A 57671-nucleotide genomic window follows, 5' to 3' on the forward strand; every position below is an offset into this window, starting at 1 on the left:
TCCGCAACCCGACGGCGCGGTCGTTTGGAATCCGAACACCGGGCAGGGAGTCTATACCGCCGGTCAGCCGTTTATCGGCTTCCCGCAGCCTTCACGCAAGTACTACGCCCTGGATACCTATCTGGAGCACACCTGGGACGGCAAATGGTTCGGCAAGATCGACTATCTGTTCTCCAAGTCGTACGGCAGCACCGAGGGTCCGACCGATACCGCCATCGGGCAGATCACGAACGCGTCGAACGGCGGCTTTTCCGGTTCGACCACGGCACAGTGGGATTTCCCGGATCTCATGGCGTACGCCAATGGTGATCAGGCCAATGATCATCGCCACACCATCAAGGCCTTCGGCTCCTATGCCATATCGCCGGAATGGATTGCCAGTGCCACCTTCATCATGCAGTCTGGTGCGCCGAACGTCTGCTTGAGTGGTTTCGGACCCACCATTTTCGAGGATGCATATGGTGGCCCGTATCAGCACTTCTGCGGTGGCGTGCCTAGCGGCATTTCGATGGTACAGGACCCGGTCACGGGAGCTTACGTGGGATACGGCGGCATGCCGTCCGCCCCGGGCGACAGCGGCCGTACGCCGTGGACCCATCAGCTCAACTTGAGCATTACGTACACACCGGACTGGGCGAACAAGCACCTCACCTTGCAGGCCGAAATACACAACGTACTCAACGAACAGAAGGCCACGCTCTACTACACCCAGTACGCCATTGGTAACGGCGGCGGTGCCGGAGGCGGCAACTCCGGAACGTTCCTGTATAACCCTGTCTACCACACCGCGGAGTCGACTGAGATGCCGCGCTACGTAGATTTCAACGTCAAGTACGACTTCTAAGTCATACCCTCCCACCTCATGCCGTCGCGAGCGGGGGCATGAGCTAACGAGATGTAAAGCGACAAGGCCGCTGGGTAACCGGCGGCCTTGTTTTATGCGTCCTCATCAGCGATCGAGATCCGGTGTCGCGACCTGCAAGGCACCATCAAAGCACCGTATCCATAACGTTCAGCCTGAGCGCGGCGAATTCGAGGGTCGGGAACGAGAGGTGGAGCCGAGTTCGGTTGGACCAAGAAAGGCTGGCGGCTTTAGAATGCACTCCATCATTCACGTGGGATCGACTCTGCAGACGCCGAATGACGATAAGAAATCTCGATGGCCACATCACTCATTAGTGTCCGGATCGACAAGCCCTGAACGGGCAAGCCATCCGACACCTGTTGCGCCGTTTTTCCGCTTCGAACATCTGCGCGCTTTGAGCGTGGACCCTACGTCCTTCGTGAAAGTGCCTCCTGCAGCGGTTGTAGCCACTGTAGATAGATTGCGCTGTGCGCCGTATCAGCGCGGATTGGTTCGCGCACTTGTGCTGCACTCGCGGTGCTGAGCACTTCCCGTCGTGTCTGGTGGGGCGTCAGGCAGGCGGGATCGAAAGGCAGGTTGCAGAAGGCGAGCAGTTGCCGGATCTGCGCTTCGGGTTGCTGTACTAGCGCTTCGTAGGAGAGATCCAGCACGTGCTGCGGGTAATGCGTCAGCCAGAGCGCGCTGAGGCGCTCATAGTCGCGGTAGTGCTCGGCCATTTCGTCGAGGTTGTAGCTGTAGTGCACGCCGTTGCGGAACAGCTGGCGATAGCAGGAGAAGCAGGTCTCTACTGGATCGCGGTGGCAGTGGATGATTTTTGCGCCGGGCAGCATCAGGCGGGCGGCGCCGAGCAGCGGCCAGTTGACGACGTTCTTGTCGGTGAAGCGCGGGTGGCGCGCGCGCCAGCGCGCAGTGCGCGCTAGGTAGTCCTGCCCCAGCCGGTGCCAGTCTTCGGCGGTGGCGGTGTTCACCCATTGCGGGAACGGCTGGCCTCGTCGGCGCGATTCGTCGTCGATGACCTGAGGCAGGTCGGCAATTTCGTTGGCGCCCTCCACCTCGGGATGGGTGGCGAGGATGTGTTCGACCAGAGTGGAACCCGAGCGTGGCATGCTGGCGATGAAGATGACTTCGTGGCCCAGCGTGGGGTTCAGCGGTGCGGGCAGCGGTCCCTGGAACGCTTCGACGATGCGGTCGATCTGCGCTCGTTCGGCGGCGGCGTCCCAATGTATCTGTCGTCGTTTGTCGGCGTTGGCCTGGCGCAGCGCATCGAAAGCGCCGGCGTAGTCTTGCTGGTCTTCCAGCGCGCGGAACAGGCTGAAACCGAGCATGACCCGCGTGTCGGGCGGCAGGTTGGGCTCGCCCAGGGCGCGGCGGATCAGCGCGATGGCGTCCGGCCCCAGCGGCTCGGTCTTGAGATTGGCCAGGCCGTGCCATGCTTCGGCGCGTCCGGGTTGCTGGCGAAGCACTTGCCGGTACTCGGCCACGGCGCGCGGGATGTCGCCCCGCATGGTGGCGATATCCGCCACGCCGAGGCGGGCCAGCACGTGCTGTGCGTCCAGTGTCAGCGTCTGGCGAAAGGCTTCATTGGCTTCGCTCAGTTGACCGCGTTCCTTCAACGCCTTGCCGAGGTTGTAGCGGAGCTTGGCCTGCTGCGGCGCCAGTTCGCAGGCGCGGCGCAGGTGGATCAGCGCTTCGTCGAACGCGCCGGCATCGTGCAGGGCGCAGCCCAGATAGGTCCGCATATTGGCGTCGGCGGGCCGTTGCTCGACGGCCTTGCGCAGCCAGTCGGCGGCTTCGCCGGCCTGGCCGCGCATCAGGCAGGTGATGCCGTAAAGGTAGCGCGCATCGGCCAGCACCGGGTTTGCCGCCAGCACCTGCTTCAGCAGGCGCTCGGCGGCTTCCAGCTTGCCCTGGCCGAGCGCGCGGCCGGCCTCCGCCATCCACTGGCTGATGTGGTTCGTGGTTGGGTGTGCGGACATGCAGCGGGTTCAGCCGATCAAGCCGAATGCCACGCTTCCATGCCGCCCGCCACGTTGTAAACGTTACTGAAGCCGTGCGCGGCGAAACGTTCGGCCATGCTCTGGCTGGAGATACCGACGTTGCAGATGAAGGCCAGCGCCGTGTCCTTGGGCAGGGCGGCGAGGCGCTCGTACCCTTCGTCTTCCAGCACGCGTGCCTGCGGCAACGGCGGAACGGCGGCGCGGTTGTGGGCCGGGCGCACGTCGATCAGGGTGACGTCGCCAGCGGCCAGTCGGGCCTTGAGCTCCTGCACGGTCAGCGATTTGATTTCCTGCGCGCCGGGAAACTTCAGGCTCAGCCCTTCGCCCTGCACGGTGGATACCCAGTCGATCACGATGCCTTTGGCGCGCTGCGCGCTGGCCGGATCGAAATGCACCTCCAGGCCGTTACTGTGCGACACGATGTCGTGCTCGCCGGCCGGCGCCAGCTGGAAGCCGGCGCTGTGGTCGGGGCCGATTTCCAGATGCAGCGCCACGCCTCGCGCGTCGGCGGTGCCCTGGCGGATCGCCTCGGCGGCGGCATCGGTGATGGTGATTTCCGGCGGCGTGCGGTCGGGCTTGGCGGCGCCAAACAGCTCGTGCAGTTCACCGCTGGTGTAGAGCTGACGGATGATGTCGGCGCCGCCGACCAGTTCGCCTTCGACATACAGCTGCGGAATGGTCGGCCATTCGCCGTAGGCCTTGATGCCTTCGCGGATTTCCGGGTCTTCAAGCACGTTGATCGTGTGGTAATCCGGCAGCAGCTCGTTGAGCATGTTGGTGGCGGCGGCGGAGAAGCCGCACTGCGGCTGGCGGCGGTCGCCCTTCATGAAGAGCACCACGCGGTGATCCTTGAGCACGGTTTCAATACGTTCGCGGGTGGCGCTGTCGAGGGACATGGGAGGACTCCTGTAGAGAGGTCAATGATCCCATATGGCGCCGCTGCGCAGCAGGTTCAAGCAGAACGACGGGTCAAGCCGGCGTTTCTGGTCTCGCTGGTTTCGTTTACGCCGCCGGCCGAAGCTGCTCCAGACTGCGCCGGCGTACCGACAGCGGCGCCAGGGCGAGTGCGGCCGCGGGTGAGGGTAGCAGCAGCTCCCGGCTGGCCCGCCCCAGCGCCGTGGGCTGCTCGCTCCAGTGGATCAGCTCCATCGCGCCTGTGTGGTCTTCGGTCAGCGCGGTGCAGTGCTCGACCCAGTCGCCGTCGTTGAGGTACAGCACGCCACCGATCTCGCGCACCTGGCCGTAATGGATGTGGCCGCAAATGTGCCCATCGAAGCCGCGTTCGGCGGCATCGCCGGCCACGCGATTTTCGTAGGCGCGGATATACGCCAGCGCCTTGCCGACATGCGACTTGATGATGATCGACAGCGGCACGTACGGCAGCTCCAGCCGGCGACGCACGCCGTACAGACGCCGGTTGCTCCAGCAGATGAAGCGGTGCATCGCTTCGCCCAGATGCACCATCCAGCCGCGGCCGACCTGCTCGGGGTCGAACTCGTCGCCGTGACTGACGTGATAGCGACGGCCATCCGCGCCTTCGTGGATCGCATCGAGGCGAATCTTTACGCCGCCGATGGTTTGCCCCGCCATGCCGCGCAGCGGGCAGTCGTGGTTGCCGGGGATATAGGTGACGTCGACGCCGCGCTTGGCCATGGCCATGATTTCAGCCAGCACCGCGGTGTGGTCCGCATGCCACCAGTGCCGGCGGGTCAGCGCTTCCATGTCGATGATGTCGCCGACCAGATAGAGCTTTTCGCAGCGCAGCTTGCGCAGAAAGTCGAGCAGGTAGCGCGCCTTGCAGTCGGGCGTGCCCAGATGCACGTCGGAGATGAAGGCGCTGCGGCAGATGAAGTTCGCCATGGCGAAAACTCCGGTAGTTACCGGGAGCTCAGTGTCGGGCCGTCAGGTCACCGCGGCGTGGCGAAATGGTTGCAGCGATGTTGCGGCGTGCAACGGCGGACTCAGTCGCGGTCGCGAAGCGCCTGCGCCGCCACTGGCGTGATCGCGTCCGCCCATAGCGCGTACTGCGCCGCGGATGGATGCAGACCGTCGTGGGCGACCAGTTCGGCGTGCTGGCGCGACAGCGCGGTGATGCTGACCCAGCGCGCTCCCGCGCGCGAGGTTTCGTCGCGTGCGATGGCGTTATAGACGTCCAGTTCGTCGGCGATGCGCCGAGGGCCGCGGGCATCGTCGCGCGCGAAGGGCGTGGTGCCCCAGTCAGGAATCGATACCACGATGACGTGCTGCGGCCGGTGGTCGGCCAGGGCGACCGCTCGCTGCAGCAGGTCACGAAAGGCCCTGCGATAACTGCCGGCAGAACGGCCGCGGTATTCATCGTTCACGCCGATCAGCAAGCTCACCAGCGCGTAGGTCGCATCGAGCTTTGCCTGATCCATGCCCGCGGAAAGCTCGTCGGTGGTCCAGCCGGTGACAGCGACGATGCGCGGGTCGTCAATCCGCACGCCGCGGCGACGAAGCCGCTGGACGAGCTGGACGGGCCAGCGCGCTTCGGCGGGCACCGATTCACCGATGGTGTAGGAATCACCGAGAGCGAGATAGCGCAGCGTTGGCGTCGATTGCGTTCCGGCAGCGGCGCCGGACATCGCTGCGGTATCGCCGTGCTTTTTCGTTCGGCGAAACTCGCTGATGCTCACGCCACCGCCGCTTCCGCGCGATGCGGCTGCTCGTCCGCCATCCGGCCCAGCACCCGTTCGATGCGCACGAACACTTCGCGCAGCTGCGCCGGTGGCGGCAGCAGGGTCAGGCGGAAATGCCGGCTGGCCGCGACGTTAAAGCTCGAGCCCGGCACGATCAGGATCGACTCTTCCTCAAGCAGGCGCAGGGCGAAGGCGTTGTCGTCGAAGCTCGCGATGCGGCTGGCGCGAATCTGCGGGAATGCGTACAGCGCGCCGCCGGGCGTGACGAGGTCGAGATAGTCGCTGGCCAACACGCCGTCGATCACCGCCTCACGCGCCTCGTGCAGCCGGCCGCCGGCGACGGTCAAGGCGCGGACGGTCGGCGCGTCCTGCAATGCGGGAATCACTGCCCACTGCGCGGGCATGTTGGCGCACAGGCGCAGTGCGGCGAGCAGCTGCAGCGCATCGCGGTAGGCTGACGTTCGCTTCGGATCGCCCGACAGGCTCATCCAGCCGACGCGATAGCCGCAGGCGCGATGCACCTTGCTCAAGCCACCGAAGCTGATGCACGGGAGCTCGCCGGCGACTTCGGCCAGCGGCTGAAACACGGCGTCGTCATACAGAATTTCGTCGTAGATCTCGTCGCAAAGCAGCAGCAGGCGATGCCGTGCTGCTACCGCCACCAGCTGCTCCAGCAGCGCGCGCGGATACACCGCGCCGGTCGGGTTATTGGGATTGATCAAGACCAGCGCGCGGGTTCGTGGCGTGATCAGCGCCTCGATTTCTTCCGGGTCGGGCAAATGGCCGTTGGCCGCCGTGCACCGGTAATAGCGCGGTCGACCACCGTTCAAGATCGTCGCGGCACTCCACAGCGGATAGTCGGGGCTGGGCAGCAGCACTTCGTCGTCGGTCTGCAGCAGCGCGCGCAGGCTGATGTCGATCAGCTCGCTGACGCCGTTACCGATGAAGATGCGCTCCGGGTCGACGTGGCGTGCGCCGCGGGCGCGCTGCTGTGCGGCAATGGCGTCGCGCGCCATCTCCAGGCCCTGCTCATGACCGTAGCCCTCGCTCTCATGCAGATGGCTGGCGATCGCCTCGCGCAGGTGCGGGGGCGCCTCGAAGCCGTAGCGGCTCAGGTTGCCGATATTGAGCTTGATGATCTCCTGGCCGGACGTTTCCATGTCGCGCGCGCGCCGCGTCAGCGCGCCGCGGATCTCGTAACGCACGTCGGTCAGGTGAGAACTGGGCGCGATGGCGCCGGGTGTGATTGAACCGCCTGTCTTCGAAGCCAACGCCGGAATCCTTCATCGCAATTGCCGGCGCGGTGGCCGAAACGGTGATGCTAGCAGTGCGCAGGCGCATGGTGCGAGGCCGATCAGGGCCACGCAAGGGCAAATCGCGGTTCACGGACGGGCCATGGAAAGGCAGGGCATAATCACGGCACCCGTGCAGCCAGATCTCCCCCATGAGTGATGCCGAATCGATCGAACGCCTGCGACGCATAGGCTGGCGCGGTGACACGCTGCCCGGCAACGGCCTGCGGCTGGCCCGCGTGGTGGCGCAGCATCGGGCCGGCTACGAGCTGCACGACGGCGAAACGCTGTTCGGCGCACAGCCCGACGGCCGCTTCCTCAAGCGCGGCATCGATCCGGGCGAGCGGCCGGCCGTGGGCGATTTCGTCGAAGTGGCTGACGGCGCGCCGCCGCATATCGTCAGCGTGTCGCCGCGTCGCACCGTGTTGTCCCGTGCGGCAGCAGGCGAGCGCTACGAGCGGCAGATCATCGCGACCAATATCGACTACGTGCTGGTGCTTACCGGACTGGACGGCGATTTCAATCCGGCCCGTATCGAGCGCTACCTATCGCTGACCGAGGATTCCGGGGCGCAGCCGGTGGTGCTGCTAAGCAAGCTCGATACCCGCGACGACGCGCAGGAGCAGATCGACGCCCTGCGCGCGCGACTGCCGGACAGCACGCCGATTCATCCCCTCAACAGCAAGGATCCGGCCAGCGTGGCGCTGCTGGCCCAGTACCTGAAGCCGGGCGACAGCGCGGTGCTGGTCGGCTCGTCCGGCGCGGGCAAATCCACGCTCACCAATACGCTGCTCGGTACCGACCGCATGGCGACCGCCGAGGTGCGCACGCACGACAGCCGCGGCCGTCACACCACCACGCATCGCGCGCTGCTGCAGTTGCCCAGCGGCGGCTGTCTGATCGATACGCCCGGCATGCGCGAACTGAAGCTCACCGGCGAAGAAAATCTCGACCTCTTCGCCGATATCGAAGTGCTGGCCGAAGCCTGCCGCTTCGCCGACTGCGGCCACGGCAGCGAACCGGGCTGTGCGATCCAGGTCGCGCTGGACACCGGCGAGCTCACGCCCGAACGCTGGCGCAACTACCTCAAGCTGCACGACGAGCGCGAGGAGCAGGCAGCGACGCTGGAGGCCAGGCTGCGCCGTCAGCGCGGCGGCCGGCCGATCGAGCGGCCGCACGGGCATCGTGGGCAGCGCGATCGCGATTGACTTGACCGGAATCGCCGAACATCGGCGAGCGGGCTAAAGTGTCAACGAGTCCAGTGCGGGTGGCGACCGCGCAGTCAAGCCACCTAAGCAGCGCTCGATGCGTGTTGAGCGCGGCGCGATTCATCTGAAAATGTGATGAAGAAATATTGTAAGTGTCACAGATATAGTGTAGTAATCGTCGGCCCAGGCGCCGAATAACGAACCAGCGAAGCGTCGAAGAGCCCCTCTTCCGAGCGGGCGTGGGCCGTGTGTCGGGGGGAATTGTATGCTCCGCTTTCTACGTAGGCAGGCCAGTCGCTGGCTATTGTTACTGATCTCGGTCGAATTGCTGCTGCTCGCGGCTGCGCTGAATCTTGCGATGTACCTACGGTACATCGGTCAGCCGGCTGATCTCGCGCTGTTTTCCCGATATCTGCCGGAGCGGTCGCTGGCGTTCGCGGTTGTATTGCTGACGGGCATGGTGGCGTTAGGTCAGTATCAGTCGCACATGCGCACCAGCTGGTTTGGGCTGCTGGCGAGGCAGGCGGTAGGCTTTGTGCTTGGCTGTCTGGGTCTGTTTGTACTTTATTACCTTGTACCCCAGGCTTATGTGGGCCGCGGGGTCATGAGTATCGCGCTGGTACTCGGCTTCATCTTCGTTACCGTGTTTAGAGCTGCTTTCATGCGGCTGCTGGACAACAAAGTGTTCCAGCGACGCGTACTTGTGCTGGGCGCGGGGAAGCGCGCGGAGCAGATTCACAACCGGATGCGCCGGCAGTCGGATCGGCGCGGTTTCGTTCTCGTGGGATTTCTGCCGCGACCCGGCGAAGCGTTGCGCGTACCTACGCAAAATCTGGTCAGCCCCGAGGTCTCGCTGCACGAGTGGGTGCAGCGAGAGCGTGTGGATGAGATCGTGGTCGGCGTCGATGACCGCCGCGGCGGGTTGCCGATGGAGGAGCTGCTCGAGTGCCGGCAGCTCGGCGTCGACATCACGGATCTGGCGACTTTCTTCGAGCGGGAGTCGGGGCGCGTCCAGTTGTCGCTGACCGATCCTTCCTGGCTGGTGTTTTCTGGCGGATTCGATGCCACGCCGCTGCGGCGCTTCAGCAAGCGCTGCTCAGACCTGCTAATAGCCGCTGTGGTTCTGCTGCTGACCTGGCCGTTCATGCTGATGGTTGCGCTGGCCATCCGGCTGGAGTCCGGCGCCGGTCAACCCATCCTTTATCGCCAGGAGCGCGTCGGCGCGCGCGGCAAGACTTTCAGCCTGATCAAGTTCCGCAGCATGCGAACCGACGCCGAGCTGGATGGTGTTGCGAGGTGGGCCAACAAGGACGACGATCGAGTCACGCATGTTGGTCGCTTCACTCGCAAGGTGCGCCTCGACGAGCTGCCGCAGCTTTGGAACGTACTCAAGGGCGAGATGAGTTTCATCGGGCCCCGCCCCGAAAGGCCTCAATTCGTGGTCGATCTCGGCAAGAAAATTCGTTATTACGAGTTACGCCACTGCCTGAAGCCGGGCCTGGCCGGATGGGCGCAGCTGCGCTATCCCTACGGGGCCTCGGAAGCAGACGCTGTCGAAAAGCTCAAATACGACTTGTATTACGTCAAGAATCACAATCTCATGTTCGATCTTTTGATTTTGATTCAGACGGTGGAGGTTGTTTTATTTGGACGGGGGGCGCGTTAAAACCATTTTTCGGGCGTACTATCGCAAGTAATCGCCGGGAAGACGATGCTTTGACCACGGTTGGGGCGAATGTCCGCGATGCCAAGTTGAAACGGGGCCGCGATGTCGCTTTTCCATCGCACCAGCAAATCAGGCTGGTGCGCGGTAGCCTTAGAAGCGGGGTTTTTATGCGTTGCCTCAGTGCAAGGTTTGCGAATCGCGGCTTGGACATGCTCTCGGTAAGCGCCGTTTGCCACCCGTGGCCTGCCGTGGGAATAGCAAGAGGAACCATCCGTAGAACATCAAGGCGCCGGTTGGTTGAGCGTTTCCGTTGGCCCTTGGTAATGCTATTTGCCTCGCTAATGGTCCTTTCTCCACTATCAATTTCCGCGCAAATGAGGTCGTTATCTTCAGCGGATGCGGCCAAATCGAAATACCCTACAGAAAATCCGTCACTTGCTGGCGCCGCCAATCCTTTAGCCATTTCTCTGGCGTCCCACCCACGCCTGATTCTAGATCCTGCTACTTTGACCACATTGCGTCAGAGAGCTGCGGCCAACTCTGTTCAGTGGCAGGTGCTGAAATCTACCTGCGATTCCTACATCGGCGGCAATGTCCAGTATCCGACTGGCGACGCTTATCCGGATTTACCCAATCTTGGTCAGGGATACCAAGGCGAAAGCTATCTGCCCGCTCTCTTGGCTGAAGGCCTGTGTTATCAGGTGCTTAAAACAAGCAACCCTTCGGCAGCCGCACCCTATGGCGCAAAGGCGGTCGACATCCTGCTCAAGATGTCGACTCCCTTCACGTCGACCGGAAACCAAGGTGAAGATCCCTGCACAGATGATGGCTATGTCATTCGTTTCTACGGTGTTGGTTTCGGGCTGGGTTACGACTGGATTTACGAGCTGCTGACCGCAGCGCAACGCGCTCAGATATTCACCACCGCCAACGCGTGGATCGCAGCGTGGGAGCAGCCCGGTGGCTGTGCGGGTTTTGAATACGAACATCCGCAAAGCAATTATTTTGCGGGCTACTTTCACGCGAAGGCAGCTATCGCGCTAGGTACTTATGACGAAAATCCGCTTGGGCCCACGCTGTGGAACGATTGGATAACCAATCAGTTCGCTTTGCGAGTGCAACCCTATTACGCCACGCATCTTGCTGGCGGCGGGTGGCCCGAGGGTTTTGCGAACTATGCCCCTCTGGGCATACTCAACATGAGCCTGCCAGCCCGCGAGGTGAAGACAGCCACTGGACTGGATCTGATCCACGCAAGCGCAGCCTATAGCTATCCGCTGGACGCCGCCAACTACGCGATGCACTTTACCTGGCCGTCGCTGGGCTACTTCGATGACCGCGACACCAATCATTCCAATTCGGACGCGCAGCCACCGGGAACAACCCAGTCTTCGATGTTTCAGCAGGTATTGGGCGAGCTTTATTACTGGAATTCCCCGCTAGCCAGCGTTTTTAACCAGTACCGATTGTCGGTCAACACTGCCACGGCAAACTATGGTCAGGGCGATCCCTGGCTTGTTTTTCTGGAAGTGGCTCCCGGCGCACCCGTAGCTCCATTGAATACGCTCCCATTGTCCTATTTTGCTACCGGGATGGGCGCAGTGGCAGCACGTTCGAACTGGACTACCGGGGCCAGTTGGATGTCATTCCGTGCCGGCCCTTACGCGAACAATCCCGCCCAGGGTGAGGAATACTTTGACCAGGGCAGTTTGGCGCTCGTCCGAGGCGGCACACCGTTGCTGCTGAACGCAACCGGCTGGGCAGTGCACAACCCTGGGGGGGCGGCGTCAGAAAACGACGTCTATAACGACAACTACGGTGACTTCAATCCGAATAACGGCGGCTCCAGTAATCGTCGGCCATACAATATCTTTTTCGTGCGACACATGAACGGGGCGGCGGTCGCCGAAAGATTTGGTCAGGCGGCCTACACCACAGAAAATGACGGCGTGCGTACAAAAGTCACCGCTTTTGAAGACACCTCAGATCATGTCTACGTGTTGGCAAGATTTCTCAACGATATGTATCGCAAGTTTGCCGCTGGACCTTCGGTTTCAGGTTGGGCACGCCAGATCGTCTATCTTCGACCGAATCGCTTTGTTGTGTACGACCGCACCTCGATAGGCAGCCCGAGCTACGACCAGTTTCTGGCTTGGCACTTCCCGTCCAATCCGGTCAGAGGCAACGCGGTGGCAGGAGCAAATAGATTCGATGTCACTTACAACGGTCAGTACGCCGGGGCAATGACAACCGTACTACCGGCTAATGCGAATGCCGCAACGCTAACACTTTACCCAGATATCACCCCGTCGAATTTCTGGGAAATTCGCGTACGCCCTCCGAACACCAACACCAGCCAGCAATGGATAACCGTGTTCGACCTGTCCCCGTCTTCGTCCCAGGTCGCGGCTTCGAGTCCAGTCACTGTGACGGCAGGCGGTATTGTCGGCGTGCAGCTCGCTGCCAGCGATGGCAACAGCGTCGTGGTCAGCAGTGTGGGCGCGGCCGGTACGCCGATTGCCGGCAGCTTCAGTTATCGCGTCAACTTTGTGCCGGCGCGGCACATCGTCACCGATCTGGCGCCGAGCACTGGATATACGGTGACGCTGTCAACGAGCGGTGGTGCCGAAACGGTCTCCATCAGCCTCGGTGGCACGACGATGACCAGTCCGAAAGGGGTGTTGGATCTCAACATCAATGCATCAGGTACGCTTTAGCTATTGCCGAGCCGCTGCAGCGCACGACTGCCTGTTCGTGGCTGAAGGCAGTTTCATATCCGTCGGCGCGAGCGCGTGACCGCCTCGCCAGGGGCATTTGCGCCAGTGGTGGGCTACTCGTCTTCGTCCGCCGCTGTCAGATGAAGATCGGTGATATGCGCGCCGTCTTCGGTCAGGTGGCGGCCGATAATCGACCTCAGCGCTCGTTCGGTAAAGCCCGCAGCCAACCAGCCGAAAAGTTTGTCTCTTGCTGCGGCATATTCAACGGATACGGCTGAGTGTGTGCCCGAATCCAGCCGCGCAGCGCGCAATAGCACCTCGATCTGTGATCTGGGCAGACCGCGTGCCGCATCACGCGACCAGAAGTCGCGGACGTGCATCGTCGTGCCCTCGACCTGACAGGCAAACCAGGCCACCAGCGGGCCTGTACGTTGCTCCCGCAGAAAGAGATAGCGTGTTGATGTCCCGGGGTATTCGTCAAAACGCCAACGAAGAAAGGTGCAGTCACGTATGGCAAGCAGCCCATGGCCATGCGGCGATTCCCGCCAAAGCTCATCCATGGCTGGGTCGACGCGATTGGTCCACTCGGTGATCAACCGACTGCCGATCTGCACGCGCATCCAGCGCTGCGTATCCAGCAGGCTGTCCATCAACCAGCCGATCGGGCGCGCGACCGCCTGAGGCACTATTCGGCCGAGATACGTTCCGTGTCTGAGGACACGCGAATAACGACGCATCTGCCCGATCACCGGGAAGCCGGCGCGCTTCGCTACTGCAATGGATTTTACATTGGGAAAGCCGTACAGCCAGTCGAACCGGTCAGCCGCCGCATCCAGCAGCTTGGCCTGCAGCTGCAGGACCGGGCCAAGCGTCCTGTGCTGCAACGTGATTGCCATATCGGCCATCACTCCTGCACGGATTTCGCGACCTTGCCAAAGCATGCGCCGATGTCCTGTCGCAGACGTTCCGACGCACACGTTGGTTGGCCTGTGATCGATCAAGGCGAGCAGTGTCGGACCACCAGGGCAGCGCTGATGAAACCATTCGTACTTTGCCGCATGCCCTCGGGATTCCTGCGAAAGCGCACCTTGCCACACCGCCAGCACCAGTTCACGATCGCGCGTGGCTTCGCCGATACGGGCCGCATACACAGATGGCGCATCAGCGCTTGTCGCTGTCACTCCGCCGCATCCGATGAGCCATCGCCGCGCATCAGGATCGGCGCCATATGCAGGTAGCGCGTGCTGCGCCGCTTGTTGCCAATGTCCTCGTAAACCGAACGTGCAGCCTCTTCGCTGATGTGCAGTGCCCCCGCCAGTTCAGTGGCGGGTAGTGCATGCTCAACCGCCCACAGTGCAAGGTCCATCGACTGCCAGGGCAGCGCGAAATAAAACTCATCCTGGCCTTGCGCTAGGCTGTAGGTGTCGGTTGTCGGCGCAGCCGTAGCCACGCCGTCCGGAAGTCCGAGATAGCGCGCCATGCCGTATACCTGTGTTTTGTAGAGGTGCGCGATTGGTTTGATGTCGGCCGAGCCGTCGCCGTTCTTGACGAAGAAGCCCTGATCATATTCCAGCCGGTTCGGTGTGCCCACGACGGCATAGTTGAGCCGATCGGCGTGGTAATACTCAATCGTCTTTCGCAGCCTTTGCTTGAAGCTTGTTGCGGCGACGATTTGCAGATAATCGGCAAGGCCCAGAGAGCTCTCGTGCATGGCGCCGTCGGGAGATTGGGCGATCAGTTGAAAATGATTGATGCGTCCATCTTTTCCTCCAGCGATGGCAATCTTCACGCGCCATCTGTCGTCGTACTCCGGCAACAGATGGCGGACGGCTTCATCGCGCGCTGCATAACAGCCAATAGCCGACAGTGCGGGGGCGATATCGAATGTTTCCGCACGTACGCCGAGATGCTTGGCAAGTTCGCAGGCTCTCGTCGCGCTGGCCTCCGCCGAGTCTCTTTCCGGAAGAATCAGCGTGAATACGCGTTCGGCACCCAGTGCGCGCACTGCCAGCGCAGCGCACACCGCACTGTCGACGCCACCGGAAATAGCGACAACCAATCCGCGTTTGTGCAGCGTGCGCGCCATCGCCTGACGCATCTGCAAGGCGATGTCATCTGCCTCGCGTGCGTAATCGATATCGAGTACCGCCGAGCTCAGGATCAACTGATTACCCCCAAAGTAGACATCCGGTATTGCGCGCGGCTGAAACCGTAAACAGACAAACCAGTTCGCTGCGTGGTGGCGATCAATGTCGGCGGGCGATGACGACCCGAACCGCACCGCTGCGATCCGCCAGGCCGCGGACCTCTCGAAACAAATCGTTCTTCTGCAGCCGCTTGACCAGAAGCGCTCCTTGTCCGAGCCCCACTTCAAGAGCCAGCCAGCCACCGGCGCGCAGAAAGCGCGGCGCATCCTCGATCAGTCGCATAAGAATAGTCACGCCGAATGGCCCGCCATCGAACGCGAGCCTCGGCTCGTGCCCGGAGATCTCGTTGGCCATCTGTCCGACCTTGGCCGTGCAGATATACGGCGGTGCGCAGACGATCAGATCGGTGCGCTCAAGATGATCAGACGTTACCAGTGGCGCCATCAAATCACCGGTGTAGAACGCCACCCGCTCCTGCAAGTTGAGATAAGCGCCGTTGCGCCGCGCGAATGTGATCGCCTCGGCGCTGAGATCGGTCGCGGCAACGATCGAGGTTGCCACATGATGCGCGATGGCAAAAGCGATATTGCCCGAGCCGGTGCACACATCAATGACGCGCGGCGTAATCGATCGCTCGCCGTGCCGCAGCAGATCGAGGCAGGCGAACACCAGCTGTTCGGTTTCCGCCCGGGGAATCAGTGCCTGCGCACTGCTGAGCATATCCAGGCCCATGAAGCGCTGGCGGCCGGTGATATGCGCCAGCGGCTCACCGGCCAGGCGCCGGCTTACAAGATTTTCCAGCCGCATTGTTGCCTCGCCCGGCCCGAGCCGGGGTAGATCCCCTTGCATCGCAAGTGCCACGGACCGTGGTTCGCCCGATGCGGCGAACCAGAGCGCACGCAGGGTGTTATCAACATTTTCTTCCGGCTTGTCCGGCAGCAATGCAAGGCCGGCGGCTAGACGTTCGTGCATGCACTGGTAGAGGGCGCTCATGCGATGCGCTCAGCCGTCCATAAGCCCCAGCAGGGCTGACTTGCTGACCTTGCCGGTGGTGGTTCTTGGAAGATCCATACACAGCACGATCTGCTGCGGCACCATGAAATTCTCCAGACAAGTAATGCATTGGGCACGAATCTGCCCGGGGCTTAGTGATGAATCGTTCTCCAGCACGACATAGGCACGGATTGCCTGGCCGAGAAGATCATCCGCAACGCCCATTACAGCGACTTCGCGGATTCCGACGATGCCAAGCATCGCATTTTCCACCTCGACCGGGCTGACTTTCTCGCCGCGCGTCTTGATGATTTCGTCGCTGCGTCCGACAAAGTACAAAAAGCCATCGCTGTCCATGCGGAACTGGTCCTGTGTGCAAAGTATGCGCTCACCTGGCAGCTTGCCGGGACGCAGCATTTTTTCGGTCAGATCAGGGCGATTCCAGTAGCCCAACATCACATGCGGTCCTCGCACATGCAGAATTCCTATTTCGCCCACCGGCGTGGCGCCCCCGTCCGCATTCAAGAGATAGACCTCGGTCCCGGGTATCGCCTTGCCAACGGAGCCCGGCCGCGCTTCCACCAGCTCCGGCTCCAGATAGCTCACGCGCTTGCATTCAGTCAACCCGTACATCTTGTAGATCAACGCGTTCGGAAAGATTGCCCGCAGTCGCGTCGCCGAACTGTCGGCAAGCGCCGCCGCGGTATTGGTCACCCTGGTGATGCCCGCAAAGAAAAGCGCTTCGCGCTGATAAGCGGAAATCAGCATCGCGAAGATGGTCGGAACGCCGGGAAACACGGTGACCGCGAACTCTTGCATGCGTGCGAACACTTGCGCGGGGTAGGTGAAGGATCGCTCCAGCACCAGCGTCGCCCCGAGCTGCACGGACATCAGTAGTTGATACAAACCATAGTCGAACGAAAGCGGCAACACGCACAGGATGACGTCGTCGTTATCCAGCCGCAGGTACTCGATGATGCTTGCTGACGCAAACAGCATGGACTGGTGCGTCTGCATCACGCCCTTGGGCTGGCCAGTGCTGCCGGAGGTATAGATCAATGCAGCAAGATCCAGCGCGATCGTGCCCGGCCGGCGGGCCAGTGGCGGCGTGTCACGAATTACGTCCTCAAGCTGATCGATGCCGTACCCGGATGGAAATTCACCGGAGCTGATTACGTGGATCGGTGGCGAAAATTTATCGAGCAACGGTATGAATTCTTTCGAGATGTGACCGTCGGTCAACAGGATGCGGGCACCGCTGTCGTCGAGTATGAAGCCCAGCTTGTCGCGCTTGGTCTGCGGATTGATCAGCAGCATCACGGCGCCGGCAAGCCACGCGGCATAAATCGATACGACGCAATACCAGCTGTTGTCCATGTAGATGGCGGCGCGCTCGCCGCGTCGCACGCCGCGCTCGTCAAGCGCAGCGGCAAGCCGCAAGGCACTGTTGAGCAGTTCGCCATAGCTACGAGCCCGGCCTTCCACGATGACGGCCGATTTCATTCGAAACGCAGGATCGCGGCCCCGTGCCAGCAAGCTTTCATGGATCAGGCGAAGCGGCGGCTTCAAAGTGCGCCTTGCAGACGCCCGACGAAGCGCACCATGTTGTTCACAGTATCGAAATTTTCCGGCAGCATTTCGCTGGCCTTGACCTGGATACCGAATTCCTCTTCGAGGAAAAGAATGATTTCCAGCACGCCGGTGGAGTCGATCACCCCGCGTTCCAGCAGCGAATCGTCATTCGGCAAATCGGCAGGATCACTGCTGAAGAGCAGATTTTCGAGAATATAGCCGCGGACCTTCCCCTCGACGGCAGCAGCTTGGCTGGACATGACTTTTACGGCCCCTTAAACGCAAAATTCGATTGATGAGCATAACGGATTTCAACCAGGCAACGGGCTAAGCCGTTGACGCGCGCAGAAAGTGGTGGTCGAGCAACATGGTGGAGAGAATACCGACAAAGGCCTGATTGTCGGCAAAGCCGATGGCCGCGCCGCGTCGGCATTTGTCGAAGAGCCGTTGCACCATTCCCGCGTCGAAATATCCGGCCGTCCGAATGCGTTCGGCGCTCATCAAATCGTCGACATAGTCCAGCGGCGCGCCGTCGAAAAAGAAACTCTGGCTGTCAGGCGCGCGGTACGGCTGTTTGGTACGTCCGAGTATGTCCTCAGGTAGCAAGCCGGCAAGCGCCCTGCGCAGAAGGTATTTCTCAGTGAGTCCACGGATTTTCCAGCTGGGGGGGATTCTTGCGGCAAATTCGATCAGCCGATGGTCCAGATAGGGGAAACGCCCTTCGACGGAATTCGCCATCGCGACCCGATCGCCCTGTGCTGGCAGCAGGTAGGCAGCGAGCAGGGATTTTGCCTCCACATACTGGTCGCGTGACAAAGGGCTCCACGACATGATGTTGGGCGGCAAGCGCTGCTCATACCAGCGCAAGGCGTCCCAGTCGCCCAGGCTGCCACGCAGCTCGGGCGACAGAAAAGCCAATGCGCGTTGCGATGTCATCCAGCGCGGTGCATGAGCAAAGATCGGGCGTCCGATATGTTCCATGCCGCGTCCGAAAAATGACTGGGCGAGCGCAGGACTGGCGACCGGCGAGTGACTCAGATAACCATATAGCCGGCCGAGAATTTCCGGTCGCCATTTGGAGTTTGGCTGACTCGCCCAGAAGCGGCGAATCTTCGCCTCCTTGAAGAGGTCGTAGCCGGCAAAGACCTCGTCCGCACCTTCACCCGTGAGTACGACCTTGTAGCCGGCCTCGCGCACGCGTCGAGACAACAGCATCAGTGGCGTGGCCGCCGTCCGCAATACGGGCGCTTCGGTATGGCGTATCAGCCGTGGAAACGCCTCGCCGATATCGCGGCGCGAGCATTTCAGAGTAGTGTGATCGGTGCCGAGGTGCCGCACCATAGCCGTCTGGTGTCCGCTTTCATCGTATTCAGCGTCGTCGAAGGCGACCGAAAACGTACGCACTGGCGTCTCGCTAAAGCCGCGGATGAGCGCCACGATGGCGGAGGAGTCCAGTCCGCCACTGAGGTAGGCCCCGACGGGAACATCGGCACGCAGCTGCAGGCGGACCGCATCGATCAGCAGGTCGCGAAGCTCGCGGGCCGCTTCTTCGATCGACGCGTGTTTTTTCGACAGGCTGGTTTCGATCGCGGAGGGAAAGCTCCAGTCCCAATAGCGGGTGAGTGTCTCCCTCTGATCGGCTTCGACGCTCAGCACATGTCCGGGCTCCAGGCTGCTGATGCCGCTGAACAACGTATCGGGATCGGCGGGCCCCCAATAGCTGAACGTCTGCACCAGACCTGATGGATTGAGCGTCGCGCATTGGGGCAGTACGGTGAGCAGCGACTTGATCTCCGAACCGAACCACAGAGTGCCTTTAGCGCGTGCGTAAAACAGCGGACGAATACCCGCGCGATCACGCGCGAGCAGCAAACGTCTTTTTTCTTCGTCCCACAGCGCGATGGCAAATTGGCCGTTCATATGTTCGACGAAACCATCGCCATATTCGTCGTATAAATGCACGATGACTTCGGTGTCGGACTGCGTATAGAAACGGTGTCCCCGCTTTTCCAGCGTGGCGCGCAACTCGCGATAATTGAAAATCTCACCGTTTAATACCGTCCAGACGGTGCCTCGTTCGTTATGGATGGGCTGGTCGCCGGTGACCAGATCGATGATCGACAGTCGCGCGTGCGCCAGGCCGATATCTGGTCCGACATGGAACCCATAGCCGTCCGGCCCGCGGTGATGCAGGGTGTGGATCATCTGCTCAAGTTTGGGGCGTGCGTCAGCCGGTGATGTTCCAAAAAATCCCGCGATTCCACACATGCTTGGTAATTCCCGATCGTGGGATCAGTTGCCGAGAGGCTGAGGTTGGGACGTTGACGTTTTCAGAGGGTGCATGGGGGAGCTGTACCAGTCGACGACGACGCCGTTCTCGAATCGAATCCAGGATGGCCCGTATTCCCAGCGGCTGTTGCCCGTGGTCATGGGTTCGCCTTCGATGCCGCGGACTGTATCGGTCGCCATACCGATCTCGATCGACGCATGCGAACTGACCACCGGTTCATGCATCGCGGAGTGCGGATCTGCAGGGGATGCGACGCCCGTTGGCGAATCCTGTTCGGCGTCGTCGGAGAACCAGTCGGGATTTCGCATCAACCCGACGAGACCCAGTGCGAACGCGAATGTCAGCAACGGCCAGTGCGAACGATGTCCGGGCGCTTTTGCCGCAGCGTCGGCAATGACCGGCCCGGCGACGGCCCCGAGCGATGGCGTGAAAAGTGCGCCGGGGAGGCGGCCGTGGCGACCCTTGAATTCCATTGCTGCCGAATAAAGCATGGTCAATTGCTGCAGACGTTCAGAGGCTTCCCGCGAGACGCCGCGGCGGTCCGGATGTAGAGCAGCAACGCTTCGACGATATGCTGTCTTGAACTCAGCAATGTCGCAGCCAGGCCGCACGTTCAACAGTCGATACAAATCGACAAAATTTGTGTCCCGGGCCACGTGTTTCCCCTGAGCATTCAGAGCGATCGAGAAGCCGAAAAGCCGGGTCGCGGTATCCGGTATGACCAGTAACCGTGAACAAGCGTGGCCGATGTTGAAAAGGCGTTCTTAAACTATTTCCAGTGGCTCATTGACCATGTGCGGGAATCGCCAACATCGCTGCTGCGAACGGGTGCCAATCGTGCGATACGCGCCACCACTCCGTTTGGCGTTGATGTTTCTCTGCCGGGCAGCCGCTCGAGTGCCGAAAGAGCGATGCCGAGGCCAGTCATGTAGGCTTTTTTCGCCATGCGCTTGAGTCTGTCCGGGCCTTTGGCCGGCTTGCAGATCTCCCTGACATAGCCCTTCCAGTTCGAGGCGTCGTACATGTTTTGGCAGATGGATATCGACGGTGTCAGCACCCTGGCCGCATGCCACCAGCGCGCGGGAACAAAGACCATGTCGCCGGGATGTAGCACCGTATGGTGTTGGGTGGCGCGCGCGAAAAGCGGGAATTCTTCCAGATCGGGGCGCTGCAGATCCGGGATGCGCGACTGGTTGGGCATATCCTGCTTGGGATAAAGAAACGACGCGTCGGCTGGCGAATAGAGTATGAATTCCTTGTCGCCATAAATCTCGGTTATCGCCGCGTGCGCGTTTTCGCCGTCGTAATGCAGCACGGGGAAATGGCCGCCAGTGCCGCCGATCAGCAGTTTCAGATAGCCGTCCGGACGCCTCCAGCGGCCCGGCATCAGCGGACTTGCGAGACGCCGCGGGAACGCATAGGGGTTCTGCGGTTCTAGATCCGTCAGCAGTTCCGGCAGGTGTGGTCCGATAAACAGGCGATACATGTAAGGACCTGGCGCATCTTCGCGCGAGGCCATCACCGCATCGATGAACGCGCTGAACGTCATCTTTTCGCCGTAGCTGATATTGACCTGCTTCGAGCCGAACCTGTTCTTGAAGAACTCCGGCGTCCAGCGCTTCATCGCGGGGAATGCCTGACCGGCGCCTTCCACGACGACCGGCAAATGTTTCTCGACGTACTCCTGCAGGAACGCCTCATAAGAAAGCTCCGCCGCTTTACGGCGAGCGACCGGCACCTGTTTGTTTGGCGGCGCCGTGCCCGGCGGGATCGAATTCACCATGTCGCTACTCGGTTTGCCTGCGTTGACGAGGCCCCGGCCGTACTGTCGGCCAGGTCGGTTAATGGCGCGGTGCTTGCGTGCTGCAAGACAAAGCCCGAGTAGTGGCGAACTTCGTGCTTCGGTGAAAACGGGATATGGCAGTCGCGCTCGAAGCTCTGCCACTGGTCAATGATGGTGTAGCCGAGCGCTTGCATCGTGGCTCGGAAGTTCGTCACGGACATGACGTGATAGGGGGCAAACGAAAACCCCATGTTCTGGATGGTGAAGAAATCCAGCGTCGAATGCATGGGCGTCAGGTTGACGATGACAAAGCCGGGGCGCTGCGGCAGGCTTCCGAGCAGATCCTCCAGGGAGTAATCGAGATATTGCAGCGTGCCGAGTATAAGCAGCACATCCTGGCCGTTGGTTTCCGCGGCCGTCGTGGTAAAGCCCAGTCGACGGGACGGATCGTGGTCTTCCGCCCATTCCCGACCGGATTTGACGACGGCAGGGAGATCGCAAACCGTCCACCGCAGATCGGCGGGGAGCCGGCGATAGCGCTGGACGGCGTAATAAAAAAGTCCAAAGTGGCCCCCAAGGTCAAAAAACCTTCGCCGACGCTGGTCCATCAGACGCGATATCCAAAGCAGCACCGGATATTCGCTGACCGTCAGTTCGTTTACCCGATGGCGATACCTTGCCGCTGCCGCCGCGTTGTCGAAGCCCGCGGCGAGGGTCTTGGGCATGTGCTTCATGGCCTCGGCATAACTGGAATACACGCCGCGGTAGTGGTTGCCGCCGCGCTGCCGCTCAAAAAAACGGTCGTAGACCCGCCGAGCCAGCCAGCGCAACGGCGGCAGCTTGACGGTTTCAATCAGAATCCCACGCAAGCTCATGAGCCCACCTAGCTGGCAGCGAGTCCGGCAACGTTCGGCCTTCTTTCCTGTCTGGAAAGAGTCCGGGCAGAGGCCTGCATCGACAAGTCGTGTCCCCTCGGACCGATCGTATCGCACTTAGCACAATTCTGGTGTTATTGTCTGCGCGACATATCACGAGTTTTTAGTATTTAGCCAATGCTTCGGAAGCAAGGCCTGGAGCGTTGCGGCGTTACCGATCAGAGCATTACCGATCAGGGTGGGGTTTCCATGGACGAGCGAAGCAGGCATCTGGCCAACCGTCGCTGCAACAGACGCCGTTTCAAGATCGCCCTGTTTTCGATCGCGTCGATGGCTTGCGCTTTTGCTGCTGTGACGCCGCCTGCCCGGGCGGTGAAGCTGGGTGCGCATACGTTGCTGACCCAGGCTGACGGCTTGGGAACAGGTGTCGCCACGAGCGCGGCTCTCACGACGCAGGCCAGCGGTAGTTCGTTGCTCGTTCTGGTGGGCGGCTACACAAATAACCGGAGCGCCCCGACCGACAGTTACGCGAACGCCTGGAAGCCCACTGGCCCGGCGGTGGCCTATCGGGGTTTCGAGCGACGGTTCAACGCCAGGGCCTATGTTGCGCTGGACGCAAAGGGGGGCACGCGCCACACCGTCAGCTTCGTCAAGGACGGCACGCCAGCCGGAGAAATAACCGCGCCGTTTGTCGAGATCAGGCATGCGGGAACGCTGCAGGCGGTGGCGCAAAGCTATCCGGCGCCTGGCATTGCCGCGCGAGCCGCCCGCAGGCTGGCACGGATCTGGCACGTCGATGGCGTCGGTAATTCGCACTCAACGGTTACCAGTGACCCGGTCAACACAATCGGGCCGGCGACGCTGGTGGCGGTTTGGTGGGGCGATTCCCGTGCATTGAACATGACGGTGGTTCCGGGCGACGGCTTCAGAGTGATCGAGCGCTATCTCGCTTTGCCGCGGGAAAGCGGGGTGCAGTGCGCAGTTGCCGTCAAGCAGGTTGCTGCGGCGGGAAGGTACGACGTGACCTGGACGGCATCACCGGCTCAGGGAGCCATCCTCTGGCTGTTCGCCTTTCAGTCCCGCCGTCAGCAGGTGGTTTCGGCAAACGATTTGAAGAGCGCGGGTTAGCAGGCGTGCTGTGGCATCGCGCAGGGGTCGAGCGGCCCGGACGCTGCAAAGGATAGGAAGCGTCATGATCAATGAGCGGTATCCGCGACATCGGGGGCGGACATGATGGACATCAATCAGGATCGCTGCTTTGTGGGCGCCGACGGGTTTGACCTGACGCCATCTCGTGGCCAGGCCGCGCGATGCGACGCTGTTGTCAGATGCGGGTCTCGCCAGCCGAACGAGGCGTCGCGGACCCGCGTGCCGTCAGGATGCCACAGAGCCTGACCATGACAGGGCCACTCAGCCATAGGCCTGATGCTGCGGTCACACGTACCTGTTTGCTCGATGTGCTCGTGCGCGAGGACATCGGAACCGAGGTGTTGGCGTCGGGCCACTTTTCCTGGGAGCTGGCCGGTTCGATCTGGGTATCGATTGAAACCCGTGCCAATCGTCTGAGTATCTCTGCGGCGTCAGTACGACGCGCTGCGCTGGCGTTGCTTGAATCGCGATTGACCGGCGAATCGCAGATCGCCATTCAGTCGGCTGATTCACGGACGGGCGTGGCGGTTTTCGCGATTCCCGCCGGTGGTGCAGTCGATGCTTGGCTCATCGATAGCGCGCGTGCCGGGCAGGCGCCCACGAGTCCGGGCGCAGCCGGCCCGCCTCCCAGCGTCATCGGTACGTGGGTATCCGACGTTGCCGCGGGGCCTGTGGATACCGTTGCTCCGGGCCTGGTGTGGTCGATCGAGTGCGGCGAACGCGTGCTGTTGAGTGCGGCATTTGCCCAGGCACAGTTCGATCCTGGCATGGTCGCCGTGCTGACGAAAGGATTGGCGGCGGTTCTCGAGGGTCTTTCGTGCGCAGGGCATCTCGAAGACATTTGGGCCATCAACGCCGACGAGCGTCGGCGCATGGCCAGCGAGTGGCAGGCCAAGACTGTCGCGCGAAATCCGCAAGACAGCGTGCACGGCTTGTTTGCCGAGGTAGCACGACAGCACGCAGGGGATGCGGCGATCGTCGGGTCCAATGGCGAGATGAGTTACGCCGAACTCGACGCCCGCGCCAACCGCGTGGCGGTGGGTCTGCTGGCGATGGGCGTGGTTGCCGGTTCGCCGGTAGCTCTGCTGATCGAGCGATCGGCAAACGCCATCGTGGCAATGCTGGGCATCCTGAAAGCGGGCGCGGCCTACCTGCCGCTCGATCCTTCATATCCGCCGGAACGGCTCGTATTCACGATCAACGATGCGCGTGCGGGCGTCGTCATTGCACCGGACAATGCGGGGGAAATTGAGGGGATATCCGCGCGCCGGGTTTCGCTTCAGCAGCTGCAAAATCGCGCAGGATCTCTCACCTTGCCTGCGCGTGATGGCGAGTCGCTGGCCTACGTCATGTATACCTCCGGCTCTACCGGCACGCCGAAGGGGGTCGAGATCGCACACCGTTCGATCATCCGGCTGGTGCGCGATGTTCGCTATGTGAACTTTGGCAGGCAGCCGCGCGTGCTGCACGCTGCGCCGCTTGGTTTCGATGCGTCCACCTTCGAGGTGTGGGGCGCGCTGCTCAACGGCGGCACCTGCGTGATTCACAACGAGCGCATTCCCAGCGGTTTTGGTCTGGCCACCACCATCAAGCAACATGGCGTGCAGATCGCCTGGCTCACGGCCGCGCTGTTCAACGCCATCGTGGATGGCGATGCGCGTGATCTGCGTGGCCTGGCGCAACTGCTGATCGGCGGCGAAGCCTTATCGGTCGCACACGTGCGCAGGGCTTACGCGGCGCTCCCGGACACCACGATTATCAACGGCTACGGCCCGACGGAATGCACCACCTTCGCGGCGACGTATCCGATACCGCGTGATTTGATGGCCGGCGTTCGCTCCATTCCTGTCGGCCGAGCGATTGCGAACACCACATTGCACGTGTTGAACACGCGTGGCGACGCCGTTCCGGTGGGCGTGATCGGCGAGCTGTTCATTGGCGGCGCGGGCGTGGCGCGCGGCTATCTGGCGCGTGCCGAACTCACTGCCGAGCGATTCGTTTCCGGTCTTGCGGTAGCGCCGGGCGAGCGTCTTTACCGCACTGGCGATCTCGTGCGCTGGCTCCCCGAGGGCGTGATCGAATTCGTGGGCCGCGCGGATGGTCAGGTCAAGATTCGCGGCTATCGCATCGAGCTCGGTGAAATCGAGGCCGCTTTGCAACGTATTGACGGCGTGCGCGTCTGCGCGGTGCTTGCACGCGAGGATCGGCCGGAACAAAGGCGTCTGGTGGCGTATTACGCGGTTGACGGCCATGCCGTCGAAGAGGCGATCACCGTGCAGCATCTGCGCGCGCAGCTCGCTCGCTACTTGCCTGAATTCATGCTGCCGACGATTTACATGCAGCTGGATGCGCTACCGGTAACCGCCAACGGCAAGCTTGATCGTTGCGCGCTGCCGGCGCCGAATCAAAGACGGGCGGAGCTGGCGCTGCCTTACGTCGCCCCGGTTGGCGCGATCGAGCAGAAGATATGCGATCTGTTTGCCGAGCTGCTGGTGCTCGATCAGGTTGGGCGCGACGACAACTTTTTCGAACTCGGCGGCAACTCGCTGCTGGCGATGTCGGCCGTGGCGCAGATGCGCCGTGGATTTCCCTCATCGCCATCGATCATCTCGTTCTTCGGCGCGCCCACAGCGGCCGCACTGGCTGCGATCATCAACGACGGCGGAGCCCATCCCCATATCGATGTTCGCATGGCCCGCGGCAACCGTTCGACAGGCGATGAGCCAATCGCGATCATCGCGATGGCCGGGCGATTCCCGGGCGCAAGCAATGTCGATATGTTCTGGCGCAACCTGTGTGCTGGCGTCGAGTCGATCACTTTCTTTGAAGCGGATCGACTCGACCGCGCCATATCGGCCAATCTGCGCAACGATCCGGCTTATGTCGCAGCGCGAGGTGTCATCGACGGTGTGGAGAATTTCGACGCCGCGTTCTTCGGTATTCCGCCGCGCGAAGCCGAACTGATGGACCCGCAGCAGCGGATATTTCTCGAGCTGTGCTGGGACTGTCTTGAGCGCGGCGGCCAGATACCGGACGCGCACGACGGGCCGGTCGGCGTGTTCGGCGGCATGCACAACGCCACGTATTTTCAGCAGCATCTGCTCACGCGTCCGGACCTGATCGACAAGCTCGGCGCGTTCCAGGTAATGCTGGCCAACGAGAAGGATTTCTTCGCCACGCGCGTCGCGCATCGGCTGAATCTGACCGGTCCGGCGATCAGTCTGAATACCGCATGCTCTACCTCGCTGGTGGCGATCTGCCAGGCCGTCGATGCGCTGCGGGCCGGGCGCTGCGAGATGGCACTGGCCGGCGGCGTATCGATCAACTGCCCGCCGCGCAGCGGCTATCTCGCGCAGGAGGGCACGATGCTGTCGCCGGACGGCCACACGCGCAGCTTCGATGCCGATGCCGGCGGTACCGTATTCAGCGATGGCGCCGGCGTGGTGCTGCTCAAGCGGCTGTCCGATGCCATGGCCGATGGCAATCCGGTGATTGCATTGATCCGCGGCGGCGCGGTCAACAACGACGGCGCCAGCAAGGCCAGCTTCATGGCGCCCAGCAGCGCGGGGCAGGCCGCCGTGGTGGCGATGGCGCACGCCGACGCACGGGTCGACGCGCGCAGCATTTCCTATGTGGAGGCGCACGGCACGGCGACGCCGATCGGCGATCCGATCGAGCTGGAAGGGCTGACCAGCGCATTTCGCCGCGGCACCGCCGACCACGCGTTCTGCCGCATCGGCTCGGTCAAGAGCAACATCGGGCATGTGGTTACCGCCGCAGGCGTTGCCGGTGTGATCAAGACGGCAATGGCGCTGAGCGAGAAAAAAATTCCCGCGACGCTGCATTTTCGCGCCGCCAATCCGGTCATCGATGTCGCGCAGTCGCCGTTCGTGGTCAACGATCAGCTGACCGACTGGCCGGCGACCGGCGAAGCCCGTCGCGCCGGCGTCAGTTCCTTCGGCGTCGGCGGCACCAACGCGCACATCGTGCTGGAAGAGGCGCCGCCATTGCCGCCGTCGGATGTCGCGGCCGGACCGGCGTTGCTGCTTTTGTCCGCGCGCAGCGTGCCGGCGCTGGCCGCCGCTGTGGCGAACCTGTCCACGCATCTTGCGGCAAGGCCCGACACCCACCTCGCCGACGTGGCCTGGACGCTGGCGATCGGTCGAAAGTCGTTTGCGCATCGCGTGGCGGTTGTTGCCGACGACGTGCAGGCTGCCGTGGCACAGCTCAACGGCACGCACATGTCGGCCGCGGTAGCGCGCAGTCATCCGGCGCGCCCGAGCGACGTGGTGTTTCTATTCCCGGGGCAGGGCGCGCAGTACGCGGGCATGGGCCGCGAGCTGTATGCCGGCGAGCCCGCGTTTCGGGCGGCATTTGATGTCTGCGCCGACGGTCTGCGTGAGGCGCTTGGCTTCGATCTGCGCGAGCGCGTGTTTGCCGACGATGCCGAAGCGCTGCTGCCCACCGCCGTCATGCAGCCGGCGACGTTCGCAATCGAGTACGCGCTGGCCAAACTCTGGATGAGCCTCGGCATCACGCCGGTGGCCATGATCGGTCACAGCGTCGGTGAATTTGTCGCCGCGACGCTGGCCGGCGTCTTCGAACTGCGCGATGCGCTGCATCTGGTGGCGCGGCGCGGCGCGCTGATGCAGGCGCAGCCGGGCGGCAGCATGCTGTCGGTGCGCCTGTCGCGGGCCGCACTGGAAGCGTGTCTGCCGAGCGGACTGTCGCTGGCGGCGGAAAATGCGCCGGGCGCGTGCGTGGTGGCCGGCCCGCCGGATCGCGTGGCTCCATTCCAGCAGCAGCTCGAAGCCGACGGCATCGCCTGTCGAGCGCTCAAGACCTCGCACGCGTTTCATTCGGCGATGATGGACCCGGTGCTGGCGCCGTTCCGCGCCGAGGTCGAAAAAGTTAATCGCCAGCCGCCGCAGCTCGCGCTGGTTTCCACCGCGACCGGCGACTGGCTGTCCGCCGACGAGGCCGTCTCCGACGATTACTGGACCGAGCATCTGCGTCGGCCGGTGTGCTTTTCAGCGGCGCTCGGCCGCGTGCTCGATGCACCCTCGCGCGTGCTGCTGGAAGTCGGCCCGCGCGCAACCTTGACCACGCTGGCCCGGCAGCACCTTGGCTCGCCGCGTCACGCGGTGATGCCGGTGGCGTCGCTGGGCGATGCGCCAGCCAACGAAGTCGCCGCTTTTCGTCACGCCGCCGGTCAGCTCTGGTGCCGCGGCGTGGCGCTTGATGTCGCCACGCTGGATCGTCGCCAGTCGCGTCAGCGGCTGCTGCTGCCGACGTATCCATTCGAGCGGCAGCGCTACTGGGTCGAGGTGGCGAGACCGACCACCGTGGCTACCGTCATTCATCCCGCGCCGGCGCTGCCGGCCGCGCCGACACGTATCGAGGATTCCGCGATGTCCCCAGCCACGACTCCCGCCGTCGATCGCCGGCCGCGATTGATCGCCGAACTGAAGTCCGCGTTCGAGGATGTGGCCGGCATCGATATGGCGGACGCCGACGCTGCCACACACTTCATCGAATTGGGCCTGGACAGCTTGATGCTGACGCAGATGGCCATGCATCTGTCCAAGGTGTTCGCGCTCAAGATCACTTTCCGCCAGCTGATGGCCGACTATTCGAGCCTCGATCAGCTCGCCGGGCTGCTGGACGCGCAGCTGCCCGCTGAAGCGGCCGCGCCCGCGCCGGTCATCGCGCCGTCCAGCCACCCGCCGATCGCGACCGCGCTCAGCAGCAGGGAGGGCAGTTATCTGCAGCAGGTGATCGACCAGCAAATGCAGCTGATGGCGCAGCAGCTGGCGCTGCTGGCTGGCACGAGCGCCGCGCCCGTCGCTGCCATTTCTCCGGCAACCACGCCGGTGGCCGCATCGCCCGTGGCTGCGGCATCGCCATCGCCAACCGTGGCCGCCCCGGCCGTCGATGAAGAGGCCGCGCTGGCGCACACCCGCTACGACATCAAGAAAGCGTTCGGCGCCATTGCGCGCATCGACAACGGCAAGTTCGAACTCACCGAACGCCAGCAGGCCAAGCTCGATCGTTTTATCGAACGCTACGTGGCGCGCACGCGGAAGTCCAAGCAGTACACCGAGGCGCACCGGCCGCACATGGCCGATCCGCGCGTGGTCAACGGCTTCCGGCCGATGCTCAAGGAGATCATCTACCAGATCGTGATCGAGCGCTCCAAGGGTTCGCGGCTGTGGGATCTGGACGGCAACGAATACATCGATGCATTGAACGGTTTCGGCATGAGCCTGTTCGGCTGGCAGCCGGATTTTGTGCTCGACGCGGTGCGCCGCCAGCTCGATCTGGGTTACGAAATCGGCCCGCAGCATCCGCTCTCCGGCGAAGTGGCCAAGCTGGTGTGCGAAATCACCGGCCACGATCGCGCGGCCCTGTGCAACACCGGCTCGGAAGCCGTGCTCGGCGCGCTGCGCATTGCGCGCACGGTGACCGGGCGCAGCACGATCGCGCTGTTCACCGGCTCGTACCACGGCATCGTCGATGAGGTGATCGTGCGCGGCACCCGCAAGCAGCGCGCAGTGCCGGCGGCGCCAGGCATTCTGCGCAACACGGCCGAGCACGTGATGGTGCTCGACTACGGCACGCCGGAGTCGCTGCAGATTCTGCGCGAGCACGCGCATGAACTCGCCGCCGTGCTGATCGAACCCGTGCAGAGCCGCCGCGCCGATTTTCAGCCGGTGGAGTTTCTGCGAGAGGTGCGCGACATCACCACGGCGTCGGGCACGCTGTGCATCTTCGACGAGATCGTCACCGGCTTTCGCGCGCACCCTGGCGGCACGCAGGCGATGTTCGGCATCCAGGCCGATCTGGCCACCTATGGCAAGGTCGTCGGCGGCGGTTATCCGATCGGCGTGATCGCCGGCAAGCGCGAATACATGGATGCGCTCGACGGCGGCGCCTGGCAGTTTGGCGACGACTCGATACCCACCGTCGGCGTCACCTATTTCGCAGGCACGTTTGTGCGCCATCCGCTGGCGCTGGCCGCGGCCAAGGCCGTGCTGGAACACATCAAGGCAGAAGGCCCGGCGCTGCAGGAACGACTCAACGTGCGCGTGGCGGCGATGACGGACGAGCTCAACGCGTTCTGCCGCGACGTCGGCGCGCCCATCGCGATCAAGCAGTTTGCCTCGGTGTGGAAAACCCAGTTTCTGGAAGATCATCCGCTGCAGGATCTGCTGTTCGCCATGATGCGCAGCCGCGGCATCCACATTCTCGACAACTTTCCATGCTTCTTCACCACCGCGCACAGCGAAGCGGATTTCGTGGCGATTGCCAAAGCCTACAAGGACTCGGTGCTGGAGCTGCAGGAGTACGACTTCCTGCCGCGCCACGCCGCCACGCCGCGCACGGTGATGGACGCCAGCCAGCCGCCGGTGCCCGGCGCGCGGCTCGGGCGTGAACCGGATGGACGTCCATGCTGGTTCGTCCCCAACCCCGAACAGCCTGGCAAATTTCTGAAGGTTGGCGCGTGAATCCCAACGAATCCCCCGCATCGACCCTGACCGAGGTCGACTACGACCCCTTTGCCGTGGCGATGACGCGCGTGGTGCCAAGCACCGAGGCGCAGCGCGAACTATGGCTGGCCGCCAAACTCGGCGTGGAAGCCTCGCTGGCGTACAACGAATCGGTCACCCTGCGCTTTCACGGCGCGCTGGATCACGCGGCCTTGCGCGCGGCGCTGCAGGCACTGGTCGATCGCCACGATGCGCTGCGTGCAACCTTCGGCCCGGATGGCGAAACGTTCTGCGTTTTCGACAGCGTCGAACTCGCCTGGCATGAAACCGATCTGACGACGCTCGATTCTGCGGCACAGGACGTTGCCTTCGCCGAGCGCCAGCGCCTGACGGTGGAAACGCCGTTCGACCTGGAACAAGGCCCGCTGTTTCGCAGCGAGCTGGTCACCCGCGGCGTCGATGATCACACCCTGCTGCTCACCGCGCACCACATCATCTGCGACGGCTGGTCGTGGTGGGTGATCGTGCGCGAGCTGGCTGCCCTCTATGCCGCGCAAGGCGTGGGGGAAGCGGCCCGGCTGCCGCCGGCCGAATCGTTTGCCGACTATGCGCTGCAGCTGGCGGCGCATCCCGACCAGCGTGCGCTGGCCATCGATCAATCCTATTGGCTCGCACGTTATGCCGATGGTGCGCCGGTACTCGACCTGCCAACCGATCGACCGCGGCCGGCGCTGCGCTCGTTTGCTTCGGCGCGCATCGATTACGTGCTGGACGCCGCGTTGGCGACCGCGATCAAGCGCCTCGGCGCGCAGCGCGGCGCCAGCCTGTTTGCGACGCTGCTCGGCGGTTTTGCGGCGGTCCTTGCGCGCGTCGCTGGCGCCGACGACGTGGTTATCGGCATTCCCGCTGCCGCGCAGGCGGTGGATGGTCACGACAATCTGGTGGGCCACGGCGTCAGCCTGCTGCCGCTGCGCTGCGCGATCGACCCGGCCGCGCCGTTCACGCAGCTGCTTGATGCATCGCGCGACACATTATTGGATGCGATCGAACACCAGCAGTACACCTTCGGCACGCTGCTGAAAAAACTCGGTACGCCGCGTGATCCGAGCCGGCTGCCGCTGGTCAGCGTGCTGTTCAATATCGATCAGGCGCTGGACCTGGAAGCCACCACGTTTCCGGGGCTGAGCATGAGCTTTGCCAGCACCGCGCGCCGCTACGAGAATTTCGAGCTGTTCATCAACGCCGTGCAGGAGCATGGCCAGCTGCGGCTGGAGTGTCAGTACAACACCGCGCTGTTCGATGAAGCCACCGTGGGCCGCTGGCTGGCAGGCTACGAGACCCTGCTGCGCGCGGCGGTCGAGCGATCCGGGTCGCCCATCGGCGAGCTGCCCCTGGTCGGCGAAGCCATGCGCCGGGAGCTGCTGGCGTTTCAGCCCGCGCCAACGCCGTTCAACACGCGCCTAGGCGTGCACGAGCTGTTCGAGGTGCAGTGCGATCGCACGCCCGACCGCGCCGCCGTACGCTGCGGCGATCACGCGCTGAGCTACGCCCAGCTCGAAGCGCGCGCCAATCGCATTGCGCATCAGCTGCGCCAACACGGCGCGCATCGCGGCACGCTGGTCGGCATTGCGCTCGACCGCGGCGTCGACATGCTCGCCACCGTGCTTGCGGTGCTGAAGACCGGCGCCGCCTATGTGCCGCTCGATCCCGGGTTTCCGGTGGATCGACTGAACTATGTCGTCAGCGACGCCGGCCTCGCCGTGCTGGTGACGCAAAGCGCGCACGTGGATCGCTTTGATCTGCGCGGCCGCCCCGTGCTGGCGCTGGATCATCTGGCGGCCGAGCTCGACGCGATGCCCGTCACCCGGCTCGTCAATGACGCCATCGCCACGGAGGCGACCGCCACGGATGCGATCGCTTATGTGATCTACACCTCCGGCTCCACCGGTCAGCCCAAGGGCGTGGAGATTCCACACCGCGCCGTCGTCAATTTTCTTGCCAGCATGATCAAGCGGCCGGGCCTGCACGCCGATGACCGGCTGCTGGCGGTGACCACGCTGTCTTTCGATATCGCGGTGCTCGAGTTGTTCGGTCCCCTCGGCGTCGGTGCCGAGGTGATACTCGCCACGCGCGAGCAGGCGATGGACGGCGCCGCGCTCGCAAGCCTGCTCGCGACAAGCCGTGCGACGCTGATGCAGGCCACGCCGGCGACCTGGCGCATGCTGCTGCAGTCGGGCTGGCGGGGCGACGAAAATTTTCGCGCGCTGTGCGGCGGCGAGGCGCTGGCGACGGATCTGGCTGCGCAGCTGCTGCGCGGCGGCTGCGCGCTGTGGAATCTATATGGCCCGACCGAGACCACGGTGTGGTCGACCTGTGCCCGGGTCGACCGCGCCTCGCAGCGCATGTTGATCGGCATGCCGATCGACAACACCACGGTCTGGGTGCTGGACGAGCAGCGCGGGCTCTGCCCGATCGGCGTTCCCGGCGAAATCTGGATTGGCGGCGCCGGCGTCGCCCTTGGCTATCGTCATCGTCCCGAGCTGACCGCCGAACGCTTCGTGGCCAATCCCTTTGACGGTGTGCCCGGCGCGCGTCTGTATCGCACCGGTGATCGCGGCTGCTGGCTCGGCGATGGCACCATCGAGCATCTGGGCCGGGTCGATTTTCAGATCAAGCTGCGCGGCTTTCGGATCGAGCCGGGCGAGATCGAGGCGCATCTGGTCAGTTCGGCGCAGGTGGCGCAGGCGCTGGTGATGGTGCGCGAAGAGGTTGCCGGTGACGCGCGCCTCGTGGCTTACGTCGTCGCAGCAGCCGGTGCGCCGATCCAGGAGGCGACGCTGCGCGATGCCCTGCGCCAGGCGCTGCCTGACTACATGATTCCGCAGCATGTCGTCGTGCTGGAGGCCATGCCGCTACTACCGAACGGCAAGATCGACCGCCAGCGTCTGCCGGCGCCGTTCGCCGTTACTGCAAGCGACGCCGTGCGTATCGCGCCACGCGATGCGCTGGAGCAGCAGATCGCCGACGCGATGGCCTCGGCGCTGGGCTGCGTCGACCTGAGTGTCGATGACAACTTCTTTGAACGCGGTGGGCACTCGCTGCTTGCGGCACAACTTGCCGCGCGGCTCAGTCGCGATAGGGGTATGACCTTGCCAATCCGGACCATCTTCGAAGCGCCGACCGTGGCCAGGCTCGCCGCCGAGATTCGCGGCAGCAGCGCGGCGTCCACGCCGCAACGCGTCATTCCGCGGTTGGCCGAGCGCCAGCGTGCGCCGCTGTCGCTGATGCAGCAGCGCCTGTGGTACATCGAACAGCTCAACCCCGGCCGGGTGGTTTACAACACGCCATCGGCCCATCGCCTACGCGGGCCGATGAACGAGGCCGCGTTCGAAAATGCGCTGCGCGAGACCGTACGACGTCAGCCGGTTCTGCGCACCTCGATCGAGCCGGATGAAGCGTCGGCGATCCAGCGCATCCACGACGCCGTCGAGGTCAGCCTGCTGCCGGCCATCGATCTCTCCAGCCTGCCCGTGATCGAACGCGAAGCGGAGCTGCAGCGCCGCCTCGATGCGCTGACCGCCGAGCCGTTCGACCTCGCCGTGGCGCCGCTGTTCCGCGTGCGCCTGTTCCGGCTGGACGAACACGAGCACGTGTTCTTCTTCATGACGCATCACATCATCTGGGACGGCTGGTCGTTCGACATTTTGTACGACGAGCTGTCGCATGCGTACGAAGCGTTCTGCGCCAACCGGCCGCCGTCACGCGCGCCGCTGGCGGTGGAGTACGCCGACTTTTCGGCGTGGCATCGCGACTGGATGCGCGGTGACGAGCTGACCCGCCAGCTGGATCACTGGAAGCAGCGGCTGTCCGGCGACATCGAAGCGCTGGCCCTGCCGATCGATCATCCGCGGCCGGCCCGTATGTCTGGCGCCGGTGCTACCGAATGGATACGCCTGCCGAGCACGAGCGTTCAGGCCGTGCGCGCGCTGGGTCAGCGTGGCGAAGCGACGCCGTTCATGGTGCTGCTCACCGCGTATTACATCCTGCTTTCCCGGCTCAGCGGGCAGCTCGAGGTGGTGGTGGGCACGCCGGTGCGCGGGCGCGACGCGGCGGAGCTGGAGCCGATCATGGGTTTCTTCGTCAACGCGCTGCCGCTGCGGGTGCAGGTCGACCCGCGCGCGTCGTTTCTCGACGTGCTGCAGCTCGTGCGCGGCGTGGTGCTCGACGCCTTCGCCAGCCCTGACGTTCCGTTTGAAACTCTGGTGCAGTCGCTGAAGCTGCCGCGTGATGACAGCCGTCCGGCGATCTATCAGGCCATGTTCTCGTTTCAGGACGTGCGCCAGCGCAGCCGCTCCTGGGGCAATCTGCAGCACGAGCATCTGCCGCTGTTCCAGCACGGTGCCGCCGACGATATCGGCCTGTGGTTTATCGAGCAGGAGCAGGGCCTGCTGGGCGGGCTTACCTACAATACGGACATCTTTACGGCTGAAACGGCGGCGCGTTTTTGCGGCCGCTACGAAACGCTGATCGCTTCGGCTCTGGCCGATCCGCAGCAGCCGGTAGCCACGCTGGAACTGCTGGCGGCGGACGAACGGGAGTGTCTCGATCGCTGGAATGCCACGTCGGTTCCGCTGCCCGATCAGCGCCTGCACACGATGTTCGAGGTGCAGTGCGATCGCACGCCGCTGCGCGTGGCCATTCGCTGCGCCGATGAGTCCATGACATACGCCGAGCTCGATGCGCGAGCCAACCGCGTGGCGCGACTGCTGCGCTCGCACGGGGTCGGCCGCGGTGCGCTGGTCGGCATCGCGCTGGATCGCAGCCGTGACATGGTGGCAACCCTGCTTGGCGTGCTCAAGGCCGGCGCGGGCTATGTGCCGCTGGATCCGGATTTTCCGAGCGGTCGCACCACCTACATGATCCAGGATGCGGGTCTTGCGCTGCTGCTGACCCAGCACGCGCTGGCGCCACGATTCGCCGGGCACGCGGTGCCGGTGCTCGAACTCGACCGTCTGGGTGAAGCACTCCAGGCCCTGCCGGCGGCACGTCTGGAGGCCGACGCCGACATGGCCACGGCCGAGTCCACCGCGTACGTGATCTATACGTCGGGCTCCACCGGCCAGCCCAAGGGCGTGGACATTCCGCATCGCGCGGTGGTGAACTTTCTCACCAGCATGATCGAACGTCCCGGCCTGCGCAGCGATGATCGGCTGCTGGCAGTGACCACGCTGTCGTTCGATATCGCCGTGCTCGAACTGTTCGGGCCGCTCAGCGTCGGGGCCGAGGTGATCCTGGCGCGTCGGGAGGATGCACTCGACGGCGAGACTATCGGCGCGTCGATCGCGGCGAGCGGCGCCACGCTGATGCAGGCGACGCCGGCTACCTGGCGTGTGCTGCTGCAGTCGGGCTGGAAAGGCCGCAAGGGATTCCGCGCGCTGTGCGGCGGCGAGGCGCTGGCGCCGGATCTGGCGAGCGAGCTGCTGGCGTGCTGCGACGAAGTGTGGAATCTCTACGGACCAACCGAGACCACGGTGTGGTCCACCTGCTGGCGCGTGCAGCATCCCGAAACCGGCGTTTCAATTGGCACGCCGATAGCCAATACCCGCGTTTGGATACTCGATGCGCAGCATCAGCTTTGCCCGATCGGCGTGCCGGGCGAAATATGCATTGGCGGCGCCGGTGTGGCGCGGGGCTATCACGGTCGACCGGAGCTGACCGCCGATCGATTCATCGCCAATCCTTTTGCCGATGGCGGTTTTGCCAGCGACGCCGCAGCCATGCTGTATCGCACCGGAGACCGCGGCCGCTGGCTGCCCGACGGTACGCTGGAGCATCTGGGCCGGCTCGATTTTCAGGTCAAGATTCGCGGCTTCCGCATTGAACTGGGCGAGATCGAAGCGATAGCGCGCAAAGAGGCGGCAGTCGCCGACTGCGTCGCCGCGGCCTACGATGTCGCCGCGCACGATCGCCGGCTGGTGCTGTACGCCGCGTCGAATGAATCGGAAGCGACCCTGCTGCCGCGGCTGCGCGCGCAGCTGGTGGCCAGCTTGCCCGGCTACATGCAGCCGCAGCATCTGATCGTGCTGCAGGCGCTGCCGCAAACGCCGAACGGCAAGGTCGATCGCCAGTCGCTGCCGGCGCCGGTGGTAGTGGCCAGCGCCGATGCCGAGCAGAGCAGTGCGCCACGCATCGTCGATATGCGGCAGCGTTACCTGGCTACGGTGTGGTGCGAGCTCATCGGCACCGATGCAGTACAGCCACACGACAATTTTCTCGACGTCGGCGGTCACTCGCTGCTGGCTGTGGAGATGGCCGCACGGGTGCGTCGCGAAACCGGCGTGCGTCTTAACTTGCTGGAGATCGCCACCGGCACACTGGCATCGTTGGCGATGGAGTTGCCGGAGACGCCCGGTGCCGGTATGGATACATCGGCATCGAAAGCCGGTTCGCTTGGCAGGCGCCTGCGCCGCCTGCTGGGTTTTGGCTGAGATGACCGTGATGTCCCGGGCATCGGTCGATTTTGCCGCGCAGCAGCGACCAGGTTTTCCCGACGACTGCCAGAGGGCGGCATCTTGTTGATCACCGAAGAGAGCGGGATCGAGCGACCGGGCATTCGTACGCGGCTTGGCGAGTTCTGCTATCGCACCGGCCTGCTGAGAATCATGCAGAAAGCCCGAGCCTTGGCGCGCCAGGATTTACGCATTCTGGCGTACCACCGTGTGCTGACGGTGCCGGACACCAACGCGTTCGACTTCGATCTCGATCTGGTCAGTGCGTCCGCCGCAAAATTTCGTGAACAGATGCTACTGCTGAAGCGGCACTTTCATCCGACCGCGCTGAGCGACGTCGTCGCTGCACTGAAGTCCGGCAAGCGCCTGCCGGTCAATGCCGTCGTTATAACGTTCGACGACGGCTACGATGACAACTACAGGGTGGCCTATCCGATTCTGCGCGAGTTTGATATTCCGGCAACGTTTTTTGTCTCCACCGGACATGTCGAGAGCGGCCAGCCCTTCGCGTATGACTGGCTGGTGCACATGATTCTCGCTGCCAGGGTTCCGCGCCTGGTGCTGCCTGAGCTGGGTATCGATGTGACCATGCCATCGACGCGAACTGAACGCAGGGAACTTGCGCGTCAGGTGCTGCGCATTATGAAGAGCATCGCAGCGGCCAGTCAGTCGGCGCTGATCACCCGTCTTGAAAAGGATTGGCAGATGCCGCGCGATCGCAGTCATCCAGACTGCCGTCCAATCAGCTGGAACCAGCTGCGCGAGATGCATGCGGCGGGCTTCGAGATCGGTTCGCACGGGGTACACCACCACATGCTGGCGAAGTTGCCGTACGCGGAAATGGTGGGCGAGCTGGTGCAGTCGCGCGTCGCGATAGCGCGCGAACTCGGCATGCCTGCGCAGCTGCTGTCGTACCCGGTTGGGGGTGATCTGGCATTTGACGAACCGGTCATGGCGGCGGCCGAAGCCGCCGGATATCTCGCCGCCTGCAGCTACATCTGCGGAACCAATCCGCGGTCGGTACCCAACCGATTTGCACTCTATCGACTGCCGGTGGAACACGTCATGAGCCTCGGATGGTTTGCCGCCATGCTTACCCTGCCCGAGCTGATGGGCTATCCGACCGTGAGCCGTGCGCACGGTGCTGCAAAGGACTCCGCATGTTCACCCTGAGTCTGGTTTATCTGGCCCTGACGATCATCCGTCCACAGGATTACCTGCCGGGATTGTTTGGCGTGCCGCTGCTGCCGGTGATTTTGGCGCTCGCATTTCTGATGTGGGTCGGCTCCACCAGAAAGACTTTTGCCGCACCGCAGTTTCTGATTTTGCCGGTTTTCATGCTGGCTCTAATGATGTCGGAGGTCGCCAATGGCTGGAGCGGCGGCGCGCTGGAGCAGGCGGCGAAATTCGGACCGGGCGTCATTGCCTTCTTCGTGCTTTCCACCGCCGTCGCGACCAGCCGCAAACGCGTGGTGATCACCTTTGCGGTGTTTTCCCTGTGCGCCATGGTGCTCGCGCTGCACGGTATCGATCAGTTCAACAACGGCGTTGGATGGACGGGTATGGGCCTGTCTGAAGATCGGCGCATCCAGTACGTGGGAATTTTCAACGACCCCAATGACCTTGGCCTGCTGTTCGTCTCGACGCTGCCGATGGCGGCGTATCTCAGTTCGCGTGGGGGGCTGTTTGGGCGCGCATTCTGGCTAGCCGGCGTTGCGTTGTTGTCGTACGGTGTATATCTCACCAATTCACGCGGCGCCTTTCTGGCGGTGATGGTGATTGTCGCCGTCTATCTCCTGCTCAAGCGCGGGCTGGTGACGGCCGGCATACTCAGCAGCCTGGGCATGGCGCTGTTGCTGATGCTGCCCTCGCGTGCACAGGATATCGATCCGGATGAAGAGTCGGCCTTTGGGCGGGTCGACGCGTGGTACGAAGGCCTGCACATGTTCAGGGAGCATCCCGTATTCGGCGTGGGTGCGGGAAACTTTACCGACTACAATTATCTGACAGCGCACAATTCCTTCGTGCTTGTGCTGGCTGAAACGGGCTTGTTCGGTTACGTCACATGGCTGGCTTTTGTCGGCTATAGCTTCTGGATGATGATACGCGTGTTGCGCTACCGGCCTTCCGTTGTCACCACCGTCGCTGCAAGTGCTCATTTGGCAAATTCAGACGTGTCGGCAACCGGTCTAGCCGAAGAATGGGAGCTTGAGCGCAGCGTGGGCATGACGCTGCTGCTTTCGCTCTGCGGAATGTTTGCGGCGGCGTTTTTTCTGAGCCGCAGTTACATGATCGTCATGTATCTGCTGATTGCGGTGGTGGTGGGGTATTTCGTCGGCGCACGCAATCGTTTTCCAGAGCTTCCCGGTTTCAGCCTGCCGGTTGATGGCTGGCGCTGGCTGCCGATCGCTGCAGCATCGATCGTGTTTCTCTTCATCGTCGTTGCTGTGTTGATGCGAAGCGCATGAAAAACGATAACCGCACTCTGCGCAACGTCCTGTTCTCGTCGATCGGGACATACACGGAATACTTCCTCGGCATGTTCGCCGCCATCATCATCGCGCGCCATTTGGGTCCGACGTTTTATGGCCACTATGGGCTGTTCATCTGGTTCGCAGCAGTTGGCGTCGTCCTCACTAATTCGGGTATCACCACTGGCGTTATCAAATTCGTGGCGGAACTGCGTGGCGCCGGCAGCGAAGAGTTGATAGTGCCGCTGTTGGCCCATTTCCGTCGAGTGCAGCGCTGGCATCTCTTGCTGGTTCTTGGTGCCGGCCTTCTTCTGTTCCTGGTGGCGGCCAAACGGTATGCGGCTGATCTGAATTTTCTTGAATTCGTGCTTTTGATGTTTGCTGTCGGGATGCGCGCCCCATATATGTTCAATATCGCGATTGCCAAAGGCTTCGAGGCATTCAATGCGACAGCCAAGGTAGCGCTGATCGCAGCGCCGTTGAATCTTTTGATGGTCTTTGCCGCCATGCTGCTGCATGCGCCGATCACGTGGTTTCTGATGGTGTATGCAACATCCAGCGCGCTTTTTTTTCTTGCGTCGCGCTTTCACGTACGCCGCCTTCTTCGCCGTCTCCCGCCGTCTGGCCATTTGCAGGACCATCTAATCCAAAGGATGCGCCGTCATCTTCGCATCGTGTCTGTGACAATCATCGTAAGTTTTCTGATAGCAAGCGATGTAGAGATTCTCTTCTTGAATATTTACGCCACGCCAAAGTCGGCTGGCTATTTTAAGGTCGCATACCAGCTTGCGACGGGCATCATGTTGCTGGTTCCCGGCGTGTTCGGGGCGCTGCTCTTGCCGATGATGGCCAAGGCGCTCAGCCAGGGTCGTGGCGTCGCTGGCCGGCGTTTCGTCGATGCGACCAGCTACCTGCTGCTGCTGGCGGCGCCGGTGGTGGGTTTCGGCGTGACGTTCTCCGGCTCCGTGATCGGTCTGCTGTATGGCGGTATCTATGCAGCCGCGGCGCCGGTGTTCGCCTGGTGCCTGTTTGCCGGTGCGGTGAGCACGGTCACCCAAGGAGCGTCCAGTCTTCTGGTAAGCGCCGACCGCCAGCATACGATTTTGATCATGACAATCTTCTTTGGCGTGCTGAAATTCGCGCTCGACCTGACGCTCATCAGAGCCTTCGGCTTGCAGGGTGCCGTCACCGCCATCGTGACCGAAACCGTGGTCTCATCGGTGAGCTATCTGATAATCGGCATGCGTGTCAGCGGCGTACATCTGACGTGGAGTCGACTGTCGCGAATTGTTCTGGCGGCGGCGGCGGCGGCCTTGCTTGCTTCGAGCATCGGACGACTGCACTGGTCCCCAGTCCCCACCTTGTTGTTCGGAGGTTTGACGCTTACGGTCAGCTATCTTCTGCTGACTTTGCTGCTTGGTTGCTGGAGCACGACCGATATTGTCCAGCTGCAGCAGCTTCACCAGCGTTTTGCTGCCGGCAAGCCACTGGCGTTTGGACGTCTGTTGAGCTGGTCAAGTGCTCGCGCCTACAGGCCGTCACCATGAGCGGGTGGTACGAAGCCGCCTTTCGCCAGGTGCTCTACCCCGTCTACGAAGCCGGCCTGCGCCGCCGTCACACGCTGGCCTATCTGGCCGATTATCGTCGTGATCAGTGGCTGACGACCGAGCAAATTCTCGCGCTGCAATGGATGCGTCTGAAGGCTTTGCTGGAGCATTGCTATCGCGACGTTCCCTATTACCGCGAACAATGGCGGGAACTCGGTATCGCGCCTTCAGATATTCGCAGTCTCGACGATTACGCACGGCTGCCGGTACTGACCAAAGCCGATATCCGCCAGCATGCCGCCGCGCTGAAAGCGGGTTCGCTTCGTGACGGGATGCTTTACAAGGCAACCGGCGGTTCGACTGGCGAGCCGATGCGCTTCGGGTATACCCGCGAAAGCAACGATCGTCGCACGGCGGTGATGTGGCGTGGCTATGAGTGGGCGGGTTCGCGAATGGGACGGAGGACGCTGTTTCTCTGGGGCGGTGCGGTCGGCCAGCCTGGTCGGGTCAGGCAGTTCAAGGACCGCCTGTACAACGCCGCATTTGCGCGGCACGTACTCAACAGTTTCCAGATGACCGAGGCAAACATGGCTGACTACGCCGATGCCATCGATGCCTATCGGCCCGAGGTGATTGTGGCTTACGTCGGTCCGCTGGTGCGGCTGGCGCAGTGGCTGATCGCCACCGGCCGCAAGATCTTTCGGCCGCAGTCGATCATCGGCGCGGCCGAGGCGCTGCATGAATTTCAGCGGCAGATTCTCGAGCAGGCCTTCGGCTGTCCGGCATACAACACCTACGGCTGCCGCGAGTTCATGCTGATTGCATCGGAATGCGAACGACGCGAGGGTATGCACGTCAACGCCGACCACTTGGTCGTCGAACTGCGGAAACCCGCCGGGGCGCACGTCGCGCAAAACGCTGGCGATGTGGTCATCACGGATCTGTTCAATTACGGCATGCCGTTCGTTCGCTACGTCAATGGTGACATGGCCACTGCATCGTCAGCCGCGTGCGGATGCGGTCGCGGGCTGCCGCTGCTCGAACGCATCGATGGTCGAACGCTTGATGCGATAAGGACACCGGATGGTCACGTACTGCCTGGCGAGTTTTTCCCCCACATGCTGAAGGATGTGCCTGGCTTGATCCGTTTTCAGGTCGTTCAACGCCAGCTGGACAGGCTCGATCTGGCTATTGTGCGCGGCGCTGGATTCAACGATGCGTCGATGGCGTATATCCGCAGCGAAGTGGCCAAGGTGCTCGGTACCAGCATCGAGTTGTCCTGTCGTTTTGTCGACGATATTGCATTGACGCCCAGCGGCAAGCTGCGCGTTACGGTTTCCGAGCTGGGTCCGGCGGCAGTGCCATGAACATTACGCACGTCGTCGAAAACCTCAATCGCGGTGGCCTCGAGCGCATGGTGCTGGAGCTGGTCAAGCTGCAGCGGCAGCAGGGCCACAACTGTCAGGTCATTTGTCTGTTCGAGCGCGGGTCACTGGCGCATGAACTGGACGAGCACCACGTGCCGGTCATCGTCGGTGGCAAGCGCAAGGGTCTTGACCTGCGCGCGCTGGCCCGCGTGCGCGACGCCGTTCGTCTGCAGCGTACCGACGTGCTGCATACCCATAACGCCGTCGCGCACTACCAGAGCGTGCTGGCGACGCTGGGGCTGGGCATCAGGCATACCATCACCACCCGCCACGGCATGGGCGAGAACAGCCGCTCTCGGCGTCGCGAGTGGCTGTTCCGGCGCGCGCTGATCAACACGAAAACCGTTGTCACTGTCTGCGAGGCAGCCCGCCGTGCCGCGATTCAGCGCGGCATCGTGCCGGCGGAAAAATCAGCTGTGATCCCGAACGGCATTCGCGTTGAGGATTTCCAGATCGCCTCTTCCATTGATCGTGAGCAATGGCGGAGGACGTTGGGACTTGCCGAAAGTGCATGCGTCATCGGCACGGTGGGACGACTTAACTGGGCGAAGGGTCACGCCGGCCTGATTGACGCCTTTGGCAAGGTGCGCGAACGTCTTCCGGAGGCTGTCTTGGTACTGGTGGGCGACGGTGAGCTACGTGGCGAACTCAAACACCATGCGGTCGCCCGAGGTGTCGCCGACGGCGTGCATTTTCTCGGCGATCGCAGCGACGTGAGCGAGCTACTGCGGGGCTTTGATGTGTTTGCGCTGTCATCGCTGAGCGAGGGTTATTCGATGGCTCTGCTCGAGGCCTGCGCGGTGGCGCTGCCGATCGTGGCGACCGATGTGGGCGGCAATGGCGAAATCTTGCGCCATGACGTGACGGGTCTGCTGGTGCCGCCTGGCGATCCGGCGGCAATGGCGGATGCGTTGATCGCCATGATAGAACAACCGCAGCGCGCACGTGCGGTAGGCGATGCGGCACGCAGCTGGGTGGAAGTGGAGGGTTCACTGGCATCGATGGCGGCGCGCTACGCCGTGTTGTATGGAGCTGTTCCGGCATGAGTACGCGTCTGAAAATCCTGGTGCTGACCAACCTCTTTCCGACGCCGTGGGATCCGCTGCGCAGTGCATTCAACCTGCAGCAGTTCGAGCGCCTCGGCCTGCTGCATGACGTAGACGTACTGACCGCCGTGGATTTTCGCGAACGTCTTCGCGGCGCACGCGGCAGGGTGGACGTAGCCAATCTGAGCACCGACCATTTTACTTTCGTATATCCACCCTTAATTGGCCGTGCACTGCATGCGATGTGCTGGTTAGTCTGCCTGCTGGTGCAGCGCGGTCGTCGCCTACGTGCGAAGCGTTACGACTGCATTCTTGCCAGCTGGGGTTACCCCGACGCGGTGGCGGCCGGTTGGCTGGCGCGCATGCTCGGCGTTCCTTATGTGGTCAAGCTTCATGGCAGCGACATCAACGTGCAGGCCAGTCATACCCTCCGTCGCTGGCAGATTCGCGGCGCGCTGCAGAAGGCCGGCGCAGTGATTGCCGTGAGTCGTGCACTGGCCAGCAAGGCCATCGCAATCGGTGCGGATCGACTGCGCGTTCATACGCTTTACAACGGTGTCGACGGTGATCGTTTCAAGCCCGGTTCCCGCGCTGCTGCACGACGTCAGCTTGAACTGGCGGACGGATCGCCGCTGCTCCTGTTCGTTGGCAACCTCAAACAGACCAAGGGCTGCATGGATCTGCTGGAGGCTTTTTCAGGGCTGCTTTCGGTCCGGCCGGAAGCACGGCTTGCCTATGTCGGCAGCGGACCGTGCATGTCTGAACTTCTTGAGCGGGCGACGGTGCTCGGCTGTTCGCAGCAGGTCCAGCTGGTGGGTTCGGTGACGCACGTGGGCTTGGGCGACTGGTTCCGCGCCGCCGATGTGCTGTGCCTGCCAAGCCATAACGAGGGCGTACCCAATGTGGTGCTCGAGGCGATGTCCTGCGGCACGCCGGTAGTGGCTACGCGCGTGGGCGGGATTCCGGAGGTGGTGCCGGCGCTGGCCGGTGTCCTGGTGCTTCCACGCGACAGACCCAGCCTGCAGGCCGCACTGATCGAGGCAAGTGAACGCCAGTGGAACGCCGCAGAGATAGTCGCGCATGCAAGCCGCTTCCGTTGGGACGATAATGTGCAGCGACTTGACCGCATCCTTAGGGCGGCAGTCGAGGGGCACTCCTCCAGACTCGGCGTTAACCCATGAAGTTCAAGCCGAACAAGCAGCAACTTTTGAGTCTGTTGCCGGATGCGCTTGTGCTCACGCGCGGGCCGCGTGATGGCAATGCTCTGTATCTGAGCTTTGATGACGGTCCCGATCCCGCCTATACGCCGCGTTTGCTCGACCTCCTGGCGCAGCACAATGCCAAGGCCAGTTTTTTCCTGATAGGCAAGCAGGTGGAAAAGCATCCCGAGCTGGCTGCCCGCATCGTGGCCGAGGGCCATGCGCTGGGCAACCATTCTTACAGTCATCTTTCGGCGTTCGGCAAGACCACGCTGAAGCAGCAGCTGGCGGAGATTGATCGCACTGATGCACTGCTGGCAGCGTTCGATTATCTTGACCGGCATCGCTTCCGGCCCCCGCGTGGAAGCTTCTCGCTGTCACTGCTGATGCACTTCATGCGCCAGCGCCGGTGCGTGTTTTACTGGTCGTACGACAGCATGGACTACAAGCACTGGCCGGACGACGACGTGATCGCGCGCCTACGTGCCAAGCCACCACGCGCTGGAGATCTTGTGCTGATGCACGACGACGATGCCTGCGCGGCGCGCGTCCTGGCGATCATGCTGCCAGAGTGGAAAAGAGCCGGACGGCGGATTTGCGCACTACCGCCCGAAGTCGCATGAGGATTCTCTATCATCACCGCACCCGTGGTCGGCATGTCGAAGGCGTGCATATTCGCGGCATCGTCGACGCACTTCGCGGACTCGGGCACCAGGTCAGTGTGCTGTCCTTTCCCGGTGCCGATCCGGAGAGCGAGCATGCAGGCGGCGCGTCCAGCGGATCGGGCCGCGGCCGGCTTGCAGGCCTGGTCTCCGCGCTACCCGGCGTGCTGTTCGAGGGCATGGAGCTGGCTTATAACCTGATCACGCTGGTGCGCATGCGTACCGCGATGCGGCGGCTGCGCCCGCAGTTGATCTACGAGCGCTATTCGCTTTTTCTGTGTGCCACGGTCTGGCTCGCGCGCCGTCGGAACATCCCGGTCGTGCTGGAGATCAACGACTCTGCCCTGGTCGAGCGGGTGCGGCCGCTCTGGCTGAAGGGACCGGCGCGACGGATCGAAGGCTGGTGCCTGAAAAATGCTACCGGATTGGTCTTCATTTCCAGCTATTTCTGGAACGAGGCCAAAAGCGCCTACGGCGCGATTGCGCCCTCGGTGATTTCGCCCAACGCCGCCGATCTCGCGCGCTTCGATCCCGAGCGGTTTGATGCGGAAAGTCTTCGCGCCCAGCGCGGTCTGGCAGGACGGGTAGTGTGCGGCCACATCGGTGCGTTCGCCCACTGGCACGGCATGGATACATTCGTCGAAAAAATCGCCGCGCGTCTAGCCGAAGCGCCGCAGCTGGCACTTGTTCTTGTAGGTGACGGGGTTACTCTGCCAGCCATCCGTGAACTGGTCGCCGCGCGTGGACTCGCTGACCGGGTGCTGATGCCCGGTCGAGTCGCGCACGACGATATCGCGGGATGGATTGCCTGTATGGATTACGCCGTGCTGCCCGATTCGAACGAATACGGTTCGCCGATGAAGCTCTTCGAATTCATGGCGATGGGCGTGGCGATGATCGCTCCTGACTATGCACCCATCGCCGAGGTGGTCAGCGACGGTGAAACCGGCTGGCTGTTTCCACGCAAGCAGATCGATCGCTGCGTCGAGCGCGTGATCGATCTGGCCGTACGGACCCAGGAGCGCCAGCGCATCGGCGCAGCCGCGCATGCCTACATCGTTCGTGAACGGCAGTGGCGCAACAACGCCGAGCAGCTGTTGACTCTGCTGCCACACGTAGGAACAACCCGATGATCATCGTCATCGCATCATTGCTCATCCTGCTGCTGGCCCTGGCCGCGCTATTGCTGACCTGGGCCATTCGCGCGCGCAACATGCAGATCTGGATCGGCAGCTATCTGCGCCGACCCAGGCGAGCGGCAGTCACTGGCCCGGTCCATCTCATGTTTTGCTTCGTTGATCACTTCGAGCCGAACTGGCGACGGGTCGATCTGCCCACACAGCGCAAGCGCGTCGATCGCTGGTGTCGCGACTATCGTGCATTGGCCTCGGCCCATCGCGATGCCGACGGCCGGCCGCCGCAACACAGCTTCTTTTATCCGGAAGAGGAGTACGTCGAAGAGCATCTAACCAAACTGGCGCTGCTGTGCGCCGATGGCTATGGTGAAATCGAGATCCATCTGCATCACGACGACGACACCGCGGAAAATTTCACGGCGACGATCCGTCGCTTCAACGAGTTGCTGCATGAACGTCACGGTGCACTCGCGCGCGATCCGACCACCGGGCAACTTCGCTTCGGTTTCATTCACGGCAACTGGAGCCTTGACAATTCGCGCGCCGACGGTCGCTGGTGCGGCATCAACAACGAGCTGGTCCTGCTGCGCGAGCTTGGCTGTTATGCGGACTTCACTCTGCCGTCGGCGCCCAGTGACACGCAGACAAAAACGATCAACGCGATCTACTACGCGACCGACGATCCGCAGCGGCCGAAATCCCACAACACCGGCGAACCGGTGCGCGTTGGTGGCAAGTCCGTTGGCGATCTGATGATCGTGCAGGGGCCGCTGGGTCTGAACTGGCGCGAGCGTCGCTTCGGCCTGATTCCGCGCATCGAGAACTCCGACATCCGACGCGCCAGCCCGCCGTTACCGGCGCGAGTGGATGCGTGGGTGGACACGGGTATCCATGTCCAGGGCAAGCCGGAGTGGATATTCGTCAAGATCCACACGCACGGTACGCAGGAGCCTGACATGGACACGCTGCTGGGTGATGCCGCGCACGCCATGCACGACCATCTCGAGCAAAACTATAACGATGGGATACGACACGCTCTGCACTACGTCACTGCGCGCGAGATGTACAACATCATCAAGGCCGCCGAAGCCGGCTGCACCGGTAATCCCGGCGACTACCGCGATTACGAGCTTCCGCCGCCGCCGGGAATCGCTGCGGCGCGTGCGGCGAGAGCCGGTAAGCGCTGATCATGAGCGGTGACCTGGTCAGCGTGATCATGCCCGTGTATGACGCAGCCAGGTGGCTGCACAAGGGAGTGGATTCCGTGCTTCAGCAGACGCATCGGCAGCTGGAACTGATTGCCGTCGACGATGGATCACAGGATGAATCCCTGACGATTCTCAACGCCTATGCGCGAGCTGATCCGCGGGTGCGGGTGCTTCGGCAGCCGACAAATAGCGGCGTCGCTGCCGCACGCAATGCTGGCATCGCTGCGGCGCAAGGCGATTACATCGCCTTCCTCGACGCCGACGATTGGTGGCATACATCCAAGCTGGAAATACAGCTGGACAATATGCGCGAAACCAATACGCAGATCAGCTACACGGCGTATTTTCGCGTGTCGGAGGAGGGCCGCGTGCTGGGACGGGTAACACCGCCGGCAAAGGTGAGCTGGCGCGACATGCTTGCCAGTAACTTCATCGGCAATCTGACCGGAGTGTATGCCCGTCGACTGGGCGACGTGCCGTTCCGCCGTATCGGTCATGAGGATTACGTGTTCTGGCTGGAGCAGGTGCGTCGAGCCGGGGGTGCCACGCGCGTGGCGATCGCCGAGCCACTGGCCTGGTACCTGGTGCGCGAGACCTCGCTGTCCGCCAATAAGTTACGTGCGGCTCGCTGGCAGTGGACGATTTATCGCGAGGTGGAGAGACTGGGTCTGTTCTACACGTTGCTGTGCATGTTGCGCTACACGCGCCACGCGCTGGCCAAGCGTCGGGACTCCGTACGGCGGCCGTGAGTCACGGCGTCATGTGAGTCGATCTCCTTGGCACTGCGCCGCTCCCGGCAGGCTGGTGCAGCAGCCATTGCACGACGCCGACACCGCGATTGTTCCAGTTGAATCGGCGCGGCGTCTCGCTGTTGGCTGCACAAATCGTATTGTACGAATGTGAAAGTAGCGTCAGTCGCCGGTCGAGCGCCTGCTGCTGCACCGGGTTGCTCTCAAAGTAGCGCGCCGCAGCCACTGGCAGCATCAGTTCGACATTATGCGAGTCGCTGTACCAGCCTTCCGAATTCTGGATGGCCGTGAGCTGCCCCATGCTCGCGTGCGCCGATGACCAGTACCAGCTGATCTGCCCATCGCTACCGCTACAGCCGTTGCGCCAATCCTTTTCGTTGGAGGTGACCGACTTCGGATCGATCCATCCATGCTGTTCCAGGTAGCGGCCAAAACTCGCGATCATCGTTGCAATGCGCGGATCGCCGGTTACCAGCCATGCGTGCCAAAGACCGTCAATGATGTTTTCCGTCATCCAGGGCGACGTGCCGCGAACATCGGTTGCCGCGTTGTAACTGTCGTCTTCGTGTTTTTGCCAGCTGTTGCGCCAGGAACCGTCGTCGCCCAGTCCATCGGGATTATGTCGTTGATGTGCATAGAGCCAGCCGATGCGATCGTTGATGCGATCGAGATAGTGCTTGTCGCCGGTCAGCTCGTAGGCGCTGACGGTGGCGATGAGACCAAGACCGGCTTCGCGTTCGGTGAAGCGCTCGTTGACCTTGGCGTAGGGGCCGGCGGGAAAATTCCATCCACCGGTGTCCCATGAGCCAATCATGCGCTCGATCAGTCCGGCGTCATGATCGATGTCGTCACCGGTCAGCGCAAGCGCGAGCAGGATCGGTTCGACATAGACATATTTGGGATCGCAGACGTTGACCTCGCCGAGGCTCCAGCCGCCCCCACACAGCGGCCAGCCCGGTGCACCGACGCGGCGCAGATGGCCCATGTAGAAACGATAGCTCTCAATGGCGGACGCCAGATAATCTGCTCGTCCAGTGCGCACGTAGGCCTGGAACAGCGTGGTCGGTCGATCGAACAGCCACGACGATCCCACAGTGCGGGGGAGTCGCTGCGCCCACTTGAACTGGGTTGCCACGTAGGCATCGTAGGCAGTCGGGGATTCGGAGGCCTGCTGCGGGCCTGCAATCAACGATGCGGACATCCACTGCGGCGTCAGCAGCGCGAGCACGCCGGGAACACGTACGGCCTCGGGACTCGTTACCAGATCGTCCGCGTAGGGCCAGCCATCGGTCTGTGTGGTGATGTGCGCCGGACCGATCTCGAAACGCAGCTGGCGGCTGTCACCATTCATCGGCGTGCGAAGCTGGACGCGCACTGCGCGAATGCTGCCATCCTTGAAGTGCCAGTACAGCGAGGGCGTTACGTGCGCCGGCATGGTTCGGCCTTGCTCATCGACAATGCGCAGCGAGCCGACATCGCGCAAGACGCCCGGAGGAAAGGGGATGCCGAACGTCACCGCGACAGTCTTGCCAACTGCGCCGTGCCGTCGCAGGCTGATCGTCTGCCAGCGCGGATCGATGCCGTTTGATCCAGGCACGTTCACCGGCGTCAGGGATCTGACTTTGCCATCAGGCGTGTTGCCCGACACAGCGTGAGCGGTTGCCGAAGCAGATGCCACGGATTGCCACGCCGGTGAATGTGCGCCAGTGGAGCAGGCCGTGCCATGAAGCAGCAGAAAAGCCGCCAGCGGAATCCACGCAGGCAGCACGCATTTCGATGGGTTCCCGGTTTTATGCATCAGGGGCATCCTGCTGGCGGAAGTTCGAACGGGTATCGCCGACGAGCATTCGAGTGACTTTAGCGTGGCGTGCCATGCCGGAACGTCGGTCAGCGTATCGTTGCCGCAGACCTGGCCGCCAGCTTGCGTTCCCACGCCAGTGCCGTGCCGACGATGATGTCGAGGTCGTCGTATTTCGGAGCCCAGCCGAATGTCCGTCGAAGTTCGTCGGCGCACGCAATCAACTTAGGCAGATCACCCGAGCGACGCGGTTGCTCGATGATGTTCATCGAAGTGCCGCTGGCACGCCGCACGGCGTCGATGACCTCGCGCACGCTATACCCGTGGCCATAGCCGCAGTTGAGGGTCAGAGACTTTCCGTCAGAGCGCAGATGATCCAGCGCACGCAGATGTGCCGCAGTGAGATCTTCCACGTGGATGTAGTCCCGAATTCCGGTGCCGTCGGGCGTTTCGTAATCGGTGCCGAAAATCGAGATGCTTTCGCGCTTGCCGACCGCGTGTTCGCATATCGCCTTGATCAACAGCGTCGCGTTGGGCGTATTTTGGCCAATGCGCTCCTGCGGGTCGCAACCGGCCACGTTGAAATAACGCAGGATCACGTGACGCATGGCGCCGGTAGCGCTGACATCGCGCACCATCGTTTCGGACATCAGCTTGGACTGGCCATATGGGTTGGCCGGCTGCGTCGGCGTGTTTTCATCGGCGACACCGCCGGGTGTCATGCCGTAGACCGCTGCTGTGGATGAAAAAATAAACATGCCGACACCCGCGTCAGCACAGCAGGCCAGCAGGTTGCGGGTATTGCCCGTGTTGTTGGCGTAGTACTTCAGCGGATTGCTGACCGACTCGGAGACGATCGTGTGTGCTGCAAAATGCATTACGGCGCCGACATCGTAATCGGCGAGCACCCCGTTAACCAGCTCGCGGTCACCCACGTCACCGATCACCAGCTCGGCATTGTGCACCGCCTCGACGAAGCCGCTGGACAGGTTGTCGACAACCACAACGCGCTCACCGCGGCCGGTAAGCTGCTGCACAACGTGGCTACCGATATAGCCGGCACCGCCGGTTACCAGGATGGTCTTCATGACGATAAATTCCGGGCTATTGCTTCGATGGGGAAGTTCCGTTCAAGCCAATTTTCGACGGCGTCAAACAGACGTTCTCGGTCGCCGCGAAGAATGTAGGTATGGTCAGTGTCATCGAGCAACATGACGCTGATCTGTGGATGGTAGGCCAGACGTCCAAAGCATTCGCGAAACTGGCGCTGGTGATTGATGTAGTGACTCACTCCACCGCTGTATAGAAAGAATAGTTTCAGGCCCCGGGAAAGCATTCCGGAAAGATCGGCGATGACTTCAGCCTTTGGGGGGTACTCGACCCCAAAACGCGGTGACGAGTCTTTTTTCATATTCGTCCGCAGAACCCGCGCCACGTAACCGCGCAAGCGTTTGACGCTGAGTAGGCGCGGCAGGTAGTGGCGCAGCAGAAATCCCGTCGTGCGGTAGATGTAGCCGTCCAGGAAAACGGCGCCGACAATCCCGGCGCCGATACAGGCAGCGCGGTGGGCATTTTCCGCGCCGGAGCAAAGGCCGATCACGATGAAACGGCTGCAGCCGGCCTTTTCCGTCAGCAGCTGCATGGCGTCGGCTACGTCGGCACGTACCTGCTGGATGCGCGTCTGTGATTCTCCGCTGGCGCCACTGTCACCCAGGGTGGAAAGGTCAAAGCGCAGCGTGGGGTAGCCGATGGCATTGAGCCTCCGGGTCATTTCGGCGTAAAGGCGGAACGGTCCGATCCGGTGAACAAAGCCTGCGTTGAGCATGACCACGGCGACCTCGGCAGACGCATCGCGTGGCAATCCGGCGATGCCGACTAGATGCCGGGCGCGGCCGAAGCGGAAGGCATGTTCTTTCATCAGGCAGCCAGTCGCAAATGATTGGTGGCGATGCGGATCAATTCGGCGGACAGGATTGCATGCTCCACGCGATCCAGATCGTCCCAGAGCGTGGGATTCTGAAGTTTTTCCATGCCGACGCCGGTGATGGCGCTGTAGCTGTTTCCACTTGGTGATCCGGCTGGGAGTGAGTCGAGAAAAACAGTGCGCGCTAGTACTGACGAAATCCGGACAGCCGCTACCTGCCGTCGCCATCGGGGGCTGACGGCGAAGCCCATCCACTGATCGGCGGCATCGTCCGCCGATCGGGATTTGACGAAGCGGCCGAGGTCGTCACGCAGCAGGGTCTGCAGAGCGTCGAGTTGGGCCGCATGCGCCGCACCGTTGAGTACAGGGTCCCAAACGACAAGGCAGTCGAAAAGCCCGGTTGCCGCGGCGGTGAGCGCAAGGCTGCCGCCAAGCCGTGCGCCAAAAGCGTGGATACGTCGACAGTGGCTGAGGGCATGAAGCTCGGAAGCCGCCGTGCTCACATCGGCCAGCGCGCGGTGCCAGTCCACATCCATGCTGTCGCCGGCCGAATCGCCGGTACCGAAATAGTCGAAGCGGAGCACCGGTATTCCCGCGGCAGCCAGCGCTTCGGCCAGCTGTCGATAAAGCCGGTGACTGCGGATCAGGTCCTGACCTAGCGGCGGGCACAGCAGCACACTTCGATCCGCGGCGAGGGCAACGGGATGATAGATGCCGAACAGCTCGCTATCGACGCCAAAATGAAAGGGAATACTTTGCATGGCCTGCGCGCTCATCGATTGAACACGACGCCAAAGTAGACTTCATTGTCACGGTAACCCTGATCCGGCGCCGTACTGTCGCGCTGGAGGTGAGTCAGTCGCACGCGCCAGCTCCAGTGCGGCGTGAGACGCTGGCTCAGGCTGAGGCCGTAATCACTGGTTCGGTCGCGGCGGTTCAACGAGCTGTAAGTCAGCGATTCCACATCGGCAAACCCCGCAAGCGCCATCCGTTCGGTGAGCCGATAATTGATGCCGCCGCTGCCGCCGCGACCGGTCTGATTGAAGAAGGGGTCATTGAGATAACTACGCTTGCGAAACAGCGGCGATATGCTGAGCGTGAGCCGTTCGCTGCTGAACGCGTAGGTTGCCTCCAGCCGGCGATCGAGATAAACCTGCGGGTCGATAACCGAATCGCCGGTATTGATGCCGTCAGGATTGGTCGGTGTGTTGCCTGCCCGCGGATCGGCGCCGGCGAGAATCTGCCCCGGCTGCAGCATCATGTCCTGCGCTGCATCGGAGTACTGACGGGCGGCGGCGAATGTGAAGGTACTGCGCAGCGTGGGCCGCCATGCGAGATTGAGGCGTATCAGCGAACTGGATGTGCTGGGCAATCCGCGAAAATCGATTTGCGACCAGCCGAGTGCGATATCGAAATCGAAGTGTGCAAGCTGACGCACATAGCGTCCGAAGAGCTCGTTGCGATTGTAGTTGGGATCGACGAGCGTGCCGTCGAGCGCAGCGTTTGGATCGGGGTTCGGTGCATTTGATGCATCGTAGAAATTCACGTGCTGCGATTCGAAGTTCGCGGACAGCCTGTCGGTTGGACTCAGATCCTCGAATACGCGAAGCGCCGCCTCGCCACGGGACGAATTGAACTGCTTGGTGATGGAGGCGTCGCTGTTGATGTAGTGCAGCTCCGCCTGGGCTTGCAGCGCTGGGGTCAGGCGGAAATACAGCGTTGGTCCGAGCAACAGCACGTTCGTCTGCTGCTGGTTGTCAGGCGAGTTGCTCGCCAGCGGCGACAGCGGCTGCACGGCGGCAAAGTCCTGCACCGTAAAATCCAGCCGCTGCGGGAGCACAGTCCATTTGAGCTGACCGGCCAGCTGCACTACCGGCTGACTGTCATAGGCGTTACCGAGATAGTCGCGGTATTCGAACGCACCCGCGACGTCCGCCTGCAAGGTGGATCCCTGCTGCGCAAACGTAAAGGCAACCCCGGGCACCAGCACATTCTGGCTGATCGGATTGGTGGCGCTGAGGGCGATGTTGTCGCTGTGTTCCATGCCGGCGTAAAGCGAATAGTCGAGCTGGGCGGCCGATGCCGAGCCGACGGACGCGCCGATTGTTGCCGTCAACGCACTGGCCACGATCCTGTTTGCAGACATACTCCTCCCCCCAACACGGGCCTTCAGGGCCCTCTTCGTGACGCGACAGATCAGGGCGCGTGGTTGAAAACCACGCCAGCGAGCTTGTTCGTGTCGAAATTGGCGGCGGCCTGACTGATGGCCTTGGGTGTGTCGCGGCCGTAGCCGGCAACGACCACCACAAAGTCGGCCAGGTCAGAAAGGATGCGCGCATCGGGCGAACCCTTGATGGCCGGCCCGTCCAGAAAAAGATAGCGGTCGAGGTAGCGGCAGCGCAGCGAGTCCAAGACCGCACGCATGCGGAACGACGAAAAGTATTCGCTGCTGTTTTCGCGGGCCTTGCCCGTGGGGATCAGCCGCATGCGTGGAATGCCGGTATGGTAAAGCACCGACTGTATGCCGCTTGAAGGGTGTTCGAGAAAATCGATCAGTCCGCCGTTTTTCGGGTCGACGCTCAGCGCCTTGTGCTGAGCGGGGTAGCGAAGATTGCAATCGATCAGCAGGCTGGTTCTTGCTTCATCGAAGGCAAACGCGGCAGCCAGATTCCGTGCAACAAAGCTGCCGCCCGAGCGTGGGCTTACGGGCACCACGAGAGTGACGAAATTATGCTCACCGCCGAGCCAGAGCAGGCGGGTGCGTATTTCGCGAAAGGCGTCCGTCTGTTTGCGGACCGACTCCTCGCGATGAATCATCCGGCGCTGTTCGAGCTGCTGCGGCGCCATTGCGCCATTCTCGGACATCAACGAGATGGCCTGGCTGGCTGACGTGCGTTCGGCCAAGCTGCGAAGCTTTGCGTCATGTGCAGGATCGATGCCTTGGGCGCCATCCTTTCTCTCGTCCATGGTGTTCACGCTGCTCCCCTCAGCTTGACCCAGAAAACCGCCGCATAGGCAAGTGCAACGCCGAGCACGATAAAGGTCAGCAGGCTGTTGCGCAGTTGCGCCTGGTGACGATCCCGAGGCGTCGGGTAGAACGGTACCGTTGCCATCACGATCAGGCCCGTCGAGCGTTCCAGTTGCGCCGTTGAGCGCACGCGTGGATCGAACCGCGCAATACCGAAGAGAAGGCCTAACGGGACCGCCAGCGAAAGGACAATTCCGGCAGCACCGAAATGAATAAAGCGCAGCCCGGAGGGCGTGAGCGGCATCATGGCCGGGTTCTGGATCACGAAAGTGAGGCCCTGCTGCTTGGCATCGAGGTTCATCGACACGCGCGCGTTTTCGCGGCGCTTGAGGAGATCCTGATAGACATCACGATTGACGTTGTAGTCGCGTGTCAGTTCAGAGGTCACGTTTTCAGAATTGGCGATGCGGTTGCTGCGATCCATTTCCGTCTGCAGCATGCTCTCGCTCGCTGCCATGCGCGCGCTGGTTGCGGCCACGTCCGCCCGAATGGCGGAGAGCTGACTCTTCATTTGCTGGTAAAGCGGGTTGAACCGGACGCTGCTGTCAAGCGACGTCGGCGTTTCCGACTGGTTTTCGTTCTGCCTGCGCTGGCTTGACTGTGCCATCTGTCGCCGCACGTCATCCATCTGGTGTCGAACGCGTACGACATCGGGGTAGTCCGCTGTGTAGGACATCAGCAGCTTGTCCAGCTGTCCCTGCAGGTCGGCAAGCTGAACCTGATAGACGCCCTCGGTTGTCCTTACCGCATTCACCTCGGACTCGCCGGCGAGCTGGGCGGTCAGTGAGGCCGCCTGCGAGCTTTTTTCCATCAGATCCATCCGCGCGGTTTCGATCTGCGTACGCAGCTGGCTGATGCGCGCGGCGGTGTCCGCTTCGCTGCCGGGTCTGGCGTCGGCGTTGGTCGAGCGGTAATCCTTGAGCTTGTCTTCCGCGTCGGTCAACTTGGTTCGGTAAGCTTCCACCTGACCGTTGATGAATTCGAACGCGTCGCGGCTTTCCTGCTGTTTTGACGCAAGGCTCTCGCTGATGAAAAGTTGCGCAAATTCGCGGGTGACGTCATAGGTTCGCTGGGGATCGGAATCGTAGTAGCTGATGGTGATCAGGTTGTCATGCGAGGTCACGACCTTGGTCCGTCCCTTGATCTCCTGAATCAGCCGATCCTGTTCTGCCGCTGTTGGCTTGCTGTCCATCCAGCCGCCCGCGACCAGAATCTGGTTCATCACCTTGCGGCTGAAAATCACAGCCTGTGCGATGCCGGCGCGATTCGCATTGGCAGTCGGCGAGGCGGCGCCTTCCATCAGCGGCGTGATGATGCTGCTTTCCTGCGCCAGGATCGTGGTTGACGCGTCGTATTTTCTCGGCCACTGCACGCCGGCGATCAGCGCCGCGAGCGCGATGACGGCAAACACGATGCCCAGAGCAATGCGCCGACGCCGTGCTTCACTGAGAAGCACGGGCACGATCGCGGTGAAGGGGGAAATTTCCTGGCTCATGGCTATCCCTGCGGTGAAGACATCAGAACGTCCGTTGCGGAACCGTGACGACGTCGCCCGGCTGCACCGGGTAGTTGGTCGTCAGCTCACCCTGCTGCAGGATGTTGTCGAGCTTTATCGCGTAGGACTTGGTGCCAGTGCCATCCTTGCGATACAGCTCGGTACGATCGGCGGCTGCGAACTCGGTAGTGCCGCCGGCGGCCAGCACTGCATCCAGTACGGTCATGCCTTGGCGATACGGTAAGGAAACCGGCGTACGCACGGCGCCGGTGACGCGCACCCGCGACAAGTATTCGTGGCTGCGCAGCTCGGTGAGAATCACCGCAACCTGCGGGTCGCGAACGAAGGCCTGCAGTTTGTTCCTGACCTCGATCGCCACTTCCTCGGGGGTTTTACCGCCTGCATCGACATCGCCTATCAGCGGTACGGTGATCTTTCCATCAGGACGAACCGGCACGCTCACGCTGAGATCCGGGTTATGCCACACCGAGACCTGTAGCTGATCATCCACGCCTATGTGATAGGTGGCGACAGCCTGGGCGTCGGAGTTGAACGTAGGGGCGTCGTTGGAGCCAGGTGCGGTCGCGCAGCCGGCGAGAATCAACAGACAAGATGCTGCCATTAAGCGACCGAATAGTGTCATGACAAGCGCCCTGGTTGCCTCTCAAGACTGTGAACACTATCACAACATAATGACAAACAATTAGTTAGTCGGCATTATCGTGGCCGCGGTCCAGGCACAGCCTTGGCCCCTCGATCGATCTGGGGATG

39 protein-coding genes (1 of these 39 only partly in view) are annotated in these 57671 nt (G+C 62.5%); 17 read left to right on the forward strand and 22 right to left on the reverse strand.

Annotation, left to right across the window (positions count from 1 at the left end; translation table 11 throughout):
* Positions 1-844: the 3' end of a TonB-dependent receptor gene (locus tag ACDK93_RS02735; RefSeq protein WP_458071057.1), read on the forward strand. It extends 2411 nt beyond the left edge of the window; the window shows 844 of its 3255 coding nt (coding positions 2412-3255); the start codon falls outside the window, past its left edge; its stop codon occupies positions 842-844.
* Between the two features lie 428 nt (positions 845-1272).
* Here ACDK93_RS02735 and ACDK93_RS02740 read toward each other — a convergent pair whose 3' ends face one another.
* From ACDK93_RS02740 to ACDK93_RS02760, 5 genes are all read right to left on the reverse strand, one after another.
* Positions 1273-2841 carry a sulfotransferase gene (locus ACDK93_RS02740; RefSeq protein WP_458071058.1) on the reverse strand — a complete coding sequence of 523 codons (1569 nt, stop codon included), beginning with the start codon at positions 2839-2841 and terminating at the stop codon, positions 1273-1275.
* A gap of 17 nt (positions 2842-2858) precedes the next feature.
* Entirely contained in the window at positions 2859-3758 is a 900-nt protein-coding gene (grxD, locus tag ACDK93_RS02745; RefSeq protein WP_458071059.1) for a Grx4 family monothiol glutaredoxin, read from the reverse strand.
* A 106-nt stretch (positions 3759-3864) separates the two neighbouring features.
* A complete protein-coding gene (locus ACDK93_RS02750) occupies positions 3865-4722 on the reverse strand; it encodes a UDP-2,3-diacylglucosamine diphosphatase (RefSeq protein ID WP_458071060.1) in 858 nt (285 codons plus the stop codon).
* Positions 4723-4823: 101 nt separating this feature from the next.
* A complete protein-coding gene (locus ACDK93_RS02755) occupies positions 4824-5465 on the reverse strand; it encodes an SGNH/GDSL hydrolase family protein (protein ID WP_458072326.1) in 642 nt (213 codons plus the stop codon).
* Positions 5466-5512: 47 nt separating this feature from the next.
* Complete coding sequence (locus tag ACDK93_RS02760) at positions 5513-6790, reverse strand: aminotransferase class I/II-fold pyridoxal phosphate-dependent enzyme (protein WP_458071061.1); 1278 nt, start codon at positions 6788-6790, stop codon at positions 5513-5515.
* A gap of 173 nt (positions 6791-6963) precedes the next feature.
* Here ACDK93_RS02760 and rsgA point away from each other — a divergent pair, with 173 nt between their 5' ends.
* From rsgA to ACDK93_RS02775, 3 genes are all read left to right on the forward strand, one after another.
* Complete coding sequence (gene rsgA, locus ACDK93_RS02765) at positions 6964-8019, forward strand: ribosome small subunit-dependent GTPase A (RefSeq protein WP_458071062.1); 1056 nt, start codon at positions 6964-6966, stop codon at positions 8017-8019.
* Between the two features lie 265 nt (positions 8020-8284).
* A complete protein-coding gene (locus ACDK93_RS02770) occupies positions 8285-9685 on the forward strand; it encodes a TIGR03013 family XrtA/PEP-CTERM system glycosyltransferase (RefSeq protein ID WP_458071063.1) in 1401 nt (466 codons plus the stop codon).
* A gap of 293 nt (positions 9686-9978) precedes the next feature.
* Entirely contained in the window at positions 9979-12402 is a 2424-nt protein-coding gene (locus tag ACDK93_RS02775) for a hypothetical protein (RefSeq protein ID WP_458071064.1), read from the forward strand.
* Positions 12403-12515: 113 nt separating this feature from the next.
* On the opposite strand, the gene ACDK93_RS02780 is transcribed toward ACDK93_RS02775, so the two are convergent.
* From ACDK93_RS02780 to ACDK93_RS02820, 9 genes are all read right to left on the reverse strand, one after another.
* Complete coding sequence (locus ACDK93_RS02780) at positions 12516-13583, reverse strand: hypothetical protein (protein WP_458071065.1); 1068 nt, start codon at positions 13581-13583, stop codon at positions 12516-12518.
* Positions 13580-14566 carry an NAD(+) synthase gene (gene nadE / locus ACDK93_RS02785; protein ID WP_458071066.1) on the reverse strand — a complete coding sequence of 329 codons (987 nt, stop codon included), beginning with the start codon at positions 14564-14566 and terminating at the stop codon, positions 13580-13582. The genes ACDK93_RS02780 and nadE overlap by 4 nt, the downstream gene beginning before the upstream one ends.
* Before the next feature lie 82 nt (positions 14567-14648).
* Positions 14649-15491 (reverse strand): peptide chain release factor N(5)-glutamine methyltransferase, encoded by an 843-nt coding sequence (prmC, locus tag ACDK93_RS02790; RefSeq protein WP_458071067.1) that lies wholly within the window; start codon positions 15489-15491, stop codon positions 14649-14651.
* A 60-nt stretch (positions 15492-15551) separates the two neighbouring features.
* Positions 15552-17045 carry a class I adenylate-forming enzyme family protein gene (locus ACDK93_RS02795; RefSeq protein WP_458071068.1) on the reverse strand — a complete coding sequence of 498 codons (1494 nt, stop codon included), beginning with the start codon at positions 17043-17045 and terminating at the stop codon, positions 15552-15554.
* Between the two features lie 62 nt (positions 17046-17107).
* Complete coding sequence (locus ACDK93_RS02800) at positions 17108-17374, reverse strand: acyl carrier protein (RefSeq protein ID WP_458071069.1); 267 nt, start codon at positions 17372-17374, stop codon at positions 17108-17110.
* A 67-nt stretch (positions 17375-17441) separates the two neighbouring features.
* Entirely contained in the window at positions 17442-19382 is a 1941-nt protein-coding gene (asnB, locus tag ACDK93_RS02805) for an asparagine synthase (glutamine-hydrolyzing) (protein WP_458071070.1), read from the reverse strand.
* A gap of 24 nt (positions 19383-19406) precedes the next feature.
* Entirely contained in the window at positions 19407-20060 is a 654-nt protein-coding gene (locus ACDK93_RS02810; RefSeq protein ID WP_458071071.1) for a J domain-containing protein, read from the reverse strand.
* Positions 20061-20173: 113 nt separating this feature from the next.
* Positions 20174-21187: a cupin-like domain-containing protein gene (locus ACDK93_RS02815; protein WP_458071072.1), complete on the reverse strand. Its 1014-nt coding sequence runs from the start codon at positions 21185-21187 to the stop codon at positions 20174-20176.
* A complete protein-coding gene (locus ACDK93_RS02820; protein ID WP_458071073.1) occupies positions 21181-22179 on the reverse strand; it encodes a methyltransferase, TIGR04325 family in 999 nt (332 codons plus the stop codon). The genes ACDK93_RS02815 and ACDK93_RS02820 overlap by 7 nt, the downstream gene beginning before the upstream one ends.
* 132 nt (positions 22180-22311) lie before the next feature.
* Between ACDK93_RS02820 and ACDK93_RS02825 the strand changes: the two genes are divergently transcribed.
* From ACDK93_RS02825 to ACDK93_RS02885, 13 genes are all read left to right on the forward strand, one after another.
* On the forward strand, positions 22312-23190 hold the full coding sequence (locus tag ACDK93_RS02825; protein ID WP_458071074.1) for a hypothetical protein: 879 nt from the start codon (positions 22312-22314) through the stop codon (positions 23188-23190).
* Between the two features lie 269 nt (positions 23191-23459).
* Positions 23460-30719, forward strand: coding sequence for a hybrid non-ribosomal peptide synthetase/type I polyketide synthase (locus tag ACDK93_RS02830; protein ID WP_458071075.1), 7260 nt, complete (start codon positions 23460-23462; stop codon positions 30717-30719).
* The gene (locus ACDK93_RS02835; protein ID WP_458071076.1) at positions 30716-37189 is read left to right on the forward strand and encodes an amino acid adenylation domain-containing protein; all 6474 of its coding nucleotides are present in this window, start codon (positions 30716-30718) and stop codon (positions 37187-37189) included. The genes ACDK93_RS02830 and ACDK93_RS02835 overlap by 4 nt, the downstream gene beginning before the upstream one ends.
* An 84-nt stretch (positions 37190-37273) precedes the next feature.
* Positions 37274-38383: a polysaccharide deacetylase family protein gene (locus tag ACDK93_RS02840; RefSeq protein WP_458071077.1), complete on the forward strand. Its 1110-nt coding sequence runs from the start codon at positions 37274-37276 to the stop codon at positions 38381-38383.
* 62 nt (positions 38384-38445) lie between these two features.
* Positions 38446-39678: an O-antigen ligase family protein gene (locus ACDK93_RS02845; RefSeq protein WP_458071078.1), complete on the forward strand. Its 1233-nt coding sequence runs from the start codon at positions 38446-38448 to the stop codon at positions 39676-39678.
* Positions 39675-41228, forward strand: a complete 1554-nt coding sequence (locus ACDK93_RS02850) for an oligosaccharide flippase family protein (RefSeq protein ID WP_458071079.1) — start codon at positions 39675-39677, stop codon at positions 41226-41228. The genes ACDK93_RS02845 and ACDK93_RS02850 overlap by 4 nt, the downstream gene beginning before the upstream one ends.
* Entirely contained in the window at positions 41225-42595 is a 1371-nt protein-coding gene (locus tag ACDK93_RS02855; RefSeq protein WP_458071080.1) for a phenylacetate--CoA ligase family protein, read from the forward strand. The genes ACDK93_RS02850 and ACDK93_RS02855 overlap by 4 nt, the downstream gene beginning before the upstream one ends.
* Positions 42592-43701 carry a glycosyltransferase gene (locus tag ACDK93_RS02860; protein WP_458071081.1) on the forward strand — a complete coding sequence of 370 codons (1110 nt, stop codon included), beginning with the start codon at positions 42592-42594 and terminating at the stop codon, positions 43699-43701. The genes ACDK93_RS02855 and ACDK93_RS02860 overlap by 4 nt, the downstream gene beginning before the upstream one ends.
* Positions 43698-44882, forward strand: a complete 1185-nt coding sequence (locus ACDK93_RS02865) for a glycosyltransferase (protein WP_458071082.1) — start codon at positions 43698-43700, stop codon at positions 44880-44882. The genes ACDK93_RS02860 and ACDK93_RS02865 overlap by 4 nt, the downstream gene beginning before the upstream one ends.
* On the forward strand, positions 44879-45523 hold the full coding sequence (locus ACDK93_RS02870; protein WP_458071083.1) for a polysaccharide deacetylase family protein: 645 nt from the start codon (positions 44879-44881) through the stop codon (positions 45521-45523). The genes ACDK93_RS02865 and ACDK93_RS02870 overlap by 4 nt, the downstream gene beginning before the upstream one ends.
* Entirely contained in the window at positions 45520-46695 is a 1176-nt protein-coding gene (locus ACDK93_RS02875; protein ID WP_458071084.1) for a glycosyltransferase, read from the forward strand. The genes ACDK93_RS02870 and ACDK93_RS02875 overlap by 4 nt, the downstream gene beginning before the upstream one ends.
* Positions 46635-47885, forward strand: a complete 1251-nt coding sequence (locus ACDK93_RS02880; RefSeq protein WP_458071085.1) for a hypothetical protein — start codon at positions 46635-46637, stop codon at positions 47883-47885. The genes ACDK93_RS02875 and ACDK93_RS02880 overlap by 61 nt, the downstream gene beginning before the upstream one ends.
* 2 nt (positions 47886-47887) lie before the next feature.
* Positions 47888-48655 (forward strand): glycosyltransferase family 2 protein, encoded by a 768-nt coding sequence (locus ACDK93_RS02885; RefSeq protein ID WP_458071086.1) that lies wholly within the window; start codon positions 47888-47890, stop codon positions 48653-48655.
* 1 nt (position 48656) lies between these two features.
* Here ACDK93_RS02885 and ACDK93_RS02890 read toward each other — a convergent pair whose 3' ends face one another.
* From ACDK93_RS02890 to ACDK93_RS02925, 8 genes are all read right to left on the reverse strand, one after another.
* A complete protein-coding gene (locus ACDK93_RS02890; protein WP_458071087.1) occupies positions 48657-50453 on the reverse strand; it encodes a hypothetical protein in 1797 nt (598 codons plus the stop codon).
* 89 nt (positions 50454-50542) lie between these two features.
* On the reverse strand, positions 50543-51541 hold the full coding sequence (gene galE / locus ACDK93_RS02895) for a UDP-glucose 4-epimerase GalE (protein ID WP_458071089.1): 999 nt from the start codon (positions 51539-51541) through the stop codon (positions 50543-50545).
* The gene (locus ACDK93_RS02900) at positions 51538-52371 is read right to left on the reverse strand and encodes an alpha/beta hydrolase (RefSeq protein ID WP_458071090.1); all 834 of its coding nucleotides are present in this window, start codon (positions 52369-52371) and stop codon (positions 51538-51540) included. The genes galE and ACDK93_RS02900 overlap by 4 nt, the downstream gene beginning before the upstream one ends.
* Entirely contained in the window at positions 52371-53138 is a 768-nt protein-coding gene (locus ACDK93_RS02905; RefSeq protein WP_458071091.1) for an alpha/beta fold hydrolase, read from the reverse strand. Before ACDK93_RS02905 ends, ACDK93_RS02900 begins: the two co-directional genes overlap by 1 nt.
* 11 nt (positions 53139-53149) lie before the next feature.
* Positions 53150-54523, reverse strand: coding sequence for a surface lipoprotein assembly modifier (locus ACDK93_RS02910; RefSeq protein WP_458071092.1), 1374 nt, complete (start codon positions 54521-54523; stop codon positions 53150-53152).
* 50 nt (positions 54524-54573) lie between these two features.
* Positions 54574-55344: a CpsD/CapB family tyrosine-protein kinase gene (locus ACDK93_RS02915; RefSeq protein WP_458072327.1), complete on the reverse strand. Its 771-nt coding sequence runs from the start codon at positions 55342-55344 to the stop codon at positions 54574-54576.
* Positions 55345-55349: 5 nt separating this feature from the next.
* Positions 55350-56900, reverse strand: coding sequence for an XrtA system polysaccharide chain length determinant (locus ACDK93_RS02920; RefSeq protein WP_458071093.1), 1551 nt, complete (start codon positions 56898-56900; stop codon positions 55350-55352).
* Positions 56901-56922: 22 nt separating this feature from the next.
* Positions 56923-57504, reverse strand: coding sequence for an XrtA/PEP-CTERM system exopolysaccharide export protein (locus tag ACDK93_RS02925; protein ID WP_458071094.1), 582 nt, complete (start codon positions 57502-57504; stop codon positions 56923-56925).
* Positions 57505-57671 lie beyond the last annotated feature (167 nt).

Source organism: Rhodanobacter sp. BL-MT-08 (assembly GCF_054161255.1).

What these genes read in the sequence shown, in the direction of transcription:
- ACDK93_RS02740 (WP_458071058.1), bottom strand. Translation starts at nt 2,841, where the DNA reads ATGTCCGCACACCCAACCACGAACCACATCAGCCAGTGGATGGCGGAG.
- grxD (WP_458071059.1), bottom strand. Translation starts at nt 3,758, where the DNA reads ATGTCCCTCGACAGCGCCACCCGCGAACGTATTGAAACCGTGCTCAAG.
- ACDK93_RS02750 (WP_458071060.1), bottom strand. Translation starts at nt 4,722, where the DNA reads ATGGCGAACTTCATCTGCCGCAGCGCCTTCATCTCCGACGTGCATCTG.
- ACDK93_RS02755 (WP_458072326.1), bottom strand. Translation starts at nt 5,465, where the DNA reads ATGTCCGGCGCCGCTGCCGGAACGCAATCGACGCCAACGCTGCGCTAT.
- rsgA (WP_458071062.1), top strand. Translation starts at nt 6,964, where the DNA reads ATGAGTGATGCCGAATCGATCGAACGCCTGCGACGCATAGGCTGGCGC.
- ACDK93_RS02770 (WP_458071063.1), top strand. Translation starts at nt 8,285, where the DNA reads ATGCTCCGCTTTCTACGTAGGCAGGCCAGTCGCTGGCTATTGTTACTG.
- ACDK93_RS02795 (WP_458071068.1), bottom strand. Translation starts at nt 17,045, where the DNA reads ATGAAATCGGCCGTCATCGTGGAAGGCCGGGCTCGTAGCTATGGCGAA.
- ACDK93_RS02800 (WP_458071069.1), bottom strand. Translation starts at nt 17,374, where the DNA reads ATGTCCAGCCAAGCTGCTGCCGTCGAGGGGAAGGTCCGCGGCTATATT.
- asnB (WP_458071070.1), bottom strand. Translation starts at nt 19,382, where the DNA reads ATGTGTGGAATCGCGGGATTTTTTGGAACATCACCGGCTGACGCACGC.
- ACDK93_RS02815 (WP_458071072.1), bottom strand. Translation starts at nt 21,187, where the DNA reads ATGGTGAATTCGATCCCGCCGGGCACGGCGCCGCCAAACAAACAGGTG.
- ACDK93_RS02825 (WP_458071074.1), top strand. Translation starts at nt 22,312, where the DNA reads ATGGACGAGCGAAGCAGGCATCTGGCCAACCGTCGCTGCAACAGACGC.
- ACDK93_RS02830 (WP_458071075.1), top strand. Translation starts at nt 23,460, where the DNA reads ATGACAGGGCCACTCAGCCATAGGCCTGATGCTGCGGTCACACGTACC.
- ACDK93_RS02850 (WP_458071079.1), top strand. Translation starts at nt 39,675, where the DNA reads ATGAAAAACGATAACCGCACTCTGCGCAACGTCCTGTTCTCGTCGATC.
- ACDK93_RS02855 (WP_458071080.1), top strand. Translation starts at nt 41,225, where the DNA reads ATGAGCGGGTGGTACGAAGCCGCCTTTCGCCAGGTGCTCTACCCCGTC.
- ACDK93_RS02860 (WP_458071081.1), top strand. Translation starts at nt 42,592, where the DNA reads ATGAACATTACGCACGTCGTCGAAAACCTCAATCGCGGTGGCCTCGAG.
- ACDK93_RS02865 (WP_458071082.1), top strand. Translation starts at nt 43,698, where the DNA reads ATGAGTACGCGTCTGAAAATCCTGGTGCTGACCAACCTCTTTCCGACG.
- ACDK93_RS02870 (WP_458071083.1), top strand. Translation starts at nt 44,879, where the DNA reads ATGAAGTTCAAGCCGAACAAGCAGCAACTTTTGAGTCTGTTGCCGGAT.
- ACDK93_RS02875 (WP_458071084.1), top strand. Translation starts at nt 45,520, where the DNA reads ATGAGGATTCTCTATCATCACCGCACCCGTGGTCGGCATGTCGAAGGC.
- ACDK93_RS02885 (WP_458071086.1), top strand. Translation starts at nt 47,888, where the DNA reads ATGAGCGGTGACCTGGTCAGCGTGATCATGCCCGTGTATGACGCAGCC.
- ACDK93_RS02890 (WP_458071087.1), bottom strand. Translation starts at nt 50,453, where the DNA reads ATGCATAAAACCGGGAACCCATCGAAATGCGTGCTGCCTGCGTGGATT.
- galE (WP_458071089.1), bottom strand. Translation starts at nt 51,541, where the DNA reads ATGAAGACCATCCTGGTAACCGGCGGTGCCGGCTATATCGGTAGCCAC.
- ACDK93_RS02900 (WP_458071090.1), bottom strand. Translation starts at nt 52,371, where the DNA reads ATGAAAGAACATGCCTTCCGCTTCGGCCGCGCCCGGCATCTAGTCGGC.
- ACDK93_RS02905 (WP_458071091.1), bottom strand. Translation starts at nt 53,138, where the DNA reads ATGCAAAGTATTCCCTTTCATTTTGGCGTCGATAGCGAGCTGTTCGGC.
- ACDK93_RS02910 (WP_458071092.1), bottom strand. Translation starts at nt 54,523, where the DNA reads ATGTCTGCAAACAGGATCGTGGCCAGTGCGTTGACGGCAACAATCGGC.
- ACDK93_RS02915 (WP_458072327.1), bottom strand. Translation starts at nt 55,344, where the DNA reads ATGGACGAGAGAAAGGATGGCGCCCAAGGCATCGATCCTGCACATGAC.
- ACDK93_RS02920 (WP_458071093.1), bottom strand. Translation starts at nt 56,900, where the DNA reads ATGAGCCAGGAAATTTCCCCCTTCACCGCGATCGTGCCCGTGCTTCTC.